53 protein-coding genes (1 of these 53 running past the window's edge) are annotated in these 56,465 nt (G+C 65.2%); 21 read left to right on the top strand and 32 right to left on the bottom strand.

Annotated elements, in window-relative coordinates; all coding sequences use genetic code 11:
- Nucleotides 1-1,138 carry the 3' portion of an alpha-hydroxy acid oxidase gene (locus SB816_RS20210; RefSeq protein WP_410547426.1) on the top strand. The gene continues 20 nt to the left of window position 1, outside the view, so only the last 1,138 of its 1,158 coding nucleotides appear in the window; the start codon falls outside the window, past its left edge; the stop codon is at nt 1,136-1,138.
- An 82-nt stretch (nt 1,139-1,220) separates the two neighbouring features.
- On the opposite strand, the gene SB816_RS20205 is transcribed toward SB816_RS20210, so the two are convergent.
- From SB816_RS20205 to SB816_RS20190, 4 genes are all read right to left on the bottom strand, one after another.
- Nucleotides 1,221-2,369 (bottom strand): mandelate racemase/muconate lactonizing enzyme family protein, encoded by a 1,149-nt coding sequence (locus SB816_RS20205; protein ID WP_336235941.1) that lies wholly within the window; start codon nt 2,367-2,369, stop codon nt 1,221-1,223.
- Between the two features lie 64 nt (nt 2,370-2,433).
- The gene (locus SB816_RS20200; protein WP_081273645.1) at nt 2,434-3,111 is read right to left on the bottom strand and encodes an RraA family protein; all 678 of its coding nucleotides are present in this window, start codon (nt 3,109-3,111) and stop codon (nt 2,434-2,436) included.
- A 12-nt stretch (nt 3,112-3,123) separates the two neighbouring features.
- Complete coding sequence (locus SB816_RS20195) at nt 3,124-3,909, bottom strand: SDR family oxidoreductase (RefSeq protein ID WP_410547425.1); 786 nt, start codon at nt 3,907-3,909, stop codon at nt 3,124-3,126.
- Nucleotides 3,909-4,889, bottom strand: a complete 981-nt coding sequence (locus SB816_RS20190; RefSeq protein ID WP_410547424.1) for a Bug family tripartite tricarboxylate transporter substrate binding protein — start codon at nt 4,887-4,889, stop codon at nt 3,909-3,911. Before SB816_RS20190 ends, SB816_RS20195 begins: the two co-directional genes overlap by 1 nt.
- 191 nt (nt 4,890-5,080) lie before the next feature.
- On the opposite strand from SB816_RS20190, the gene SB816_RS20185 reads away from it, so the two are divergent.
- Complete coding sequence (locus SB816_RS20185; RefSeq protein WP_082401989.1) at nt 5,081-6,013, top strand: LysR family transcriptional regulator; 933 nt, start codon at nt 5,081-5,083, stop codon at nt 6,011-6,013.
- A gap of 53 nt (nt 6,014-6,066) precedes the next feature.
- Here the strand turns inward: SB816_RS20185 and SB816_RS20180 are convergent, their stop codons facing one another.
- Genes SB816_RS20180 through SB816_RS20155 form a run of 6 tightly spaced genes read right to left on the bottom strand, consistent with a single transcriptional unit; the run spans nt 6,067 to nt 13,374 of the window.
- Nucleotides 6,067-7,383: an aminotransferase class III-fold pyridoxal phosphate-dependent enzyme gene (locus SB816_RS20180; RefSeq protein WP_410547423.1), complete on the bottom strand. Its 1,317-nt coding sequence runs from the start codon at nt 7,381-7,383 to the stop codon at nt 6,067-6,069.
- Nucleotides 7,384-7,417: 34 nt separating this feature from the next.
- Nucleotides 7,418-9,055 carry an ABC transporter ATP-binding protein gene (locus tag SB816_RS20175; protein ID WP_410547422.1) on the bottom strand — a complete coding sequence of 546 codons (1,638 nt, stop codon included), beginning with the start codon at nt 9,053-9,055 and terminating at the stop codon, nt 7,418-7,420.
- Complete coding sequence (locus SB816_RS20170; RefSeq protein WP_054416095.1) at nt 9,052-9,909, bottom strand: ABC transporter permease; 858 nt, start codon at nt 9,907-9,909, stop codon at nt 9,052-9,054. Before SB816_RS20170 ends, SB816_RS20175 begins: the two co-directional genes overlap by 4 nt.
- The gene (locus tag SB816_RS20165; RefSeq protein ID WP_410547421.1) at nt 9,906-10,847 is read right to left on the bottom strand and encodes an ABC transporter permease; all 942 of its coding nucleotides are present in this window, start codon (nt 10,845-10,847) and stop codon (nt 9,906-9,908) included. The genes SB816_RS20170 and SB816_RS20165 overlap by 4 nt, the downstream gene beginning before the upstream one ends.
- Nucleotides 10,848-10,854: 7 nt before the next feature.
- Complete coding sequence (locus SB816_RS20160) at nt 10,855-12,432, bottom strand: ABC transporter substrate-binding protein (RefSeq protein ID WP_410547420.1); 1,578 nt, start codon at nt 12,430-12,432, stop codon at nt 10,855-10,857.
- Nucleotides 12,433-12,492: 60 nt separating this feature from the next.
- Nucleotides 12,493-13,374, bottom strand: a complete 882-nt coding sequence (locus SB816_RS20155; protein ID WP_410547419.1) for an alpha/beta hydrolase — start codon at nt 13,372-13,374, stop codon at nt 12,493-12,495.
- Nucleotides 13,375-13,489: 115 nt separating this feature from the next.
- On the opposite strand from SB816_RS20155, the gene SB816_RS20150 reads away from it, so the two are divergent.
- Nucleotides 13,490-14,380, top strand: a complete 891-nt coding sequence (locus tag SB816_RS20150) for a LysR substrate-binding domain-containing protein (RefSeq protein WP_063580257.1) — start codon at nt 13,490-13,492, stop codon at nt 14,378-14,380.
- 25 nt (nt 14,381-14,405) lie between these two features.
- Here the strand turns inward: SB816_RS20150 and SB816_RS20145 are convergent, their stop codons facing one another.
- The 6 genes from SB816_RS20145 to SB816_RS20120 all read right to left on the bottom strand — a co-directional run bounded on the left by SB816_RS20145 (nt 14,406) and on the right by SB816_RS20120 (nt 24,113).
- The gene (locus SB816_RS20145) at nt 14,406-16,034 is read right to left on the bottom strand and encodes a diguanylate cyclase (protein ID WP_410547418.1); all 1,629 of its coding nucleotides are present in this window, start codon (nt 16,032-16,034) and stop codon (nt 14,406-14,408) included.
- A gap of 729 nt (nt 16,035-16,763) precedes the next feature.
- Nucleotides 16,764-18,296: a surface lipoprotein assembly modifier gene (locus tag SB816_RS20140; protein WP_410547417.1), complete on the bottom strand. Its 1,533-nt coding sequence runs from the start codon at nt 18,294-18,296 to the stop codon at nt 16,764-16,766.
- A gap of 170 nt (nt 18,297-18,466) precedes the next feature.
- On the bottom strand, nt 18,467-19,357 hold the full coding sequence (locus SB816_RS20135; RefSeq protein WP_064523586.1) for a hypothetical protein: 891 nt from the start codon (nt 19,355-19,357) through the stop codon (nt 18,467-18,469).
- A 249-nt stretch (nt 19,358-19,606) separates the two neighbouring features.
- On the bottom strand, nt 19,607-22,372 hold the full coding sequence (locus tag SB816_RS20130; RefSeq protein WP_240806401.1) for a TonB-dependent siderophore receptor: 2,766 nt from the start codon (nt 22,370-22,372) through the stop codon (nt 19,607-19,609).
- Nucleotides 22,373-22,579: 207 nt separating this feature from the next.
- Complete coding sequence (locus SB816_RS20125) at nt 22,580-23,575, bottom strand: FecR domain-containing protein (RefSeq protein ID WP_054504023.1); 996 nt, start codon at nt 23,573-23,575, stop codon at nt 22,580-22,582.
- Nucleotides 23,576-23,591: 16 nt separating this feature from the next.
- Nucleotides 23,592-24,113: a sigma-70 family RNA polymerase sigma factor gene (locus SB816_RS20120; protein ID WP_054504024.1), complete on the bottom strand. Its 522-nt coding sequence runs from the start codon at nt 24,111-24,113 to the stop codon at nt 23,592-23,594.
- Between the two features lie 214 nt (nt 24,114-24,327).
- Between SB816_RS20120 and SB816_RS20115 the strand changes: the two genes are divergently transcribed.
- The 7 genes from SB816_RS20115 to SB816_RS20085 all read left to right on the top strand — a co-directional run bounded on the left by SB816_RS20115 (nt 24,328) and on the right by SB816_RS20085 (nt 30,098).
- Entirely contained in the window at nt 24,328-24,912 is a 585-nt protein-coding gene (locus SB816_RS20115; RefSeq protein ID WP_410547416.1) for a hypothetical protein, read from the top strand.
- A 767-nt stretch (nt 24,913-25,679) separates the two neighbouring features.
- Nucleotides 25,680-25,961: a hypothetical protein gene (locus tag SB816_RS20110; protein ID WP_410547415.1), complete on the top strand. Its 282-nt coding sequence runs from the start codon at nt 25,680-25,682 to the stop codon at nt 25,959-25,961.
- Nucleotides 25,962-26,093: 132 nt separating this feature from the next.
- Complete coding sequence (locus SB816_RS20105) at nt 26,094-26,333, top strand: hypothetical protein (RefSeq protein WP_410547414.1); 240 nt, start codon at nt 26,094-26,096, stop codon at nt 26,331-26,333.
- Between the two features lie 65 nt (nt 26,334-26,398).
- Complete coding sequence (locus SB816_RS20100; protein WP_410547413.1) at nt 26,399-26,965, top strand: hypothetical protein; 567 nt, start codon at nt 26,399-26,401, stop codon at nt 26,963-26,965.
- A gap of 289 nt (nt 26,966-27,254) precedes the next feature.
- Nucleotides 27,255-28,205 (top strand): DUF2332 domain-containing protein, encoded by a 951-nt coding sequence (locus SB816_RS20095; RefSeq protein WP_410547412.1) that lies wholly within the window; start codon nt 27,255-27,257, stop codon nt 28,203-28,205.
- A 183-nt stretch (nt 28,206-28,388) separates the two neighbouring features.
- Entirely contained in the window at nt 28,389-29,345 is a 957-nt protein-coding gene (locus SB816_RS20090; protein WP_054504026.1) for a DUF2332 domain-containing protein, read from the top strand.
- A gap of 126 nt (nt 29,346-29,471) precedes the next feature.
- Nucleotides 29,472-30,098 carry a tyrosine-type recombinase/integrase gene (locus SB816_RS20085; RefSeq protein ID WP_054485607.1) on the top strand — a complete coding sequence of 209 codons (627 nt, stop codon included), beginning with the start codon at nt 29,472-29,474 and terminating at the stop codon, nt 30,096-30,098.
- Between the two features lie 169 nt (nt 30,099-30,267).
- Here SB816_RS20085 and SB816_RS20080 read toward each other — a convergent pair whose 3' ends face one another.
- A complete protein-coding gene (locus SB816_RS20080; protein ID WP_029580638.1) occupies nt 30,268-30,714 on the bottom strand; it encodes a carboxymuconolactone decarboxylase family protein in 447 nt (148 codons plus the stop codon).
- A gap of 156 nt (nt 30,715-30,870) precedes the next feature.
- On the opposite strand from SB816_RS20080, the gene SB816_RS20075 reads away from it, so the two are divergent.
- The gene (locus SB816_RS20075) at nt 30,871-32,289 is read left to right on the top strand and encodes a PLP-dependent aminotransferase family protein (protein ID WP_045953178.1); all 1,419 of its coding nucleotides are present in this window, start codon (nt 30,871-30,873) and stop codon (nt 32,287-32,289) included.
- A 220-nt stretch (nt 32,290-32,509) separates the two neighbouring features.
- Here SB816_RS20075 and SB816_RS20070 read toward each other — a convergent pair whose 3' ends face one another.
- On the bottom strand, nt 32,510-32,710 hold the full coding sequence (locus tag SB816_RS20070) for a hypothetical protein (RefSeq protein WP_054485608.1): 201 nt from the start codon (nt 32,708-32,710) through the stop codon (nt 32,510-32,512).
- Between the two features lie 319 nt (nt 32,711-33,029).
- Here SB816_RS20070 and SB816_RS20065 point away from each other — a divergent pair, with 319 nt between their 5' ends.
- Nucleotides 33,030-33,341: a hypothetical protein gene (locus SB816_RS20065; RefSeq protein WP_410547411.1), complete on the top strand. Its 312-nt coding sequence runs from the start codon at nt 33,030-33,032 to the stop codon at nt 33,339-33,341.
- A 231-nt stretch (nt 33,342-33,572) separates the two neighbouring features.
- Here SB816_RS20065 and SB816_RS20060 read toward each other — a convergent pair whose 3' ends face one another.
- Nucleotides 33,573-34,436, bottom strand: a complete 864-nt coding sequence (locus tag SB816_RS20060) for a pirin family protein (RefSeq protein ID WP_410547410.1) — start codon at nt 34,434-34,436, stop codon at nt 33,573-33,575.
- Nucleotides 34,437-34,688: 252 nt separating this feature from the next.
- Between SB816_RS20060 and SB816_RS20055 the strand changes: the two genes are divergently transcribed.
- Entirely contained in the window at nt 34,689-35,231 is a 543-nt protein-coding gene (locus SB816_RS20055) for a DNA-deoxyinosine glycosylase (protein WP_054504027.1), read from the top strand.
- Between the two features lie 118 nt (nt 35,232-35,349).
- On the opposite strand, the gene ccmI is transcribed toward SB816_RS20055, so the two are convergent.
- The 9 genes from ccmI to ccmA are packed head-to-tail and all read right to left on the bottom strand — an operon-like array spanning nt 35,350 to nt 42,159.
- Nucleotides 35,350-36,327 (bottom strand): c-type cytochrome biogenesis protein CcmI, encoded by a 978-nt coding sequence (ccmI, locus tag SB816_RS20050; protein ID WP_410547409.1) that lies wholly within the window; start codon nt 36,325-36,327, stop codon nt 35,350-35,352.
- Nucleotides 36,324-36,887, bottom strand: coding sequence for a cytochrome c-type biogenesis protein (locus tag SB816_RS20045; protein WP_410547408.1), 564 nt, complete (start codon nt 36,885-36,887; stop codon nt 36,324-36,326). Before SB816_RS20045 ends, ccmI begins: the two co-directional genes overlap by 4 nt.
- Nucleotides 36,877-37,410 (bottom strand): DsbE family thiol:disulfide interchange protein, encoded by a 534-nt coding sequence (locus tag SB816_RS20040; protein WP_395757620.1) that lies wholly within the window; start codon nt 37,408-37,410, stop codon nt 36,877-36,879. The genes SB816_RS20045 and SB816_RS20040 overlap by 11 nt, the downstream gene beginning before the upstream one ends.
- The gene (locus SB816_RS20035; protein ID WP_410547407.1) at nt 37,407-39,398 is read right to left on the bottom strand and encodes a heme lyase CcmF/NrfE family subunit; all 1,992 of its coding nucleotides are present in this window, start codon (nt 39,396-39,398) and stop codon (nt 37,407-37,409) included. The genes SB816_RS20040 and SB816_RS20035 overlap by 4 nt, the downstream gene beginning before the upstream one ends.
- Nucleotides 39,395-39,844: a cytochrome c maturation protein CcmE gene (gene ccmE, locus SB816_RS20030; RefSeq protein ID WP_410547406.1), complete on the bottom strand. Its 450-nt coding sequence runs from the start codon at nt 39,842-39,844 to the stop codon at nt 39,395-39,397. Before ccmE ends, SB816_RS20035 begins: the two co-directional genes overlap by 4 nt.
- Nucleotides 39,841-40,050, bottom strand: coding sequence for a heme exporter protein CcmD (gene ccmD / locus SB816_RS20025; protein ID WP_233639507.1), 210 nt, complete (start codon nt 40,048-40,050; stop codon nt 39,841-39,843). The genes ccmE and ccmD overlap by 4 nt, the downstream gene beginning before the upstream one ends.
- Nucleotides 40,047-40,844 carry a heme ABC transporter permease CcmC gene (gene ccmC / locus SB816_RS20020; protein ID WP_410547405.1) on the bottom strand — a complete coding sequence of 266 codons (798 nt, stop codon included), beginning with the start codon at nt 40,842-40,844 and terminating at the stop codon, nt 40,047-40,049. The genes ccmD and ccmC overlap by 4 nt, the downstream gene beginning before the upstream one ends.
- Nucleotides 40,845-40,855: 11 nt before the next feature.
- A complete protein-coding gene (gene ccmB / locus SB816_RS20015; RefSeq protein WP_116793370.1) occupies nt 40,856-41,536 on the bottom strand; it encodes a heme exporter protein CcmB in 681 nt (226 codons plus the stop codon).
- Nucleotides 41,533-42,159: a cytochrome c biogenesis heme-transporting ATPase CcmA gene (gene ccmA, locus SB816_RS20010; protein ID WP_410547404.1), complete on the bottom strand. Its 627-nt coding sequence runs from the start codon at nt 42,157-42,159 to the stop codon at nt 41,533-41,535. The genes ccmB and ccmA overlap by 4 nt, the downstream gene beginning before the upstream one ends.
- Nucleotides 42,160-42,572: 413 nt before the next feature.
- On the opposite strand from ccmA, the gene SB816_RS20005 reads away from it, so the two are divergent.
- From SB816_RS20005 to SB816_RS19975, 7 genes are all read left to right on the top strand, one after another.
- Nucleotides 42,573-42,737 carry a hypothetical protein gene (locus tag SB816_RS20005; protein WP_116793383.1) on the top strand — a complete coding sequence of 55 codons (165 nt, stop codon included), beginning with the start codon at nt 42,573-42,575 and terminating at the stop codon, nt 42,735-42,737.
- 38 nt (nt 42,738-42,775) lie between these two features.
- A complete protein-coding gene (gene torC, locus SB816_RS20000) occupies nt 42,776-43,996 on the top strand; it encodes a pentaheme c-type cytochrome TorC (protein ID WP_144655139.1) in 1,221 nt (406 codons plus the stop codon).
- A gap of 7 nt (nt 43,997-44,003) precedes the next feature.
- A complete protein-coding gene (torA, locus tag SB816_RS19995) occupies nt 44,004-46,529 on the top strand; it encodes a trimethylamine-N-oxide reductase TorA (RefSeq protein WP_410547403.1) in 2,526 nt (841 codons plus the stop codon).
- A 56-nt stretch (nt 46,530-46,585) separates the two neighbouring features.
- Nucleotides 46,586-47,257: a molecular chaperone TorD gene (gene torD / locus SB816_RS19990; protein ID WP_336235964.1), complete on the top strand. Its 672-nt coding sequence runs from the start codon at nt 46,586-46,588 to the stop codon at nt 47,255-47,257.
- Between the two features lie 102 nt (nt 47,258-47,359).
- Entirely contained in the window at nt 47,360-48,127 is a 768-nt protein-coding gene (dsrO, locus tag SB816_RS19985; RefSeq protein ID WP_054416077.1) for a sulfate reduction electron transfer complex DsrMKJOP subunit DsrO, read from the top strand.
- Between the two features lie 13 nt (nt 48,128-48,140).
- Nucleotides 48,141-49,175, top strand: a complete 1,035-nt coding sequence (nrfD, locus tag SB816_RS19980; protein WP_410547402.1) for an NrfD/PsrC family molybdoenzyme membrane anchor subunit — start codon at nt 48,141-48,143, stop codon at nt 49,173-49,175.
- A gap of 37 nt (nt 49,176-49,212) precedes the next feature.
- A complete protein-coding gene (locus SB816_RS19975) occupies nt 49,213-52,401 on the top strand; it encodes a tetrathionate reductase subunit A (RefSeq protein WP_410547401.1) in 3,189 nt (1,062 codons plus the stop codon).
- Between the two features lie 64 nt (nt 52,402-52,465).
- On the opposite strand, the gene SB816_RS19970 is transcribed toward SB816_RS19975, so the two are convergent.
- Both SB816_RS19970 and SB816_RS19965 read right to left on the bottom strand, forming a co-directional pair.
- Nucleotides 52,466-53,320: a 3-keto-5-aminohexanoate cleavage protein gene (locus SB816_RS19970; RefSeq protein WP_269874527.1), complete on the bottom strand. Its 855-nt coding sequence runs from the start codon at nt 53,318-53,320 to the stop codon at nt 52,466-52,468.
- Nucleotides 53,317-54,279: a 3-hydroxyacyl-CoA dehydrogenase family protein gene (locus SB816_RS19965; protein ID WP_410547400.1), complete on the bottom strand. Its 963-nt coding sequence runs from the start codon at nt 54,277-54,279 to the stop codon at nt 53,317-53,319. The genes SB816_RS19970 and SB816_RS19965 overlap by 4 nt, the downstream gene beginning before the upstream one ends.
- 173 nt (nt 54,280-54,452) lie before the next feature.
- On the opposite strand from SB816_RS19965, the gene SB816_RS19960 reads away from it, so the two are divergent.
- Complete coding sequence (locus SB816_RS19960; RefSeq protein WP_054504161.1) at nt 54,453-55,361, top strand: LysR family transcriptional regulator; 909 nt, start codon at nt 54,453-54,455, stop codon at nt 55,359-55,361.
- A 19-nt stretch (nt 55,362-55,380) separates the two neighbouring features.
- Here SB816_RS19960 and SB816_RS19955 read toward each other — a convergent pair whose 3' ends face one another.
- On the bottom strand, nt 55,381-56,064 hold the full coding sequence (locus SB816_RS19955) for a GntR family transcriptional regulator (protein WP_410547399.1): 684 nt from the start codon (nt 56,062-56,064) through the stop codon (nt 55,381-55,383).
- Nucleotides 56,065-56,081: 17 nt separating this feature from the next.
- A partial coding sequence (locus tag SB816_RS19950; RefSeq protein ID WP_410547398.1) for a dihydroxy-acid dehydratase occupies nt 56,082-56,465 on the bottom strand: 384 nt, incomplete at its 5' end.

Genomic DNA, 56,465 nt, shown 5'->3' with positions numbered 1-56,465 from the left:
CATGCTCAGCCTGCACGACTTCGAAGCCGCCGCCCGGCGGATCCTGCCCAAGCCCCTGTATGCCTATGTGTCGGGCGCGGTGGAAGACGGGCAGTCCGAGCGGAGCAACCGGCAGGCCTTCGGCGAATACGGGTTCCGCCCGAAGGTGCTGGTGGACGTGTCGCGCCGCCACACCCGCTGCACGATATTGGGCCGCGAGTATGCGGCGCCCGTCGGCGTGGCGCCCATGGGCATTGCGGCGCTGACCAGCTATCGCGGGGACGTGGCGCTCGCCCGCGCCGCGGCCGCGGCGGGCGTGCCCTGCATCATGAGCGGGTCCTCGCTGATCCGCCTGGAAACCGTGATGGCGGCGGCCCCGGGGACCTGGTTCCAGGCCTACCTGCCCGGCGACAGCGCCCAGATTGCCGCATTGATCGACCGTGTCGCCGCCGCCGGCGTGGAAACATTGGTGCTGACGGTCGACACGCCGGTGGCCGCCAACCGCGAGAACAACGTGCGGGCGGGGTTTTCCACCCCGCTGCGACCCAGCATAGGCCTGGCCTGGCAGGGCATCACGCACCCGCGTTGGCTGATCGGGACCCTGCTGCGCACGCTGGCCCGCCACGGCATGCCGCACTTCGAAAACAACTACGCCGCGCGCGGCGCGCCGATCCTGTCCAGGCATGTGCTGCGCGACTTTTCCGATCGCGGGCACCTGAACTGGCAGCACGTCGCCGCCATACGCAAGACCTGGAAAGGCCAGATGGTCCTGAAGGGCATCCTGCATCCGGACGACGCGCGCACCGCGCGCGCGCACGGCATGGACGCGGTCATTGTGTCCAACCATGGGGGGCGGCAACTGGACGGCAGCCTGGCGCCCCTGCAGGCCTTGCCCGCGATCGTGGACGCCGCGGGCGGCATGGACGTCATGCTCGACAGCGGCGTGCGACGTGGCACGGACGTGCTGAAGGCGCTGGCGCTGGGCGCGCGCTGCGTATTCGTCGGCCGGCCGTTCAACTATGCGGCCACGGTGGCGGGCGAGCGCGGCGTGGCCCATGCCATCGCGCTGATCTCCGAGGAAATCAGGCGCGACATGGGCTTGCTGGGTATCGTCGATCTGCGGGAGATCAACGAGAGCTTGTTGCAACGCTGCCGATAGCCGTGCGGACGGTGCCAGGCCACGTTGGGCGCTTTTTGTCCGACACCGCGCGCCAGTCAGATACCGTGCGGTGGGCCGTCCTTCATGCGTTCGCGCCGATCACGCAGGAAGCGCGGCAGTAAGGTTCGATACCGCGCAGATCAAGTTCGAATCCCAAGCCGGGCGCCTCGGTCAGCGACAGCACGCCGTCTTTGATCCATTCCCCGTAAGTGGACGTGGCCCGAAGCGGGTTGTGGTTGACGTCCAGCTCCAGGTATCCTTCCCCTCCCGTCGCCGCGAGGACGTGAGCGGACGCAATGGCGGCGACCTGGGTTCCGAACGAATGGGGGCAGAACTGCCTGTTCGCGGCGATGGCGCGAAGTCCGACTTCGTGAGCGCCGCTGATTCCTCCCCATTTCGCCACGTCGGGTTGAATGACATCGAGCCAGGACAGGGCGGCGACGAATTCGTCGATATCGGCAAGGTTCTCACCGGCAGCAATCGGGATTCGCGTCCTGGCTTTGAGCGCCTGCCATTCGGCGGCGGGACATTCCGGGCCCAGCGGTTCCTCGATCCAGGAAAAATCGCCGTCATCCAACTGCGCCAGCGCTTGCGTGGCAGTGGCGAGATCCCACCCGCAATTTGCATCGAGCATCATCGCCTCTGTTGGCGCCAGCGCCCGCCGTTGCCGGAGCAATAGCGGGATAGACCTGGCATCGTCGAATCCCGCCTTGAACTTGAATGCGTTATATCCCGCCTGCCGCAAGACATCCAGGCGAGCGGCCGGCGTGTCCGGGGCCAGACCGCTCGCATAGCAGCGCATGCGGGCTTGCGTGCCCCCGAGTACGCGATACAGGGGCAGACCCATTCGCCTGGCCTGGAGATCCCAGAGCGCCGTGTCCATGCCGCCAAGAATCTGCGCGACAGGCCCTCGCTCTCCCGCCAGGCGAATGATCGGCAGCGTCAGGCTGCGCAGGCGTGCGATGGCTGGCTGCACCGCCTGGAATGTTGTGCCCACCAGCGCGGGGGCGACGAACTCGCGAAGCAGATTCAGCCGGTGCAAGGCGCCGGAAGCCGGCATGCCCGACCACACTTCGCCCCAACCGAAGGATCCGGATGCGTCCTCGACCCGGATCAGAACGGCGCCGCGTTCGCTGCGTACGCCAAAGGACGACGCGATCGACTCGGCCGGCGCGACGTACGCATAGAGCGAAACGCCAGTCACGGTCGTGGTCGGCAGCGCGGAAACCATTGTGGCCGCGGTCGCCCGCGCGGATCCGATGGACTCGTCTGCATGTCGGGGGCGAAACGAAAGCTCAGACATGTCCGTACTTGGCAAGGGCGTCCGACAGGGTAAGGCCGTGGTTCAGCTCGGCGCGCAGTTGCAGTTCCTGGGCGGTGAGCCGTTCCGCCTCGGCGAGCACGTCGTTGACATGCCGCGCGGGAATAACGATCGCGCCGTCGGCGTCGGCAAGAATGAAGTCGCCCGGGCTGACGGGGACGAGCGCGCTGGTGGCTCCCGCCAGGTAGACGGTCTCGCGAAACCCGGTAACGCGCCAGCGGCCGATGGATTGCGTCGGCGTCCGGTATTTGGCGAAGATGGGAAAGTTCATCTTGTGCAGCCAATGAATATCGCGGATTCCCCCGTCGATCAAAGCCCCCACGGCTCCCCGCTCCCGCATGCCAAGGGCGATCAGTTCGCCGAAGTAGCAGACGCCTTTGCCATCGCCGCTCCAGACGGTCACTTCATCCTCGGACACCTGTTGGCAGGCCTGCATCTTCTGTTCGTCGCCGCCGAGCGGGCCGGGGACCATCTGGCCGCGAATGGTATACGCCCAGCCCGCCAGCTTGTCCGTGCCGGTGAATTGCCTGAACTCTGGCGCAAGACTCTGGTCCATCAGGCCCATGGTGTCCATGACGTCCGCCACATTGGCGGTGTCAACCTTCAAGAATCGCGCGCGGATCTCGCGTCGGCTTTGTGCATCAATAGTCATGTCTTCTCTCGTTCAAATGGCGGGAATCAGCCCGCCGTCCACGCGCAGCGACGTCCCCGTGATGTAGGACGCACATTGGCTTGCAAGAAACGCCACGGCGTTGGCGTACTCGGCGGGCTCCCCGTAGCGGCCAGCCGGAATGGTCGATGTGCTGCTGGCGGCGACCATCTCCTGCGTCAGCCCGGCCGCTTTGGCGCGAGACTGATCGAGCGCGGCAATTCGCTGGGTGGCGATGCGCCCGGGAATCACCACGTTGACGGTCACCCCGTCTTTCGCCACTTCCTGCGCCAGCGATTTCGACCAGCCCACCAAGGCGAGCCGCAAGGCATTGGAAGCCGCAAGGCCCGGTATCGGAGTGACGACTCCCGAGGAGGTTGACGTGATCACCCGTCCCCAGCGCCGCGCCTGCATATCCGGCACAAGCAGTCGGGTCAGCGTCATCAACGACAGCACCATCGAATCGAAGTAGCGATGCCATTGCTGTTCGGTGATGTCGTGGGTCATGCCAGGCGCGGGGCCGCCCGAATTGTTCACCAGGATATCGATCGGCCCATTCTCCTGTTTCACCAGCATCACTTGGCGGCTGATCGACCCGACATCCGACAGATCCCAGGCGACGGGCCGCGCGATCCCGCCAAGCTCCGCAATCGCATAAGCCGCCCGCTGCGCCGAAGCAAGATCCACATCGGCCAGAATCACGCGGCACCCCTCTTGCGCGAGCGCTTTGGCAATGGCGCTACCCAGCCCACCCCCAGCACCCATCACCAGGGCGGTCCTGCCATCAATTCCCAAATCCATCACTTGTTCTCCTGCTGTAGTTCCGGGGCGGCTGCCACCACCTTTTTCGACATCTCAAGATCGGACAGCCAGATCGCCTGGAATCGCGGGGCGGAGGGCTCGCCTGGCAGCAGCGCGGATGCCGCCATCTGCTGCACGACAGCCGCGTCCTGAAAGACTCTGTCGATCGAATCCGATATCCGTTGAATCCGGTCCGCTGGCACGTCCTTCGGCGCGAAGATTCCTGCCCAGGTCGTCACCACAAAGCCCGGCAATCCGCTTTCGCCCACCGTCGGGATTGACGGCGCCAACGCGAAGCGCTCCGGGCCCGTCATGGCGATACGTCGCGCCTTTCCAGAAGACACCACGGGTTCGGTGGATGGAACCGTCTCAAAAAGGAGGTCCGCCTCGCCAGACGCGACGCCCAGGGACGCGGCCGGGCTGCCATTGAAGGGCACCGCGTAGATATCGACACCGGCCATCTGCTTGAAAAGCTCAAGCGATACGTGCGAGGCGCTGCCCACCGCGGCAAACGCGCCGACCAGCTTTCCAGGCCGGTTTTTGGCTGCGGCGATGATGTCGGACACGGACTCCAGCCCCGATCCCGCGCGCGTTATCAGGCTGAAGTCCGTCTTGTATATCTGGCTGACGGCGGCGAAATCGGCGGGGAGTGATCCCGCCTGTTTGGGGTGGATGTAGGGAGAGATCGCCATGGTGCTCGATGGCGCGAGCAGCAGCGTGTAGCCGTCGTGGGCACTGCGGAGCACCTCGCGGGCTGCGAGCAGTCCATTGACGCCGGGACGGTTTTCAACGATCACGGCCTGTTTCAGATCGGCCGACAGGCGCGCAGCCACGAGCCGCCCGCCCACATCGGGGGTCGAACCGGGCGGGGTCGCAACAACAATACGAATGGGCTTTGCCGGATAGGCTTCCCCCTGTGCAAACGACACCGACGCGGAAAACGTGCAAATTACGGACAAAGCGATGGGAGCAAAGCGCATGTATGGCTCCATATGAGCGGACAGCAACTCTCGGACGGCAACTCTTCAAGGGTCGCGGTAACTTTCATGAATACTGGCTCGGATGTTGCTTCGCACCAAGCCGTCGATTCAGTGCGGCGCCTTTGGTGCTTGCAAGCAATTTACGTGGATGGGATCATCGCGTCTAATATCGTTCATGATCTAGGCGATACATGGGACATATACCCTCAGCCATCCCGGATCTTCGGGTGTTACGCCAGTTCCTGGCGGTTTCCGAGTGTGGAAGCCTGCGCAAGGCAGCGGAAGCGTTGCGGATGTCACAGCCTCCGCTCAGTGTCGCCATGCGGCAGTTGGAGCAGGCCGTGGGAACGTCGCTGTTCGTGCGTTCCGCGGTGGGCGTGCAGCTCACCGCCGCCGGGGTTGTGCTTAAAGGGGAGGCGGAAAAGCTGATCGCGCACGGCGTTCGCGCTTTCGACATGGCTCGCGCGGTCGGACGCGGGGAACTCGGAGAGGTCAGGGTTGGGTTCATCACGTCGGCGATGGTCGACCTGCTTCCCGCAGTCTTGGCGCGGTTCTCTTCGTCTCACCCGGCAGTACGGCTTCGATTGGTTGAAGGCGTATCCATCGAGATCGCCTCAATGGTGGACGAGGGCAAAATCGACCTGGGGGTGCTGACGCCGCCCGTTCCCTATCCTGCCGGAAGCCTTCATTTCCCGGTCTCTCGAGACCGCCTGGTGGCGCTGTTGCCTCGCGGGCATCCGTTTGCCTCTCGCAAAGCGATCCGTCTGGCTGAACTCAGTGACGAGCGATTCGTATCTTTCTCTGCCACTCGCGTACCTGCCTTTCACCAACGTATCAGCGCCGCGTGCCTCGAAGCGGGATTCCAACCGCAGATCGTTCAGGAAGCGGCGCATATCCACACGATCATCGCGCTGGTCGCCGGAAAATTGGGCGTGGCGCTGGTTCCGTCCACCGCGGCGCGCTCCGCCCGGAAAGATGTGGTCGCGGTGGCGCTACGCGACCCAAGCAAATTGCTCGATACCAGTCTGGAGGTTGTCTATCTGGAGGACACGCTTACTGTGGCCTCCCGGGCGTTTCTTGCCCATTTGAAGGGATACGCTTCAGATCCGCCGCGGGGGTTGTGACGCGTTCCTTTTTTATCGCTGCTCCATGTTCTTCGCATCCGCCGCCGGCCCGGTCAGATGCCGTCAACAAGAAGCGCTCGTCGCAAGCAATCAAAAATCTGTTCGACCTGGGCAGGGCTGATGATCAGCGGCGGTGAAATGACAATCATGTCGCCGGACGCTCGCACCAGTACGCCCTGCTCGAAGCAATGGCGGGCGACATCCGCGCCCCGCATGCCGGCCGCGCCGGCGCGCGGCGCGAGGTCGACGGCGCACAGCAGGCCGATGCTGCGCACATCGTTCACATGCGGCAGACCTTCGAGCGCCAGCGCTTGCGACTGCCAATGGGAGCTGATCTCCCGCACCCGGGCGTTGATCTCCAGGTCCTGGTGCAGACGCAGCGTCGCCAGGCCGGCCGCGCACGCCAGCGGGTGGGCGGAATAGGTGTAGCCGTGCATCAGCTCCACCACCTGCGGCGGTCCGGCCATGAACGCTTCGTAGACGGCGCCGCCGACGATGACGCCGCCCATGGGCACCGCGCCGTTGGTCAGGCCTTTGGCCACGGTCATCAGGTCAGGGGTAACGCCAAACACCTGCGAGGCGAAGTTGTCGCCCACGCGCCCAAAACCGGTGATCACTTCGTCAAAGATCAACAGCACGCCATGTTGCGTGCACAGCTCGCGCAAGCGTTGCAGGTAGCCGACCGGGGGCGGATACACGCCGCCGGAACCGGTGACCGGCTCGACAATGACGGCGGCCACCGTGCCGGGGTCCTGGATGTCCAGCAACTGCGCCAGCGCTTCCGCATAGCTGGCGCCGTGATCCGGTTGTCCGGCGCTAAAGCGCATGCTGGCGTCATACGGCAGCGGCAAATGGCTGACCTCGCCCAGCAGCGGCCCGAAGTCGCGCTTCTGGCGCCCGATGCCCGAGACGGACAAGCCGCCAAATCCCATGCCGTGATAGCCCTTGGCCCGGCCGATGAACTTGGTGCGGCGGCTGTCGCCACGAGCCTGATGATAGGCGCGCGCAATTTTCAAGGCGGTGTCGACGGCCTCGGAGCCGGAGTTGGTGAAGAACACTCTGGTCATGCCCTCGGGCGCCAGGGCAATCAGGGCATCCGACATGGCCTGCGCGCCCGGATGGCTCATCTTGAACGAGGAAACGAAGTCCAGGCGCGCGGCGGCCTCTTGAATGGCTTGCACAATGCTCGCCTGGCCGTGGCCGGCGTTGACGCACCACAGGCCGGCCATGGCGTCCAGAATCTGGCGGCCGTCGGGCGTGCGGTAGTACATGCCTTCGGCGCTGTCGAACATCATGGGCTGTTGGTGAAACTGCCGCATCGGGGTGAAAGGCGCCCAGAAGGCATTGGAAACGGGACTGGCGTCGGTCATGGAATCTCCTTGATGGGTTGAGCCGGCGGCCGGCTCAGGCTTGGGCCGGGCGGATGCGATAGCCCCCGTTGGCCAGCTTTTCCAGCGGGCTGGCCGCGGCCAGCAATTTGCGGGTGTAAGGGTGTTGCGGCGTGTCGAACAAGGCGTCGCGGGCGGCGATTTCGACAATTTCGCCCTGGCTCATCACCGCCACGCGATGCGCGATGCGTTCGACCGCGGCCAGATCGTGCGAGATGAACAGGCAGGCAAAGCCGTATTGCTTCTGCAGACGCTCGAACAGATCCAGAATCTGCTTCTGGATGGTCATGTCCAATGCCGAGATCGGCTCATCGGCAATGACCATCTTCGGCCGGCGTACCAGGGCGCGGCCGATCGCCACACGCTGACGCTGGCCGCCAGACAGTTGATGTGGGAAGCGGTCCCGGAACGACGGATTCAGGCCGACGTCGTTCAGCGTTTCCGCCACGCGCGCGCGACGCTGCGCGTCGTTCAAGTCATCGCAATGCCGCAGGGGTTCGGCGAGGATTTGCCCGATTCGCATGCGCGGGTCCAGCGAGGAATACGGATCCTGAAAGATCATCTGGCATTGCAGGCGGACGCTGCGGTTGACGGACTTTAGCAGGTCCACGCCTTCAAACTTGATGCTCCCGGCGCGGGGTTTGACCAATCCGGCCACCGCGCGCCCCAGCGTCGTCTTGCCGGAACCGCTGCCTCCGACAAGCGCCAGCGTTTCACCTGGCGCGATGCTCAGGTCCACGCCGCGCACCACGCGATAGGCGGCGCCGCGCTGCCAGAAGCCGCGCGGACCGGGGTACTCGACGGATACGTCTTTGACCTCGACCAGCGGTGCGCCGGCATGGGGCAAGGGCGGCAGGACACCGCGGCGGGGCAGTGCCTCCAGCAACTGACGGGTGTATTCGGCTTGCGGGTTCAGCAGGATCGAGGCCGTGGGCCCCTGTTCGACCGCCTGCCCATTTCGCATGACCACAACCTTGTGGGCATAGCGCGCCACCAGCGAAAGGTCATGGCTGATGAACAGCACGGCCGTGCCTTGTTCACGCGTGAGCTCCAGCATCAGTTCGATGACATCCAGCTGGGCCAGGCAGTCAAGCGCCGTGGTGGGCTCATCCGCGATCAGCAACGCCGGACGCAGCAGCATGACGGACGCCAGCATGATGCGCTGGCGCATGCCGCCCGAGAACTCATGCGGATAAGCGGTCAGGCAGCGTACCGGGTCCTTGATGCCGATGCGCTCCAGCATGGTAAGACAACGCTGGCGGATCTCGGCCGCGCCGAGCCGCGTATGCAGCTTGAGCGCTTCGCTCATTTGACGGCCGATGGTCAGTGCCGGGTTGAGCGACACCATGGGTTCCTGGAAAACCATGCCGATCTCGGCCCCGCGAACCCGGCGCAAGGCGCGGGCATTGCGCGTGTCCAGCGTCCGGCCCTTGAAGCCGATGCTGCCGTCCGCCATCTGCATGGGGGCGGGCAACAGGCCGATGACGGCGCGCGCTGCCATGGTTTTGCCGCTGCCCGACTCTCCCACCAGCGCCAGGATTTCGCCGGGCGCCAGCTCGAAACTGACATCGTTCACGGCCAGCGGGCCATCCACGCCGGCACGAATCTTCAGGTGCTTCACAGACAACAGGGATGCGTTCTCGGTCATGTTCATTTCCTCATGCGCGGATCGAGGCGATCACGCAGGGCATCGCCAAACAGATTGATACCCAGCAGGGCCATGCTGATCAGCACACCGGGAAACACGCCCAGCCATGCGGCCGACGCAATGTAGGGACGGCTGGCTGCCAGCATGCTGCCCCAGGTGGCCGCGGGCGGCGGTACGCCCAGTCCGAGAAAGCTCAGTGCGCTTTCGGACAGCAAGGCCCAGCCGAACATGCTGGTGGCCAGCACGCACACGGGCGCGAGGCAGTTGGGAACGACGTGGCGGAACATCGTGTATAGCTCGGAATTGCCAATGACCCGGGACGCCTCGATGAATTCGCGCTCACGCAGCGAAAGCACGCTGCCGCGAACCACCCGCACCACCGACGGCGTGTAGGCCATGCCCAACGCCAGGACGATGCTGTACTGGCTGGCGCCCAGCACGGCCATAATGCCCAGGGCCAGCAAAATGCCGGGAAAGGCCAGCAGGGCGTCGTTGAACATCATCAGGATGCGGTCGGTCCAGCCGCGCAGGTAGCCGGCCAGCATACCGATCAGGGTGCCGCATCCCAACGCCACCGCCACGGACAGGAGGCTGATCCACAGGCTGGTCGATGCGCCGATGATCAGCCGGCTCAGGACGTCGCGGCCGAACTCGTCCGTGCCCAGCCAGTGCCGCGCGCCAGGCGCCTGCAGCCGAAGGCTCAGATCGAGCTTGAGCGGGTCGTACGGCGTCCACACCAGGCCCAGCAGCGCCAGCGCGACCAATCCCAGCAGAAGGCCGCCGCCAATCAAGGCATTGAGCGCGGGCAGGCCGCGGCGCCGCACGGGGGCGGCCGGCAAGGAGATGACGTCGCCATTCATAGTTTCACCCTGGGATCAAAGACCGGATACAGCAGGTCAACGATCAAATTCACCACGACATAGATGCTGGTGATCAACAAAAGACACCCCTGCAGGACCGGATAGTCACGGGCAAAGATCGAATCCACCATGAGCCGGCCGATGCCGGGCAAGGTGAAGACGGTTTCCAACACCGCAATGCCGCCCAGCAGATTGCCCAGGATCAGGCCCACGAGCGTCCAGGTCGGCGCAAAGGCGTTGCGCAAGGCATGGCCCCACAGCACCGCCGATTCCGACAGGCCCTTGGCGCGGGCGTGGGCGATGTATTCCAGCCGCAAGACCTCGATCGTGCTGGCGCGGGCCATGCGGGCGATGGAGCCGAACTCCACGAGCGTCAGCGTCACCACCGGCAGGACCAGATAGCTCAGGCCGCGCAACGGATCCGCGCTGACGCTGACGTAGCCGACGATGGGCAACCACCCCAGCTTCATGCCGAAGAAGTACAGCAGCAGCAAGCCCAGCCAGAAGGCGGGAATTGACAGCAGCAGGGTGGCGCCGGCGACCAGGCCCAGATCCATCAGGCTGTTCTGCTTCCAGGCGGCGTAAAGGCCCACGGGAACAGCCAGCAGCACTGCCAGTCCAACCGAGATCAGCACGATGACGGCGCTGACGCTGAAGCGCTCGACCAGGAGGCCCAGCACCGGCTGGCTGCTACTGATTGACAAGCCGAAGTCGCCGCCCAGCACCGCCCGTATCCAGATCAGGTACTGGGTCACGAATGAGTGATCCAGTCCCAGGGCCTTGCGCATGTCGGCAAGGCTTTGCGCGTCCGCCATATCCCCCAGCATCAGCAGGGCGGGGTCGCCCGGGATGAAGCGGATCAGGCCGAAAACCATGATCGAGATCAGCAGCAGGGTGGGCAGCGCCATGCCCAGGCGCTGAATGAAGAATCGCAACATGACGGGCCTATTTCGTGGTCGCCGCCAAAGACACGCCCCACAGGCGCGGCTTGGAAATCGGCCAGGTTCGATAGCCCTGGACGCCATCACGGAAGGCGCCGATGGCGGTCCCGTTGTAGACGATGACCATGGGCACGTCCTTGATCAGCATGTCGTGCAACCGATCGAATAGCGCCTGGCGCCTGGCCGGATCGGCTTCGCGCATGGCCTGGCGCAGGATGTCGATGGCTTCACCGTTGTCCCAGACCTTGCGGGCCTCCCTGGACTTGTCACCCAGTATCTGCTCGAAACTCAGGGCCGGGTCGAAGCGGGGAGAATACGAGAACGCCATCATCTGATAGTTGCCGCTCTGGTAGCGTTCAAGCTGCGTGCCCCACTCCAGCGTCTCCATCTGGATGTTGATGCCCACGGCCGCCAGCATGGCCTGACTCAGAATGCCCATATCGAACATCTGCGGGTAGCGCTTGTTCACAATCATCTTGATCGGCTGACCGCGATAGCCGGCCGCGCTCAGCAAGGCGCGGGCCTCGGCCAGATCGGTGCGGTAGCCCTTGGCCGTCGCCGCGTCATAGTAGGTGCTGCTGCTGGGCACGGCCGAATTGTTGACGTTGGACAGTCCGCTGGACAGCGTGGCGACCATCTGGCCGTAGTCCAGCGACAGCGCAATGGCGCGGCGGATACGCACATCCTTGAGCAAAGGGTCGCGGGTCTGGAACAGCAGGCCGTTGATGGACATTGCCGGGCTGACCTGGATGGTCAAGCCCTTGGCCTGCTTCAAGTCGGCCGCGTCGGTCGCCGTCACGTCGGGCAGCAGATCGACGCCGCGCGCCATCAGCGCGGCCTTGGCCGTCGCATTGTCGGGGATCACGACAAAGCGCACCTGGTCCACCAGCGCGGCTTTGTTGCCGGTATACCCGTCAGGCTTTGCCTCGGCACGCGGCGCATAGTCAGCAAAGCGTTGCAGCTCCACATATTGCCCGCGTTGCCATTGCCCCAGCTTGAACGGCCCGGTTCCCACTGGCGAGCGCCACGCGCCTTCCGGCGTCAGCGAATCCGGATGCAGAATGCCCGTGCCCCCGCAATCGGTTCTGGCCATCGTCGCCAGAAACAAGGCGTTGGGCTGTTCCAGGGTGAACACCACGGTCATCGGGTCCGGGCTGCTGATGTCCTGCACCTTGAGCAAGCCGCGGCCGTCGAAGTCGCCCAGGCAGCGCCATTGCGTCTTGGGATCGAGGTAGCGGCGCCAGGTCCACAAGACTTCGGCGGCGGTCAGCGGCGCCCCGTTATGAAACCGCACGCCCTCGCGCAGTTTGAAGCGGTAGCTGCGTCCATCATCAGAAACCGTGATCGAGTCGGCCAGCAACGGCCCCACGGTCGCGTCTTCGCGGTAGGCCACCAGGCCTTCCACCATATGCATGACGACGGCGTCGGTGTTCTCGTCCCGGTTGACGCCGGGGTCGGTGCTGCGGATATCACCGCTGATGCCGACCTGAATCCGTGATGGCTCGGCGGCGAGACTTCCGGCCGTTGCCAGCGTCAACGCCAGCGCGGCGTACCCCAGGGCGGCCTTTACACTGTTGCGCATGAAGTAATCCTCCTTCAATGGGTGGGCGGCGCGGCCAGGACCTGGCCGTGCCGCTTGTGCTTATTGCTGCGCCTGGCGAGCCCGCCGTTCGCGCAACACCGCCGCGAAAAATTTCTGCGCGGCCGGCATGACTTTGATGCCCATGTGGGGCACGTTGGGAATCTGATCCAGCGTGGCGCTCACCCCCGCCGCTTCGAAGCTGGCGCGCAGGCGTTCCAGCCGCTCGGGCCGGGTGCGGCCGGCGTCGTTGGCGCCTTCCATGTAGTGCTTGCCGCCGGGGCGATGGGTGATTTCCCAGGTTTCGAGATCCGCCGCGCCGACCACCATGTGGATGGGGACCTGACGCAGCGCATCAAGGTTCAGCGCCTTGCCAAACCGCGTCTCCATGTCGGCCACGCCCACCCACCACTTGCGCGCGGTGTCCAGCAGCGTGACCGAACCCGGCGCGCCGATCGATGCGGCCCAGAGCCTGTCGGGGTGCAGGTAGCAGAAGCGATTGGTGAACTGGCCGCCGCCCGAATAGCCAAAGAGGGCAAAGGTGTCGAAGTTGCGGCCGTACTTCTTGCCGACCTCGGCGACCATATCCAGCAGGATCTGGTCATAGCGGATATCTCCTTCAAGAATTTGCTTGTAGCCGTCGCCATTGCCATCGCCCAGCACGCCCACCGGAAACAGCGGCGCCAGGATGACGCAGTCGTTCCAGCGGCCAAACTCGGCAAAGCTGTTCCGGTAGGTTTCCATCGCGCGGTTGGACCCATGCACGACCACCACGAGATCCACGGGACGCGTTGCGTCTTCGATGGATTCGGGAACGTAAAGACAATAGGCGAAGCGTTTGTCGCCCACATGGGCATAGACCGTTGTCGGCCCTTGGTCGTATAGACGCCGCGCGTTTTGCCGCGCCAGCAGGTCGGCCTGGGAATCCGGGGTAGCAGTGCTCATGGTCTACACCATTCAATGAGAAGACCCGCAGTATCCGCCAGTGCCTATACAAAGAAAATCTAATTTAGTTTTAATTGGAGTAAAGTGAATCTTTACCTAAAAATCGCCTCGCGCCATGAGCAGCATCCGGTTTCTCAGAACATTCATTGCCGTCGCGGAGGAGGGCAGCTTTGCCGCCGCGGCCGACCGGGTCGCGTTGACTAGCGCCGCCGTGGGTCAGCAAATGCGCGCGCTTGAAGACGAAATGCGCCGTACGTTGTTCGAGCGCAATCACAGACAGACGAGTTTGAGTCGCGACGGGACGCTGCTGCTTCCGCGCGCCAGGCGCTTGGTGGCCGATTACGAAGCAATGCTTGAAGACCCGGATCGGGATTTGCGCATGGAAGGCGAAATCACCGTGGGCGGCATCATTTCGGCCATGGGGCTGCTGGCCAATTGCCTGGTGCAGCTAAAGGCCATCCATCCCAAAGTGTCGGTCACGCTGACCAGCGCGCGTTCTGATGAGCTGGCGCCGCTGCTGCTGGCCGGCGAGCTGGATGCGGCGGTCGTGGTGAAGTCGCCCAGGCAGGAATTCAAAGGGCTGAGCTGCTCGCGGCTCTATGACGAACCGCTGATCCTGCTGGCCAGCGCGCAGGCCCATGCAAAAACGCCGGACATCACCGAGCTGCTGGCCACTCAGCCCTACATCCGCTATGACCGCAATACCGCCACCGGTTCCAAAGCCGATCGGGTGCTGCACCGATTGCGAGTCAAACCGCAGGAAATCCTGGAGCTGAACTCGATTCTTGGCATCGCGGCGCTGGTGCGCCAGCAAGTGGGCGTCAGCCTGGTGCCCTTGTTGCAAAACGTCCATTGGAACAAAGACCCGGCATTGAAAGTGCTGCCGTTGCCGGGGCCACAGGAGTTTCGCAGCATCAGCATCGTGGAACAGGGTCGCAAACGCCATCTGACTGGCGAAATCAACAGGTTGTTGCGCCTGGCTGTCGACCTGCGCGACCCGCCCTGAGGCAAACCCATGCGTCGGGCTCGCGCTACCTGAAAAACACCGATTCGATCCGGTTCCGGCCGCGTTGCTTGGCGTAATACAGCGCGCGATCGCTGCGGCTGAGCGCCAGTTCCGCGTCGTCGTCGTGCGTATGCAGCGCGGAAATGCCGATGCTGACCGTCAGCGGAATGCGCTGTCCGCCCGTCAGATAGGGCGTATCCGCGATGCGGCGCTGTACGTCGTGGGCGAACAGGTGCGCGCTTTCGATGTCGGTGTCCGGCAGCACGACGGCGAATTCCTCGCCGCCAATACGGCCCACCAGGTCGATCTCGCGCAACTGGGCACGCAGCATGCGGGCGAAGTGCTGCAGCACGCCGTCGCCGATGGCGTGGCCCCAGGTGTCGTTGATGTGCTTGAAGTGGTCCAGGTCGCACATGAGCACCGCCGAACCGTGGCCGCCGTCGCTCTTGATACGCGCAAGCTCCGCAGCGATGCGCGACATGAAATGGCGGCGGTTCGGCAGGCTGGTCAGCGCGTCGGTGGCGGCGAGTTCGCGCAATTCCAGTTCAGCGCGCTTGCGGTCGGTGATGTCCGTGACGAAGCCGTGCCAGACCACGCCCCCGCCGGCCTCGCGGCTCGGGCTGGCGTCGCCCAGCCGCCACCGCACCCCCTGCCGCGGCAGGCAAACGCGGAACTCCAGGTGCCAGCGCGTGAGCGCGGCGGTCGCCTGCTGCAGCGATGCCCGGTAGGCGGGCAGGTCCTCGGGATGGACGCGCTGTTCGATCGCGGTGGCGCTGGCGCGCACGTCGTCGGCGGTCAGCTCGAACATGTCGCGGATGCCGGCGCTGACATACGAGAACCTCGCGCCGCCCTCGGCCACGGCCTGGCACTGAAAGACCAGGCCGGGTACGGCGTCGGTGAGGTTGACGACCAGGTCCGCCGTGAGCTTGAGCCGTTCCGCCAGGGCGCGCACCGCGCTGATGTCGGTGGTGGTGCCCATCATGCGCAGCGCCTTGCCGGCCTCGTCGCGACTGACCACCTTGCCCCGGCTGCAGATCCACTTGTAGCTGCCATCCTTGCAGCGGATGCGGTGCTCGACCTCGTAGCTTTCGGTCTTGCCGTCGAAATGGTCCTGCATGGCGGCTTGCACGAAACCCAGGTCGTCCGGGTGCAGGCGCTGGTAGGCGTCTTCGATGCGGGTCGTGAGTTCGGACTCGGAATAGCCGAGCAAGGCCTTCCAGCCGGGCGAATAGGTGATCTCGCCGGTCACCACGTTGCGGTCCCAGACCCCCGTGCCGCTACCGGCGATGGCCAGCGACAACTTCCTGGCTTCCTCCCGCCAGGCGATTTCGTCGGCGCGCTCGCGCGCTTGGGGGGCGATAGCGGTCGCCGCGAGGTCCGCCAGGTCTTGCAGGTTCCGGCTGTCTTCATCCGTGAAAGCGCGATCCTGTCCGTGCAGCAGGCGCAAGCTACCCAGCAGGCGTCCGTCGGCGGCGCGGATGGGGGATTGCATGGACCAAGGCTGCGGCGAAGCGGGGGGCGTGCCGGCCATCGCCTCGCATGCGCCCGCGGCGTCGGCGCGGGCAACGATTGCCGTGTCGACATTGAACAGTCGCCGCGCCAGGCGCGCCAGCCGCTCCAGGGCGTCGTCGGACCCGCCATGGCCGCTGCCCACGCCCTCGCCAGGAGGTCGGGTTGGAGGCGGATCGCCGATAACGGGCATTTCAGGACCTGATCAATACGGGGTTCGGCGGTACAGCCGTGACGCGGGTGCCCGATATTCTGTCACGTTCCTCGCGAAAATTGCATCATTTTGGCAGTGATTCGGGGCGCGTCATGAGACTTTCTGGCCGAGACTACCCGGCCGAGGCGCGCTGGCGCGTCAACGCCGATCCGGCCTCCCAGTGCATTTGCCCATGCTTTCCGGCATTGAAATCCTGGATTGCCAGGACGATCTCCGCTTGAAAATTCATCAAAAACGGCCTCGGTCGGCGTGAAGGTACGGACCGGAGACCGTTCTGGCTTCGATTCCGTTAGCCCTGTTCCCGCCGAAATTCTCGACGCGCATGCTGATCGAAGACGCGTTCAAGGCCGCCAATGTGCAATTGCCGATAGCGGCGGAAACGGATAGCACGGAATCGCTCCTGGCGGTCTCCGGGGATGGGCAGCTTGGGACATCGTTCCTGAAACGGCGGCGACGGGCTTCGAGCGCGGTAATTTCATCCCTATCACGCAGCCGGAATTGTTTCGACAACTCCGCTTGCCGTGGCCGAAGGGAGCAGGGCGGACTCGCGCCGCGACGACTTTCGCCTGGATGCTCAAGGAGATATCCATGGCAGTGAGCAAGGGCCAGAAAGCGTGAGCGTGGACGGATTGTTGCCCTGGTCGCCGACACGGATGCTGTTTAGAACCGCCTCTCCAGCATCAAGCTGACCTCGGTCCGGTCCCGCGCATACATGGGCAGATTGCTGGTGATCTTGAGGTAGCTGAGGTTCAGCTTCGGCTCCATCCCGGCTATCTTGAGGTCCGGCCTCCAGACCGAGGCGTCCACGCGCAGTTCATGATCGCGCCGCCGCTGGTTCAGGAACAGGGCGTAGGGCGCCTCATACGCCTGGCGGCCATAGCGGGCGCTCAAGCGCGTGGCCAACATTTGCCTGAAGGTCTTGACCACGCCCAGCTGCGCCCAGGGAAAGCGATAGGTGTATTCGCCCGCCGCCACCGCCTCGCGCTGCAGCCCGACGCTGGCGTAAGCCAACAGCGCTGGCGAGAACACGCGGATGGCCGTCAGCGACAGCACGTCCAGATGGCCGTCATAGGCGGCATAGGCCCGATCATCATAGCCGCGCTTGAGCCACAGCCAGGCCCCCATCAACTGCCACCCCGGCGTTGGCCGCCACCCGTACTCCAGGCTCAAGCCGCGGTTGTGGCTATAGCGCCGGCTGCCCATCCAGCTGCGGCCCGCCTGGGGCGTCGCCGCAAACCATCGCGTGGCGTCCTGCCACTTGTAGCCGCCGCGCAAGGTCAGGGAGCGGTCGCTGTAGTCGCGTTGCACGCGATACGCGGTGCCGTCGATATCCGCGCCCAGCGTGTAGTAGTGATGCCCGCCGAGATTGCGTTCGACATTGGCGCTGCTGCTGTATTTCAACCCCCAATCCGCCTTGGGCAACGCGTTGCGGCCCTTCGCGAACGGCACCCACAAGGGACCTTGCCGTGTCGCGACCGGCAGGTACAGCATCGGGTCGCGGTTGGCTGAATTGACGTTGTTGCTGTAGACCGCGCCGGCGCCCAGGCGGAAATTCCAGCGGCGCTGCTGTGCCAATGCCTGACGGTAAAGCATGACGCTGTGCTGCGCCGCCGGCTCCAGCGACCCCAGCCGCAGATCGGCCAGCTCGGCGTCGGACTGCCGGAATTGGCGATCCTCCATCAGCATGGTGGCCAGTTCCAGCCGCACGTAGCCCAGGTCGGGATGCTGCGCCACCAGTTGGCGGTACAACGCGATGGCCTCGGCCAGCCGCCCGTCGTGGCGCAGCAGCGCGCCATGCACGTAGTCGCGCAGGATCGGATCGACGCCGGCCATCCAGGGGTAGAAGCGCATCACCCGACGCAGGGTGCTCCAGTCCTCTTGCAACATCGCCTGGTTGAGGATGCGTTCGGTCAGCTTGAGGTCGTCGGCCAGGTCCTGGTCGGTCAGTTCGACGGGGGGCTGGGCTGGTTGGGTGGGCTGGCGGTGCGTGATGGCGGGCGTGGGGCGAGGGGGAGGGGGGAGCGTCGGGGTGTCCGGCTCCAGGGGGCGGACGGGAGCGGGCAGGACGGCGGGTGACGGCGTGGCGGGTTGGGCCTGGAGCGTAAGCGGGTAGCCCGTGACCAACAGGCTGATGACGATTGCCGTGAACAGTGAATGACGGCGAGAGGGGTTGGACCAGAGAGGGTGCGGCACGGGTCTTCCGGATGCGGCGGCTTGAATAGGCAAAAGGACTGCAGGGGAATCCCTGCAGTCCGTGACGGGAGCGATCGCAATTCAATGGCGGCCAATATCAAATAGCAGTCCGATTTGGGTCGCTATCTATTTGATGTTGAAGAGATATTGCTCCGCCCTTCTGGTAGCGATTACTGTTTTGCGCCGATGACCGCGACGGAGCCGACGCGGTCAGGCAGACCGTTGATGGCGCCTGCGATTTCCGCGCCGTTGGGGCCGAAGAGCGTCAGGTCATATTCCGGCTTCGCTACGAGACCACCGATTTCCTTCCACGCGTCGGGATTGCTGACGTCGTTCGTGGTGATAGTCACGTCTCCGGCGAAGACCAGACCGTTGCCGGTCGCATCCAAAGCCGTCGGATCCAGCTTGCCGTTATTGATGTTGAAGACAATGTCCTTGCCGGTCGAGGATATCTTGGCAGGAATCTTGATCTCGTCCAACGAGAATGACCCCTGGCCCGTGGCGGAGCTGGGGCCCGTTACCGTGACCTGGTAATCGAACATGCCACGCGGGAAGTTCGAGAAGGTCACTCCGGCGTAGTTGTAGGTGCCATTTACCAGCGTGTCCGGCGCGGTCTGCTCGCCGACGATGCTCTTGACGAAGTGGCGGCCCACTGTGCCACGTGCAAGGTTGACCACCGCCGCCGAGTAGTTCTGGCGGTAGACGCGGTATACCACCGGAGACTTGACGCCGGCGGCCGCGGAATTGTCATTGGAGGTCAGGCTCAGATCATCGTTGCGACCTGTGCCTGCGGGGCCGTTCTTGCCGTACAGGGTGAAGGCTTGCAGGGAGTTCAGATCGAATACGTTGGAAATGCCTGTGCTGGCCTGAGTCGGAACGGCCGCGGAAGTGGAGGGACCGTAGGTCTGACCGTTGTAATTGAACGAGCCCTGGTAAACGACATTTGCTTGTTCTTCCAGGTTGCTGGGTTGGTCGAGGTCCAATTGGTTCCAGCCTGCGGAGGCGACGCCGGCGGATCCGGTCATCAGCAAGGCAGCGGAAAGTGAGGCGAGTTTGCGCATGGTCGTGTCCTTGAAAAGGGATGATGAACGATCCCCAGTGGCAACAAGGGTTGATTTTTGGGGACCTGGGTGAACCCGGCAGCCAGCGTTGTCGCCAGGACTGGGACCTGATCGGCTAGGATCCACACATCTAGGAGGACACGCGACCAGTGGTGAAAGTGCACGCCGTGTGGCAAACCCATGCAGCCTTTCGTCCGATTCGGTTATATGCGGCAGAGGACGGCTGCGCGTCGGATGATCCGGATACCTTCACAAGCGGTAGCTCAAGGTCAGCAACGCATTCCGTGGCGGTGCTGAATTAAAGGAGCGTTCATGCTGGTAGTAGACCTTGTCGAATATGTTGTTGACGTTCAGTTGCATGCTGAAGTGCCGGTCGATCTGGTAGCGCGCCATTAGGTCGACGACGTAGTAGGCGTCCTGTCGCATCAGGTAGTCCTGCTTGCGGTGCTCTAAGTCCATGGGAATCCAGGCGGACTGTGTGCGGCTCTGCCAGCGCACGCCCGCGCCCATGGTCAGGCGTTTGACGCGATAGGTGGTGAACAACTTGAAGGATTGTTCGGGCGCGCGATAGCTGCCGGTCAGGTCGTCAACCGCCGAAAACATGATCTCCCCCTTGAATGGCGGCAGGACCTGTTTTTGTTTGACGTAGCCCACGGCGATATTCCAGTCTTTCGTGATAGCGCCGGTGGCATTGAATTCCCATCCATAGACGCGCCAGCCGTTGTTGTCAGTAGTCGGGGCGTTGGGGTCGTAGCTTTGAAAGGGAAAGTCCTTTTGTGTCATCCTGAAGTAGGATGCTGCGATATTGAGGCGTTCGTCGAAAAATGCGCCTTTGAGGCCTCCCTCCTCGGTGATCGAGCGCACCGGGGGGAGGTAATCGCCGGTAATGGCGTTGGTGCCACCGTTTGAACCGTTATAGACGGGGTCGCGCACGTAGGACGTTGTATAGCTGCCGTAGGCATTGATCTGCGGCGTCAGTTCGACGATCAGACCGCCATAGGGCAGGAACTTCGGGCGCATGGTGGGGTTGGTGGAATTGGGAAGGAAGTGGGTGGAGTTGCAGTGGTCGACTAGACAGTCGGTGTCGACATGGTCCGTCTCCACATCCTTGGCCCAACGCCCGCCCAGAATGAGATGAACGCGCGAAATCGGTCGCAAATGGCTGCTGAAGTAGTACCCGGTTTGCCGGCGCTTGGTGATATATCGTTCCCTGGCGCTGTACATGTCCCTGCGGGAGCCGGCCAACTCTGATTCCTCGGGAAGGCGAGCGGTCCAGCCTTTGATGGGAATTGCACCTATCGACGTGCGGTCCATGGGCGACCTCGGTGGGAGGCAAGAGCGATTGCGGCGGCCACATGACTCGAAAGCGAGTAGGGGGTATTCCGCCGTCCCGAAGGAATCATAGCCACCGTAGACCATGTGATTCACGTTATAGGCATTGGCGCCCACGACGAATTCCTGGTCTCGGCCGAATGCCTCAATACGGCCTTTCAGGTGAACATCCACGGCATTGACGATGTTCTCTTGATGGTCGCGTTTGGCAACGTAGCTGGCCAACCCCGCTTGGGGCACGTAATAGCGGGATCCCATTTCCCCGTACAACTGGTCGTCCATGTTGCTGGCATGGTTGTAGCTGGCCTTGAATGACCAGTCGTCGTTGAAATCATGGTCCCAGGTGAGAAACAGATTGGTGTAATTACGATGGGTGTGTGACCAAGGGGTTGCGTTATTGAAGCCGCGCGAGACGCCTCTGGTTGGCAATACGCTGTCGCCTGGTGGCAGGTCGCGTATGCCCTCCGGTAGAAATTCTTTTTCTCCAGGCCGGAATCTGTTGTTTGACACTTCCGAATACCTCGCCAAGCCATGCGGCGAGGCCCCGTCCAGCTTGAAGTCGAATTGCGTCACGCCGGCGCTGATGCGGTTGTTCTCCGTCACATCCAATTGCCCGATCAGCGACACCGCGCCTCGATTGCTCTTGACCCGCTCGACCCAGTGATTACCCTTTTGCATGGCTGCCGCCAGCCGCACCCGGAACCGGTCGTTGACCGGCGTGGAGAGGTCCAGCTCGGCGCGGCGATTATTCCAGCTGCCGTATTTCAAATTCGCCGACAGGTGACGATCCAGGTAGGGATACTTGCGCACGAAGTTCAGGCTGGCCGACGCATCGCCTTCGCCGCCGGTCAGGCTGTTGGAGCCGCGGATCACATCGATGCGCTCGTACAGAAAGGAATCCTGCAGCCCGATGTTGCCGTTGGCGGAGCCGGACAGTATGTAGCTGCTGGCCATGACGCCATCCAGTTGCACCGAAGTGACCGGAAAAGTCCGTGAATAGACAGGTTGGTTCCCGGCGCCCGCCACGCCGGCGGTAATCAGTGTGATGCCTGGCGTCTGGTCCAGCACTTCACTGACCGTCAACAACCCCTGATCCTGAATCTGCTGCGCCGTGAACGTGGTGATGCTCTGCGGCGTTTCCTTTGGCGCCAGGTCTAGCTTGGTGGCGCTGGACGTGCTGCTGACGGTGTAGCCCCGGTTGGGCGCGTCGCCTTCGCGGTAGCCGCTGACGGTGACGGCGTTCAGCTGGGTCACATCGGTGGCGTCCTCGCCTGCCGCCTTCGGCAAGCCGCGCAGCATGTAGCGCCCCGGCGCACGCGCCACCGCTTCGAATCCGCTGCCTTGGAGGATGCGGCGGAAACCCGCCTCCACCTCAACACTTCCCCGCAACCCGGCGGATTCCTTTCCCGCAAGCAGCGAGGCGTCGAACGACAGGCTGACGTCGACCGCCTGCGCGTACTGGTTCAGCACCGTGGTCAGCGGACCGGCCGGGATGTCCACCTGCAAGGTGCTGGCGGCGAGGGCTGCCGAGGGCGTTTGCGCGTGGGCGGCGCGCAGCGGCGTGAAGGCGGCCAACAGGCATATGAGCGTGAGATTCAGCGTGAACTGGCGCGCGCCCGGCGCGGCAGGGTGCGAGGAGCGGCCAGGCGCGCAGGCCGGTGAAGTGGAGGGGTGATCGTGCATGGACATATCGCGGCATAGTGATTGAACGGGAAGCGAGGCCATGGCCGGAACCGGTTCGGTTCGCGTCCATGGCGAGCGCCATCGTCATTGAGGACACGCGACGTACTACGAAAGTGCAAATGCGATTTAAAAAAATACTTATGTGATCGCTTTTACGCTTGACCCGTGGCGTCGGGCACGAGGCCGCCGCCTGCGCCACCGCCCCGGCTACGCCCCTGGGCGCGCCAGCACCGTCACCCAGTAGCGCGTATGCCGCCGCACCTGCACAGGGAAACTGTCCGAGATTGCTTCCAGCGCCTCGTCGGTGTCCCGCAATGAGAAGACCCCGGAGACCTTCAGATCGGCCACCGCCGGATCGCACCGCAGAATGCCGGGCCGATAACGCGCCAGTTCGGCGACGACCTCGGCCAGTGGCCGATCCTCTACAACCAGACGGCCATGCAGCCAAGCCTGCGCATCCAAGGACGCGGCGCCCACCGGCCCCGCGCCGTCGGCATCGAACGACACCGCCTGACCGGCGCGCAGCAGCACCGCAGGGATGCGGATCGAAGGGTGATTCTGCGTCTGGCCAGGCAGGATGGTGGCCGAATGTTGCAACACCTGCACCCGCGTGTCGCGGGTATCCAGCCGCACCGTGAAGCGGGCCTCCTGCGGCAGGATGTCGCCATGCGGCGTGCTGACGACGAACGGGCGCGGCATGGCCCGCGAGGTCTGGTCCTGATGGACCTGCATCAGGATCTCGCCGGCACGCAGCACCACCCGACGCCGCGCGTCGCTGAAATCCAGCGTCACGCGGGTGGCGGTGTTTAGATAGAGCTGCGAGCCGTCGTCCAGTTGAAATTGGCGCAGCTCGCCGGTCGCGGTCTGCCAGATGTCCGACTCCCCTGACCGCATGACGCCATAGGTGCCGGTGGCCAGCAGGCCCATCCCCATCAACGACAGCAGGCTGCGGCGCTGCGCGCGCCGGCGCGCGGACGGGGTGAGCACGGCCGTGGCGACATTAGCCGGCACGCGGCTGAAGGCGCCCCGCATCTTCTGCAGCCGTTCCCAGGCCTGGCGATGCGTCGGGCTGGCGTCGAGCCAGGCCTGCCAGTCAACGCGATCGCGCGGCGTCGCGTCTTCGGCCATGAGGCAGGCAAACCAGCGGGCGGCTTCGTGTACGGCCGATTCCTCGGCGGACGACGGCGGGCGGGACTCGGCCATGCAACCTGCCGGGGGATCAGAAGGCCGCCAGGCAGCAGTGCGCCATGGCGCGCGCGATGTAGTTCTTCACCGTGCGCAGCGAGACATTCAGATTCACGGCGATCTGCGTGTAGGGCAACCCCTGGAACTGCGATAGCACCAGGGCCTGCCGCACCTTCGGGTCGAGGCCGTCGAGCATGCGATCGAACTCGAACAACGCCTCGCGCACCAGGGCCTGGGTTTCGAGGGAAGGCACCTGTTGCGAAGGCAGGGAGGCCAGGACTTCGAGATAGGCGATTTCCAGCGCCTGCCGCCGGTAGAAATTGGCCACCAGCCGTCCGGCCACGGTAGCCAGATAGGCGCGCGGTTCGCGCAGGGGGGATGTGTCGATGTGGAGGGGAGTGGCGGCGCACAGCACGCGGACGAAAGTGTCCTGGGTCAGATCGTCGGCGTCTTCGGCGCGGCGGACTTTAGTGCGAAGCCAGTTGCGCAGCCAACCGTGATGCTCGCGGTATAGGCCACCGACCTGGTGGGCGGTGGGGGCGAGGCACTTTTTCATGGTGGGGACGGCGGGGGATGAAGTGCGAATGGGAAGTGTTTTGTTTTTATAGTCGATGGGGTAGGGGGATGGGCGGGGGGCTGGGGGAAATCGGGTTTGTCTGAGGTGGGAGGGCGGCGTCTCGGCGCTGGTCGGGCGAGCGCTTGGTCACCTTAATGTAGGTCACTCATGTGACTTAGCAAGGTTCTACTCCGTCCAGGAGCGGTGATTCGACGTGTCGCCGAAGATCGACGAAAATCACCTCGACCAATGCAAGTTGGAACGACTACCTATGCCACATGTGACCGATATTTTTTCCGACTGCAAATACCTCTATCTCGATAAAATGTTTGAACCGGCCGAAAATCAGCTGACAATGCGAGTGCTTGAGGCTACAGATGGCGGTCCGGTACGTACGGCGATTCTTGATGCGGAACCACTTGAACCCGTGAAGGCGATTCTCGATCGGGCGAAGACGATCGAGCATTGCAACGGTTGCCGTATCTTTGACATCACGTGGCGTAGCTACGTCGGCTATTCCGTGCTTAATGAAAGCTTCGCGCTGCCGGAGCCGAAGACTTCAATTGGCATCGGTCGTGTTTTCGTTGAATATCAGTCGTCGACCTACTTGGAGTATCTAAAGCGAGCGTCGTGGGCTTGTGCCGACTATCCTGGTCCATACAGGCATTGGGCTGCCCTTTGTCTAAATCATATTGTTGACGTCGCCTCTGTGGATGAGCCGACAATCACAGTTTCGGTTGCGCAAACTAACCAGAGCGGCTCCTCTGGCAACTTCAGCGTGTCGGAAAAACGAGGCTGAAATGACGCTCAGGGCCTTCCGAGCGATTGGGGAAATGCGCTCGAGGAATGGCCGCTTTCGGCTTTATCGCAAGACCGTTTCGGGTCGTTCTCGGCCTTTCGGCGAGGACGGCTCGCGGCCAAGAGTAGTCATTCCATCATTGGTCTTTGGATTACTTGCAACGAGCTCCAGTTTCGAAATTTTTAGGTTTACCTAAAGCGTTTACTTGCGATTGCTCACTCTCAGAATTGCGGATAGATTAATTTTTATGAGAACGATGATCCCATTTTTTTCTATCGTCTAAATTTAGTTTGGCAACTTCGAGACCCAATCCCGCGATGGAACAGTTAAGAGACTACTCTGATGAACGATTACTCTTGGGCTGCATTTACTGCGGGGCCCAAGACAACACTCGCGAACATGTGCCTTCCCGTGTATTGCTAGACAAACCATACCCGGAGAATCTTCCCGTCGTCGGCGCTTGTCATCCTTGCAACAATGGGTTCTCCAAAGACGAAGAGTACGTTGCATGTCTTATTGAGTCGGTCATTGCTGGCTCGACAGAGCCAGCAAAAGTCCGACGCCCCTCCATTGCGACCTTGTTAGAGAAATCCGCCGGTCTACGGGCGCGCATTGAAGCATCTAAGACTTGCGATGGCAGCAAAATCATATTTGAAGTTGAGCACGATAGAGTACGTCGCGTTCTTCTAAAGCTGGCTAGGTGCCACGCTGCCTACGAATTAAAGCAGGAGTGTCGCGAAGAGCCAACGTCAATCTGGTGGCAGCCCATGGCGCTGCTTACTGAGCAATTCTTGGAAGAGTTCAATGCTCCGCATGTGATTCAGACATACGGAGAGATTGGCTCTAGGGGCATGCAGCGTTTGTGCGTTGCAGAGATCAAACTAGCAGACCCCAATGGCGAGGAGCGTATTTTTCATATGATTCTCAACGATTGGGTGGATGTGCAGGAAGGGCGCTATAGGTTTCAAGCCATTGATGATGGCGGCATCGTCCGCATCAAAATTGTTATTGGCGAGTACTTGGCCTGTGAGGCCATCTGGGAACTTTAGAATGCAAAGCATCAACTGTCTTAATTTCAATAGCAAAGTTACCTAACTGGCGGTTTAACGCGGACAAAAATGCACCCCATTTGTGCCGGTTAACCTTGGCGTTAGAATCTAGTTAATTTTTAGGAGAACAAAATGCAATGTCCTGGAGATAAGCGCCCGATCGTGGCGCAGTTCGATGATGATCCTGACACTTTTTGGAAAGATTTTGCAGCGGCGAATCCAAACAAGAAAGATATCGCCCTGAGAATGCATTTCGACGACAAGTACGGCAATTGCTTTGCCTCTTCCGTCGGAAGTCATAGCGCCAACACTTCTTTTAAATTACCGTCAGAGAAAAAAGCCGCTTTGCGCATGTGCTTATTAAAGCCGTAACTTCTAACAAGGCATCCAAGCGGATGGGCTTTGCCAGCCGCTTAACTTGATCGTTGAGCACACACATGGCTTCACCGAACATTGAAGTTGCAAACGACTTTTTCCATGACTGCTTGGATTTCCTTCATCGGTACAGGCTGACTGGCGATGCTTTCTGCGCAATCAAGTCCAAGCGACTTAAGCTTTTTCTAGATCTGCGTATGGCTGCTGAGTGCGTGCTCAAGGCTGTAGCTGCTTACCACCTTGCGCCAGACACGAGTAGAGAAGCCGCCATTCTCCATGTCGAACGCTTCAGTCACAAAATTGCCAAACTGGCAGTTGACACGAAGGCTCGCCTAGAGCCAGAGCCCTGGGCTAGTCTTGAGCCATTCATCGAAAAGCTTGAGGCCTTGCCTGTTGGCCTTCGATATCGGCTTGATGGCAGTGACTTTCGAGAGTTGAATGAAGAGTTCTACTACGAAACAGTTGGGTCTGATGAATGGCTCGATCAGTTATATAGTGCTGTCAAGTTGGTAGCTGACTCGCTAAATGCGAAGCTTCAAAGCCATTCACGTGTCATATCCGGCACTGAGCTACTCAAAGAAATCCTCAAGCCCGCGCATAACAAGTACGCCAAGAAGTCCAATCACTGAGCCAAGCACAACGCCTATAACTGGTCGGTCAAGCTGACGCCAACGCTGGTCATGGCTTCGCCATCTTTATGGCCACTGTTGGTTTGGTGTCCTTCGTACCTACGGTGCTGCTCCGGCGCCGCTTGTGGATGTCTGCTCTGGGTCGTCATCGGCCGGCGATCCAGGGCGGCATACGGCCAGGAGCGGTCATAATGCAACGTCAAGTCCAACAGCTAGCTGCTTAGTAGCATGACTGACTTCCGCGAGCGGTGCTACTCAGCCGGGACTCATCTGCGTTAGGGGGGATGGCATGGATCGGATTGCTAACCGCTACTTGAGGTTTGCAAAGATCGAGGCGGCGGGTCGCTCGCCGTTGTATGAAAAATGGGCATTGCATGTTGCGAATTCGTTTGACGCACTGGCGTTTTTACAGGGTCTGCCTGTAGATAAACAGCAACCAAACCTGCTGTTTGCAGCGTTCCGGCATACCGTAGGTGCGCCTAGCTCGACTGCGGAATTCGATGCAGGCTTGGCGCAACATGGCGACGCCATCCGGGCTCTCATGTTGGCGCGTTCCACGCAGACCAACGAACCAGGGCGCTGTGCGGTATTGCTGCCCGCTCTCGCTTCGATCGCAGGCAAGATAGCGCTCATCGAGGTCGGGGCCTCCGCAGGGCTGTGCCTGCTGATGGACAAATACGGCTACGACTGGGGTTCCCAACGCCTGGTTCCGTGTCGAGACGATTCGGGCTATCCGGTATTCCCTTGTGAGGTCACCGGCGCGGGTCCGCTCCCCCACACCTATCCTGAAATCGTGTGGAGGGCTGGACTGGACCCAATCGATGTTCACTGCGACGAAGATAGGAAGTGGCTTGAAGACTTGGTGTGGCCCGAGGATGGCAATCGACTCGCACGCCTTCAGTCGGCGCTGCGGATCTGCGGACGCGAGCCGCCACAGATCGTCCAGGGCGATCTGCTGCGGGATCTTGCTTCCTTAATCGAAAAGGCTCCGGCGGAAGCGACCGTGGTTGTGTATCACTCCGCTGTTCTGAACTACGTTATGGACCAGGCGCTGCGCAATGAATTTGCACGCAACATGTTGGCCTCGCGTTGCATCTGGATCAGCAATGAAAGTCCATTGGTATTTCCGCAGTTCTTGCCCGCGGCCACGCCGCAACCGTCCGGCATGTTCCTGTTATGTACCAATGGCCATGCGTCGGCCTGGACGGATCCGCATGGTGGCGCGTTGCAATGGCTGTGATCCAACGCTTTCTTTGCTAACCGCCATCGGAATCTTCGAAATGTAGAGACGAGAGGCCACTTTGGGTCGGCAGCGGCCTTCATAATGCAACGTCAGCATCCAATAGCTGGCTGTTTGGTAGCATGACTGATCTCCGCGAGCGGTGCTCATCAGCCGAGACTCATCTGCGTAATAGGGGATGGCATGGATCCGATAGCTGACCGCTACTCGAGGTTTGCAAAGATCGAGGCGGCGGGTCGCTCGCCCTTGTATGAAAAATGGGCTTTGCATGTAGCGAATTCGTTTGAAGCACTGGCGTTTTTACGGGGTCTGCCTGTAGATAAACAGCAACCCAACCTGCTGTTCGCCGCGTTCCGGCATACCGTAGGCGCGCCCGCATCGACTTCGGAATTCGATGCAGGCCTGGCGCAACATGGCGGCGCCATCCGAGCTCTTATGCTGGCTCGTTCCACGCAGACGAACGAACCAGGGCGCTGTGCGGTGTTGTTGCCCGCACTCGCTTCAATCAGGGGCAAGATAGCGCTCATCGAAGTGGGGGCCTCTGCAGGGCTGTGCCTGCTAATGGACAAATACGGCTACGACTGGGGTTCCCAACGCCTGGTTCCGTGTCGAGACGATACGGACCATCCGGTATTCCCCTGTGAGGTCACCGGCGCGGGCTCGCTCCCCCACACCTATCCTGAAATTGTGTGGAGGGCTGGACTAGACCTGAGCCCAATCGACGTCCACTGCAACGAGGATAGGAAGTGGCTTGAGGACTTGGTGTGGCCCGAGGACGGCAATCGGCTCGGACGCCTTCAGTCTGCGCTGCAGATCTGCAGACGCGAGCCGCCTCAGATTGTCCGGGGCGATTTGCTGCGGGATCTTACTTCCCTGATCGAACAGGCTCCGGCGGAAGCGACGGTGGTTGTGTATCACTCCGCTGTTCTGAACTACGTCATGGACCAAGAACTGCGTAATGAATTTGCACGCAACATGTTGGCCTCGCGTTGCGTCTGGATCAGCAATGAAAGTCCATTGGTATTTCCACAGTTCTTGCCCGCGGCCACGCCGCAACCGTCCGGCATGTTCCTGTTATGTGCCAATGGCCATGCGTTGGCCTGGACGGATCCGCATGGTGCCGCGCTGCAATGGCTGTGATCCAGCGCTTCCTTTGCTGCCAGCCCGCGGAATCTTCGGCATGCAGATACGAGAGACCACTTTGGGTCGGATAGCGACCCTCCATAGGAGCACACTGAATCTCCCTTTACGCGAAAGGAGATTGTCATGGAATCCGAGAATGTCAGCGTTGGCCGTCGTGTGCCATGGAACAAGGGCAAACTCACCGGGCAGAAGCCACCTCTAAAGCTAGGAGAAATTTGGGCAATCCGAACGAGACTGGAGATGGCGTCGAACGTCCGGGAACTCGCAATGTTCAATCTCGCAATCGATAGCAAGCTTCGAGCGTGCGATCTCACGCGATTGCAGGTGCAGGACATCCGTCACGGAAGCCACATGGCCGCGAGAGCCACCGTCATGCAACAAAAGACCCGGCGTCCGGTGCAATTCGAGATCACGGAGCAAACCCGTGAGAGCGTTGAAGCATGGATCGAGGCGCGAGGCCTAAAGGCGGCGGATTTTCTGTTTCCGAGCCGCTTGCATACGTCGCCGCATCTGTCGACGCGGCAGTACGCCCGGATTGTGCACCGCTGGGTCGCATCGATTGGCCTCGACGATACCGCGTATGGCACCCACACTATGCGCCGTACAAAAGCCTCGCTGATCTACCGCCGGACGAAGAATCTTCGGGCCGTACAGCTGCTGCTCGGGCATACGAAGCTGGAAAGCACAGTTCGCTATCTCGGCATCGAGGTCGACGATGCTCTTGAGATGGCAGAGCAAACCGAGGTTTGATGCATCCCGGCCGGCGAGCGGTCGCTTGCCGGCCAGAAGCAGACGCTCGCAGGCGATTTTCCAAAGCTGCCCTCCGCGCAGCTCAGACTGAAATGCATCATCGACGCCTAGGATTCTGCAATCTTCGAGCCCGTGAAGCATCACTTCCAATCTGCGTGTGGAAACCATATCACGACTGGGCAGCGACAGGAACTCGAAATGGCGCTCCCAGCCGATTGAACGCGTTCATTGCGGCGATCGTGATCGTGAGATCAACCAGATCCTTGGGCGCGAATTGTGCCGAGGCGGCGGCATACGCTTCATCAGACGCGTGCGTCTCGCTGACACGGGTCACCTCTTCAGCCCAGGCTAGCGCGGCGCGCTCCTGCTCAGAGAACAAATGGTGCACCTCGTCCCATACCGGTACCAAACTGATCTTGTCGATCGACATGGTTTTTCTTAGATCGCGACTATGCATATCGATGCAGTGTGCGCAGCCATTGATTTGCGAAACGCGGAGGAACACGAGGTGCACGAGTTCCTCCGGAAGGTTCGTCCTCCTCGTGACATAGTGGTGGATACCGAAAAGTGCCTTTGCGCCTTCAGGTGCGATCTCTTGCCAGTTCAAACGGGTCATCACAGTCCTTTGCTGTTGTTTATGATTGTCGGATCGCGGCCAGCGCGCCCCGAAGGCCGCCTATCGACTTCGACCGCGATCCATGACATAAGCAGACGTTACTCCACCGGCTGTTGGAGAAACAGGCCCAAAAACTGCCGAAACGACTGACCCAAGATGACTGACTTAAGTACGTTCGATGCACTGTCGATTCAGGTGGACCGAGCCGCCGTCGCGGCAATCGGCGAGCAGATCCATGCGAGCCTGCGACAGGCGATCCTCGACGGCCGGCTTGCGCCAGGACAGCGTTTGCCTTCCGGTCGAGACCTCGCCGCGCAGCTTGGTGTCGCGCGCGGCACAATCCGCGTGGCATACGATCGGCTAATCGCCGAGAACCTGGTATTCGGTGCCGGCCCCGCTGGAACGCGCGTAAGCGCTCGGCCGCCTACCATCGAAGCGGTCGACGACTTGCCAATCGACGGACCTTTGGCGGCTTTCAACCGTCCATTTTCGAGCGCCCCACGGCCCTTCCAAATGGGCGTACCCGCTCATGACGCTTTTCCAGCCAAGCTGTGGGCCCGCATGCGAGCGCGTGCCCTACGCGACGACGCGAGCACTAACACGGCCTACGCTGACCCGCGAGGCGAACCCGTGCTGCGGGCCCAGATCGCGAGCCACCTTGCCATCAGCCGACAAATGCAATGCCATCCCGATCAAATCATCGTCACCGGTGGATACCGGCAGGGCCTGCTGCTTGCCCTCACGGCGCTACGCGCCCAAGGGCGCAAGGCGTGGATCGAAGAGCCAGGTTATCCGCTGGGAAGGCGCGGGCTCGAGCTAATCGGCGCCACGCTCGAACCTGTGGCTGTTGACGCCGAGGGGCTGCGCGTGGACGATGGCATCGCCCGGGCCCCAGACGCCATGCTGGCACTGGTCACCCCAGGCCAACACGCACCGCTAGGCGTGACCCTATCGCGCGCACGAAGACACGCCTTGCTCGACTGGGCGGCGTCAAGTGGCGCCTGGATCATCGAAGATGACTATCTTGGGGAACTTCAGCTCGACGGTAGGGCTGCACCGGCCCTTGCCTCAGGCGCAGGCGCCGAGCGTGTGATCCACATCGGGTCGTTCAGCAAAACGCTCAGTCCGACGCTCGGCCTCGGTTTCGTCGTCGCCCCACGTTCGCTGGCGGAACGTCTGGTCGAGGTTGCCGCCGTGTTGGCCCCGGCTCCGAACCGGATCACCCAGTTGGCTGTTATGGAGTTTCTATCCAATGGGCACTTCCTGCGGCACCTGCGGCAGATGAAGGCTCTCTATGCCGAGCGCCGCAACCTCGCGCTAACGCATGTAAATAGGCTTCTGCCGGGCACGCTGGCGGCTGGCCTGGGCGTGATCGCACCGCTGCCACAGATTGCCGACGACATCGCCGTGGTGCGTATCGCCCGCGCACATGGCCTCGCGCCCTCGGCGCTCTCCGCTTGGCACCTTAGCCGCGGGTACGCTCAACGTGGCTTGCTACTCAGCGTGACGAACCTGCACCCCCACAACATAGAAACCGCATGCGTGACGCTTGCAAGAATCGTTGCGTCTCATTGAATCCTGGACCGCATATCCCCGTGGATCATGCACGCGGCGTCGGAGCGTCCGGTTCTCGCGGAAACTGACGTCCGCGGTCGTCGGCGAAGTTCCGCCGACGGCCAGGAGCCGCCGTTCGCGGACGGTATAGCAAAGCATCGCGCTCTCGCGGCCCCGCGCGGCCGGATTTGCGGCACCCACCCGGACAGTGAAACCTGCCTTACGCAGCAGCGCGTCGCCTTCAAATCGCATAAATGCCGTTGTCTCGCCCCGACGCCTGCTCGAACGCTCGCGCCGTCTCGTCGGGTATTTCCATGCCGATCACGTCGTATTTCCACCCTCGCCTCGGCGGCCATGGCACATCGATCAATGCGAGCTGCCGCTTTTTATAGCCACCTTTGGGGGTTTGCCACTGCAGCAGCCAATCGTCGGTGATGGTCATATCGGCACTCCTCGAAAGTGAGCGCACAGGTTCTTATGGTGCTTCTTCTCTGGGCACATGAGGCCCGCTCCTGATATGGATTCTCCGTCGGGTCTGTGGGCGCGTCAACAGCCCGCTTGCCATGCCTGGACGCGAGGCTGTTTGAAAGGCAGCCTGAAGCCGGGGTGCCTGCCAGATAAAGAACTGCCGATTGGCCGCTTCGGGTGGGAAGCGGTCGGACGTCTCGAGGTACTTCCGCCAAGGCTACGGCCACCTTCAGCGAACCAAATCTCAATTTGGACGAAATTCGACAGCTCAACTCTGATTACCCGGAGGCGCCGTGCGCGACATCCAAATCCGCAAGCTAAGTCTCAAGTCCGTGTTCAAGCTCATCGCCATAGGGCAGTACCTCGCTTGGATCCCGTTCTCGATCCTGTGCGCCATCGGCACTTTCTTCGGCTTGGGCTCGATCCAATGGAACGGCCGCGTCCTGGAGGGTCTTGATGCGCTATTGATTAGCCCGGTGATCGGTTTCATCATCGCCACCGGCATCACGCTGGTCGTAGGCACGAGCACCACCGTGGGGCTGTGGCTTTGGTCCAAGCTGCGCCCGCTCAACCTGCGTTTCAAGGACGTCGATCCAGCCACATGAACCGCATCTCGGGTCCGCTGGCGCACTGCGTCCGCCTGCCCTCAAAACCCGCGCCTTGTTATTTTTCAAATTGAGTGACCAAATTCCAAGTCCGTTGAACTTCAACAGTCGGTTTAGGGTCGTAACGCGACTCCCACGCCACTCCGTTGCCCAACAAAAAGCCGCGTTCCCCAACCCAGGAAACGCGGCCTCATCCAGCAGGACCGACCAGCTAACGCCGGTCCCGCCCCTTTAATGCATCTGCCCATACTTCCCGGCATTGAAGTCCTGGATCGCCTCGACGATCTCCGCCTGCGAATTCATCACAAACGGCCCGTATCCCACCACCGGCTCGTCGATCGGCTCGCCGCTCAACACCAGGAACACGGCGTCGTTGTTGGCTTCGACCGTGATCTCGTCGCCAACCTGCGAGAACAGCGTCAGTTGCGCGTCGCGCGCCACCGCTTCGCCGTTGACCAGCACCGTGCCGCGCAGCATCACCAGCATGCTGTTGCGGCCCGCCGGGATCGCGAAGGTCGCGGTCTTGCCGGCGGCCAGGCGCACGTCCCACACGTCGATCGGCGTGAAGGTGCGCGCCGGGCCGGTCTGGCCGCCGTAGCTGCCGGCGATGACGCGCAGCGAGCCGGCATCGCCGGGCAGCGACACCACCGGGATATCCGCGTTCAGCAGGCTCTGGTAGCCGGCCGGCGCCTTCTTGTCCTTGGCCGGCAGGTTGACCCACAACTGCACCATCTCCAGCTCGCCGCCCTGGCGAGTGAACGCGGGGGAGTGGAACTCTTCATGCAGGATGCCCGAGGCGGCCGTCATCCACTGCACGTCGCCGGGCCCGATGACGCCGCCGTTGCCGGTGGAGTCGCGGTGCTCGACCTCGCCGCTGTAGACGATGGTCACGGTTTCGAAGCCGCGGTGCGGATGCTGGCCGACGCCGCGCGGTTGCGTGGCCGGCGCGAATTGCGCCGGGCCGGCGTAGTCCAGGAGCAGGAACGGGCTGACGTTCTTGCCCTTGTCGTTGTACGAGAACATCGAGCGCACCGGAAAGCCGTCGCCCACCCAGTGGGGACGCGGGCTGGCATGCACACCCAGAATCTTCTTCATGATCGTCATTCCTGTTGCGCGGCCCCTGCGGGGCCGTTCGTCATACCTGTCAAGATAAGGGCGGGAGGCCGCTTTCGGTAGTCCCCGCCATTGATAAGCACTGTTCCAGGAATAGGACACTGATAGCGCCAGACCTGGGCTGGTGTTGCCAGTGAGGCACGCGCGGAGCCGGGAGGATTCCGGGCCCGGACCCGTTCCGGTGGCCGGCGCGGGCGGCGGCGGAAGGCCCGCGAACCCGGGTATTCTTGCGCCATGCAACGAATTGCCGATACCACCGTGGCCGACCGTTATGCCCACGTCCAGGGCTTCGCCCCGGTTGCCGCCGCCGACGCCCGCATCCTGGTGCTGGGCTCCATGCCCGGCGTCGCCTCGCTGCGGCAGGCGCGTTATTACGCCCATCCGCGCAACGCCTTCTGGCCCATCGCGGGCCAGGTGCTGGGGTTCGATCCCGCCGCCGACTACCCGCGGCGCCTGCAAGCGCTGCGATTCGCCGGCGTCGCGCTCTGGGACGTGCTGCAGGCCTGCGAACGGCCGGGCAGCCTGGATGCGGACATCCGCGGCGATACCCTGGTGCCCAACGACTTCGCGGCGTTCCTGTTGGCGCATCCGCGCCTGGTGCGGGTCTGCTTCAACGGCGCCAAGGCGGCCAGCCTCTACCGCCGCCATGTGTTGCCGCGCCTGCCGGCGCGGCCGCTGGAATACGTCGACCTGCCATCCACCAGCCCGGCCCACGCGGCCGCGTCGTTCGAGAAGAAGCTGGCCGCCTGGCGCGAGGCGTTGACGGTGCCTGCCTGATCCTGCGCCCGGGCGCTGGCGTCGCCCGGGCAGCGACGCACGGCGGGAGATCTCGCGCCGAAGGGGCAACGGGAACAGCGGGAGGCGGGCGTGGATTGGCCGTGAGGAATGCGGACGGTCAATCCTGCCGGCCGCGGCCGCCACTGGCGCGAGCCCCCGGCGGGAAGGCGGGGCCTTCCGCGCCGGCCGCCGCGCGATCAGCCGCTGTACGATCAGCCGCTCCACCCTCGGCCGCCGCACCCTCGGCCGCCCGGCGGGCCTGCGCCAGGCTGGCCTGGACCTGCTCGTGGACGGGGCCATCCGGGTCGACCAGCGGCAGGAGGCGTTCCCAGGCGTCGATGGCCCCGTGGAAGTCGCCGCGAAAAAACGCGCTGGTGCCTGCCAGGGCCAGGCCTTTCACGTCGTCGGGCGCAAGCGCCAGCAGCCGGCCGATCAGGCGGTCGGGTTCGCCCGAAAAATCCCCGTCCGCCGCGGTGGCCAGGAGGTCGGCCCAGTCCGCCAGCACGCCGGGATCCTGCGGCGCCCGGGCGCCCACGCGCGCCCAGGTTGCCGCGCCGCCGGCGAAATCCCCCAGCGTGGCGTAGGTGTGGGCCAATGTCATCCAGCCCTCGGTGTCGTCCGGGTGGGCCTGCAGGTGCTGGATCAAGCCGGCCAGCCGTTCGGCCATGGGATCGCCGGCGTCGTGCCCGGCGCTGGCGGAGGGCGACGCGTGCGGGTCGGCGTCTGCCGGCGTCAGGGCCGCCGGGTTGCCGAGCGCGGCGTACAGGCCGACGCTGATCGCGCCCAGCCCCAAGGCCACCGCCAGGGCCCAACGGGGCGCGGGCCGGGTATCGAGGCGGTCCGGCGCCGCGCATCCTTCCCGCAGGGCGCGCCGCTCGATCTCGGCGCGCGCCTGGGCATAGTGGTCCGGTGCGAGGCGCCCGCTGGCATGGTCGGCCTGCAATTGCGCCAATTGTTCGCGCAGCACCGCCAGGGATGCCTGCGCCTGGGGCGAGCCGCCGCGGCGGCCGGCGGCCTGCGGCGCCAACAGGGGCGGCAGCACGAACAGCAGGGCGACGGCGACCATGCCGGCCGCGAGGATCCCGAACAGGGTCATGGGGCGCGCTCCCCGCCGGCGGCGAACGGCGCGGCGTCTTGCGGGGGCTCGGCCAGCAGGGCCCGGGCCGCCTGCGCTTGCGGCGCGGGCAAGGGCGGCTCCGGCGCGCGGGCATGGCGCCGCAGGCGCCACAGCAGGCCGCCCATGGCGCCGGCGAGCAGCACGCCGGGCCCGATCCACAGCAGCGCGGTGCGGGCTTTCAGCGGCGGGCGATAGAGCACGTAGTCGCCATAGCGCGATACCAGGAACTGGCGCACCTGGACCTCGTCCTGACCCGAGCGGAACAGGCGACGCACTTCGTCGCGCAGGTCGCGCGCCAGCGGCGCGCGCGAGTCCGCCAGGGATTCGTTCTGGCACACCAGGCAGCGCAGGTCGCGCGTGAAGGCCTGGACGTGCGCTTCCAGGGCGGGGTCGGACGCGGCGGCGGGCGCCTCGCCGGCCACGGCCCGGGCCGCAATGAATAGCGCCAGCGCGATGCCGCGGCCGGTCGCGTGCCAACCGCTGGCCACGGCGGTGCGTCCTATCGTGGGGCGAGGCTGGCGGGGGATGTCAGGGTTCATTCAGCGCCTCCCGCGCCCGGGGGATCAGGATATTGTCGAGCACGTCCTGCGTGACCGGCCCGACGTGCTTGTAGCGGATGACGCCCTGGGCGTCGATGAGAAAGGTCTCGGGCACGCCGTACACGCCATAGTCGATGCCGAGTTTGCCGCGCGGGTCGAGCACCGTGGCGGTGTAGGGGTTGCCCAGGCGCGCCAGCCATTCGCGCGCCGCGCTGTCTTCATCCTTGTAGTCCAGCCCGACGATGGCAATGCGGCCTTCGCGGGCGGCGCGCAGCAGCACGGGGTGTTCGACGCGGCAGGCGACGCACCAACTGGCCCAGACGTTGAGCAGCCAGACCCGGCCGCGCATGTCGTCCAGCCCGAACTGGCTTCCCGGCGCGTCCAGCCGCGCCAGCGTGAAGGGCGGCGCGGGCTGGCGCACCAGGGGCGAGGGCAGCTCGCGCGGGTCCAGGCCCAGGCCGATTGCAAGCATGACCGCCAGCCCGAGGAACAACAGCAGGGGCACGAGGGATCGTAGTTTCATGGCTGTTCGCTTTGAGGCGGCCGGCCGTGGCCCGTGGGCGCGGCGTCGCGCCGCGAAGCCGGCTTGCGGTAGCGGCGGTCGGCGGCGGCGGCCAGGCCGCCGAGGATCATCAGCGCGCAGCCGGCCCAGATCCAACTGATGAACGGCTTGTGGAACAGGTTCACGATCCAGCCGCCGTCGGGCAGGCTTTCGCCCAGCGCGGTGTAGAGATCGCGCAAGGGGCCGACGTCGATGGCCGATTGCGTCATCGGCATCGCCTGGGTCACGTAGTGGCGGGTCTCCGGCCGCAGCGTGGCGACATGCCTGCCCCCGCGCGCGACGTCGAGGGTGGCGCGCGCGGCGATCCAGTTGGGGCCGGCGACCTGCTCGACGCCGCCGAAGGTGAAGGCGTACCCGGCCAGATGGGCTGTCTGGCCGGGCAGCATGCGCACGTCGAGCTGTGACTGGAAGCTGTTGACCATGGTGACGCCGATGATGAACACGCCCAGTCCCAGATGCGCCAGCCACATGCCCCACCAGCTCCCGGGGATGCCGCGCAGGCGGGTGGCGATGTCGGTCCGCCCGCCGCCGCGCAGGCGCTCCGCCAGCAAGTGCAGGCTGCCCAGCACGATCCAGGCCGCCAGCGCCAGGCCCAGGCAGGCGCGCCAGGTGAAGTGCCCGAGCCCGTAGCCCAGCGCCGGGCCCAGCAGCGCGCTGGCGAGCGCGGCCGGCCCCAGGCGGCGCGCCAGCCGTTGCCAGGTGTCGGCCTTCCAGCGCGCCACGGCGCCGGGCACCAGCAGCGCGAGCACCGGCGTCATCAACGGCACGAAGGTGGTGTCGAAGTAGGGCGGTCCCACCGAAATCTTGCCCAGGCCCAGGGCGTCGAGCAACAGCGGGTAGAGGGTGCCGAGCAGCACCGCCGCGCAGGCCACGGACAGCAGCGCGTTGTTGGCCAGCAAGGCGGCGTCGCGCGATACCAATTGGAAGTGGCCGCCGCCCTGCAGCCGCGGGGCGCGCCAGGCGTATAGCAACAGCGATGCGCCCACCACCGTCACCAGCAGGCACAGGATGAACACGCCGCGCGCCGGGTCGGTGGCGAAGGCGTGCACCGAGGTGACGACGCCGGATCGCACCAGGAACGTGCCCAGCAGCGATAGCGAGAAGGTGCCGATCGCCAGCAGCACGGTCCAGCCGCGGAACGCGCCGCGCTTTTCGGTCACGGCCAGCGAGTGGATCAGCGCGGTGCCCAGCAGCCACGGCATGAACGAGGCGTTCTCGACCGGATCCCAGAACCACCAGCCGCCCCAGCCCAGCTCGTAATAGGCCCAGCTCGATCCCACCGCGATGCCGGCGGTCAGCAGCACCCAGGCGGCCACGGTCCAGGGCCGCGACCAGCGCGCCCAGGCGGCATCCAGGCGTCCCGTCATCAGGGCCGCGATGGCAAAGGCGAAGGCGATGCTGAAGCCCACGTAGCCCAGGTACAGCAAGGGCGGGTGGATGATCATGCCGGGGTCCTGCAACAGCGGGTTCAGGTCGCGGCCCTCGCGCGCCGCGGGCAGCAGGCGGGCGAAGGGGTTGGAGGTCAGCAGCGTGAAGGCGGTGAAGCCCGCGCCGACCGCGCCGAGCACGCCCAGGACCCGCGCCGTGAAGGCCTCGGGCAGCCCGCGGCTCCAGCGCGTCACCGCCACCGTCCACAGTGACAGCGAAACGATCCACAACAACATGGAGCCCTCGTGGTTGCCCCAGACCGCGGTGATCCGGTAGATCAGCGGCGTGCGGCTGTGGCTGTTGTCCGCCACCAGCCGCACGGAGAAATCATTGGCGATGAACAGCAGGTGCAGGCAGGCGTATGACAGCAGCACGAACAGCAGTTGCCCGCGCGCGGCGCCGCGGCCGACCGCCATCAGGGCCGCGCGGCCGCGCCAGGCGCCATACAGCGGCACGATGGCCTGCACCAGCGCCAGCGCGAAGCCAAGCACCAGGGAAAAGTGGCCGACTTCGGCGATCATGGCCGCACCGTCCCGCCGGCGTCGTGGGCGCGCGCGATGGCGTCGCGCACTTCGATCGGCGTGTAGTTCTCGTCATGGCGGGCCAGCACGCTGGTCGCGGTGAACACGCCGTCGGCGTCCAGCGTGCCCTGCGCCACCACGCCCGTGCCTTCGCGGAACAGGTCGGGCAGGGCGCCGCGATACACCACGGGGACCTCGTGGGCGGTGTCGGTGACGATGAAGCGCACGCCCAGGCCGTCGGCCTCGCGTTGCAGCGAGCCGGCCAGCACCATGCCGCCGACGCGGAACAGCCGCTGCCGCGGCGCCTCGCCGCGCGCGATTTCGCTGGGCGTGTGAAAGAACACCAGGTTCTGGCGCATGGCCGTCAGGATCAGGGCGGCTGCCGCGCTCAGCAGCGCGACCGCACAGAGCAGCAGGAGCAGGCGCCGGCGGCGGGGGGTGGTCATGCCGGTCCTCCGTCGTGTGATTGCTGCCTGGCCGTGGGATTGGCGCTAGCCAGCGCCGCCAGGCGCCGCAGCGCGCGCCGCCGCCGCCGGGCCAGCGACACGCATTCGGCCAGCACCAGCAGGGCCAGCATGCCGTAGCTGCTCCAGACGAAGGCGCCGCGCCCGCCCATGTGCCAGAACGCGGCCCAGGACTGCCAGTGCATCATGCCGGCTCCTTGCGCATCGCCGTCTCGCGGCGCGCCAGCTCGCGCACCCAGCCGGCCGGCCACTCCCGCTCCAGCATCATGACGCGCGCGCGCGCCAGCGCGACGGCGGCGGTGTAGGCCCACGCGGCCAGGGCCATGAGCAGCATGGCGGCCAGCATGGTCGCCGCCATGGACGGCGCGCGCGTCAGGCTGACCGAAGCGCCCTGGTGCAGCGTGCTCCACCAGGACACCGAGAAATAGATGACCGGTACGTTGATGGCGCCCACCAGGGCCACCAGCGCCCCGGCGCGGTCGCCGCGATGGGGATCGACGGTCAGGGCGGTCAGCGCCAGGTAACCCAGGTACAGGAACCCCAGGATCAGTTGCGAGGTGAGCCGCGCGTCCCAGACCCAGTAAGCGCCCCAGGTTGGCCGGCCCCATAGCGCGCCGCTCCAGAGCGCGATGAAGCAGAACAGCGCGCCGGTGGGAGCCAGCGCGCGCGCCATGATGAACGACAGGCGGGTGCGCAGGATCAGGCCGAGCGCGGACCAGAACGCCATCAGCAGATAGATGAACAGCGACATCCACGCGGCGGCGACGTGGATGAAGATGATGCGGTAGACCTCGCCCTGGGTGGCATCGGTGGGCGCGACGAAGAAGCCGATCGCCAGGCCGCATGCGCCAAGCAGGATGGCGAGCCCGCCACACCAGGGAACCAGCCTGCCCGCCAGCGGATAAAAGGCCTGTGGCGCGGCGTACCGCAGCAGACGGGTGGCGCGGCGGGCGGGTGGCGCGGGGGGCGGGAGGACAGGCATGGGAGGCATCTTCATTCTTCGACGGCAAAGCGCAGCGCCAGGACACAGGCGGGCGGGGCTAGCGCCAGCGCCGCCAGCAGCGCGCCGCCAAGCAGCAGGAACGGGGTGGCGGGCGGCTGGCCGGTGCCACACGAGGCCACCGAGCCCGCGCCGAAGATCAGCACAGGCACGAACCAGGGCAGCAGCAACAGGGCCTGCAGCACGCCGCCGCCGCGCATCCCGAGGGAGAGCGCGGCGCCGATCGCGCCGACCAGGGCCAGCACCGGCGTTCCCAGCGCGAAAGATAGCGACAGGGTCAGGCGCGAACACTGACCCAGGTCAAACAGCAGGCCCATGACGGGCGCCACGGCGATCAAAGGCAGACCGGTTCCGATCCAGTGCGCCGTGATCTTGGCCAGCACCCAGAGCGTGGCGGCGCCCGGCGAAAGCAGTAGCTGTTCGAGCGTGCCGTCGGCGTGGTCCTGCGCGAACAGTCGATGCTGCGATAACAGCGCGGCGAGCAGCGCGGCGACCCATAGAACGCCGGGCCCGAGCGTGCGCAGCAAGGCCGCATCGGCGCCCACGCCCAGCGGGAACAGGCAGGCGACCAGCACGAAGAAAAGCAGCGAGACGACGGCGTCGGCCCGGCCTCGGCCAAGCAGCAGCAGGTCGCGCCGCAGGACGGCGAAGAAGGGGCTGGCCGGCCGCGTCATGGCGCGTCCGGACCAAGATCGAGGGTGCGCACCGGCCGGTCTAAGGCCACCTCCTGGTGCGTGGTCAGGAGGACGCACCCGCCGTTGTCGCAATGGTTTGCCAGCGTCCGCGTCAGCGCCGCCACCGTGGCCGCGTCGAGCAGGTTGAAGGGTTCGTCCAGGATCCACAGCGGCCGCGCCGGACGCAGCGACAGCCGCGCCAGCATCACGCGGCGCCGCTGGCCGCGCGACAGCAGGCGCGTCGGCAGGTCGAGCATCGCCGCCAGGCCCATCCGGCACAGCGCGTCGCGACAGGCCGCCGCGGAGACGGCATCGGCCTGGGCCTGGCACAGGAAGCGCAGGTTTTCGAGTGGGGTCAGGGAATCGGCGAGCGCGTCGGCATGGCCCAGGTAGAGCAGGTGCTGGCGGTATGCCGGCCCCAGGCGGTGGATGTCGGCCCCGCGCCAGCACACCGTGCCGGCATCGGCGTGCGCCAGGCCGCACAGGATGCGCAGCAGGCTGGTCTTGCCATGGCCGTTGGGCGCGGTCACGCGCAGCAGTTGCCCCGCGCATAGCTGGAACGACACGTCTTCGAACAGCAGACGGGTTCCTTTCGAACAGGTGAGCCCCTGCGCTTCAAGCATGGCCGGTGCCCATCCAGATAGTCATGACAACAATCCCCGCTGCATCAAGGGCGGCGCGAAGCCGACAACGGGATCGGATATTAATGAATCCGGATCGCCGTTTTGCTTGGCCGCGGCGCATTTGGATTTATGTCGGACGCGTTTACCGTCGGCCTCACCATGGTGCAGATCGCCGCGCCACGATATGCGTTTTTCGGAGGTCATCCGGCCGTGGTTTCGGATCGGTCTGAGTAATGGGCGCGATGGCGCGTGCGACCTGCGGCGCTTGACGGAGATCAACATGCGAGGGTCGGCCGCGCGTCGATCATGAAAAGGCATCGAACCGCCAACGGCCCTCGCGGGGACCGCCGGCCTTGCTTGTGCCGCGACGCGGTTCGACGCAGTCGCCGTTCATATCCAAATAGTTGTACTCCGTGAAAAGCAAACCCAAGCACAGCAGTAAAGGTGGTGGGGCCGAGTGGGCAAAGTTCCTGTCGCTGGCCTTTGTGGCGTGTCCCGTCGTGGCGTTCCTGATGATCTGCATCTACGGATTCGTCGTCTGGTTCGGGCAGATCCTGTTCTGGGGGCCGCCGGCATGAATGCTCCGTTCTACAAAGCCGCAGCCTGAGCCACCGACATGAAAAATCCCTTCAAGATCGCCAAATCCATCATCCAATGGACGGGCGCGCTGCTGCTGCGTCCCGCCACCCGCATCGGCCTGGGCGTGCTGGTCATCGGCGGGTTCCTGGGCGGCGTGACGTTCCTGGCCCTGTTCAATACCGGCATGAACGCCACCAACACCGAGGCCTTCTGTATTTCCTGCCACTCGATGCGTGACACGGTGCTGCCCGAGCTGCAGCAGAGCGTGCACTGGAAGAACCGCTCGGGCGTGCGCGCCCACTGTCCGGACTGCCACGTGCCGCATGACTTCACCTCCAAGGTCGCGCGCAAGATGCAGGCCTCGCGCGAAGTGCTGGGGCACCTGATGGGCACCATCGGCACGCCCGAGAAATTCCAGGAACACCGCATCGTGCTGGCCACGCGCGAGTGGGCCCGCTTCAAGGCGAACAACTCCAAGGAATGCCGCAATTGCCATGATTACGCCAGCATGGATTTCGACAAGATGCGGGTGACCTCGCAGACCACCATGCACGGCGCGGCCGAACGCGATGCCAGTTGCGTCGACTGCCATAAGGGCATCGCGCACCGGCTGCCAGAGGTCAAGTCGCAGGGCAACCCGGCGCTGGCGGCGCTCACCGCCGACGCTCGCGGCGCCGCCATCGACGCCGGCCGCGACTACTACAGCGTCATGCCGCAGCCGATTTACGCGGACGAGGGCCTGGCCCGCGAGATCGGCGCCATCGAGATCGCCACCGGCGTGAAGGTGCTGCAGAAGAAAAAAGACGCGGTGCAGGTCGAGTTGCAGCTCTGGAGAAAGAACAAGGGTTACGCCCGCGTGCTGTACGGCCGGTTCGGCATGAATATCACCAGCGCCGTGCTGAGCCAGGACGTGTCGCGCGACGACGGCGTGGTCCATGTGATCGAAAGCCGGATCGACGACGTGACCGGCCTGCAGTGGCAGAAGATCTCCGCGACGGTCTGGCTGCGCGGCGGCGGCCTGGTGGCTGACGTCGAGCCGATCTGGGCGGTGGCGCGCAAGAGCTATTCGCAAAGCTGCAGCGTGTGCCATCGCCAGCCGAACGAGGCCTCGCACGACGCCAACCAATGGCCGGGGCTGTTCGGCGGCATGGTCGGCTTCACCAACATGGATGACCCGACCGCCAAGCTGGTCCTGAAGTACCTGCAGTTGCATTCCTCCGATTTCGTAGCCAAGGACGGTGTGGCTTCGGCCCACTGAGCAAGAAATGAAAATCTCCCGTCGACGTTTCATGGGCGGTGTCGCCGCTTCACTGGGTTCCTTCGTGGTGCCGCCGCTTCTGCGCAATGGCAATGTCGTGCGGGCCGCGGGCGCCACCGCGGCCGATCCTGGCCGCTGGAAGTTCTCGGGTGCACATTGGGGCGCCTTCCGGGCCCGGGTCGTGGCCGGCCACGTGGTGGAAATAAAGCCGTTCGAGTTCGACAAGCACCCCACGCCGATTATGGACGGCACGCTCGACGTGCTGTACAGCCCATCGCGGGTGCGGTACCCGATGGTGCGCCTGGACTGGTATCGCAACCGGCGCGCGGGCGCGGCCCCGAGCCAGGCCGGCCAGGCGTCGCGGGGCGACAACCGGTTCATCCGGGTGGGCTGGGACGAAGCCCTGGACCTGGTCTATGACGAGCTGGAGCGTATCCAGAAAGACTACGGTCCGTGGGCGCTGCACGTGGGCAACGTCGGCTGGCACGCGGTGGGCCTGATGCATAGCTGCGGCAACCATATGCTGCGGGCGATGGGGATGCACGGCAACAGCGTCGGCACGGCAGGCGACTACTCGACCGGCGCCGGCCAGACCATCCTGCCCTATGTGCTCGGGTCGACCGAGGTGTACTCGCAGGGCACGTCGTGGGAGATCATCCTGAAGGAGACGCAGGTGCTGGTGTTCTGGGCCAGCGACCCGATCAAGAACCTGCAGGTGGGGTGGAACACCGAAACGCACGAGGCCTACGAGCATCTGGCGCGGCTCAAGCAGAAGGTGGCCAGCGGCGAGATCTCGGTGATCAGCGTCGACCCGGTGAAAAGCAAGACGCGCAACTACCTGGGCTGCGAACACCAGTACGTCAACCCCATGACGGACGTGGCGCTGATGCTGGGCCTTATCCATACCCTGTGGAAAGAGGGGTTGTACGACAAGAAATTCATCGAGACCTATGCCGTGGGCTTCGAGGAATTCATCGCCTATGTCGAAGGCAAGACCGAGGACAAGATCGAGCGCACCCCCGAATGGGCCGAGTCCATCTGCGGCGTGCCGGCCGGGCGCATCCGCGAGCTGGCGCGCCTGATGGCGGGCAATCGCACGCAGTTGATCTTCGGCTGGGCGATCCAGCGCCAGCAGCACGGCGAACAGCCATACTGGATGGCCGCGATCCTGGCCACGATGCTGGGCCAGATCGGCTTGCCGGGAGGCGGCATCAGCTACGTCCACCACTACAGTTCGGCGGGCGTGCCGGCTTCGGGGGCGTCGATGCCGGGCTCGTTCCCGCTGAACCTGGATCCGGGCCGCAAACCGCGGCACGAGAACGACGACTATCAAGGCTACAGCGCGGTGGTGCCGGTGGCCCGCGTGATCGACGCGCTGCTGGAGCCGGGCAAGGAAATCAACTACAACGGCCACAAGGTCAAGCTGCCGCCCTACAAGATGGCCATTTTCTCGGGCTGCAACCAGTGGCACCGGCAGCAGGACCGCAATCGCATGAAGCGGGCCTACCAGAAGCTGGAGACGGTGGTCGCGATCGACTACAACTGGACGGCCACCTGCCGCTTCGCGGACATTGTGTTGCCGGCCTGCACGCCGTTCGAGCGCAATGACATCGATGCCTACGGGACCTTCTCCAACCGGGGCGTGATCGCCATGCACAAGCTGGTCGATCCGCTGTTTCACTCGCGTTCGGATTTCGACATCTGGACCGACTTCTGCAAGCGCATGCAGCGCGATGTGGAATACACCCGCAACATGAACGAGATGCAGTGGGTCGAATTCCTGTACGAGGAGTGCCGCAAGGAGAACGCCGGCAAGGGTTTCGCCATGCCGCCCTTCGCGCAGTTCTGGGAACAGGGCTACGTGCTGTTCCCGGAGGGCAAGCCGTGGGTGCGGCATGCCGATTTCCGCGAGGATCCGGAAGTCAACGCCCTGGGCACGCCGTCCGGGTTCATCGAAATCTACAGCCGCAAGCTCGCCAGCTTCGGCTACCGCGACTGCAAGGGGCATCCGCTCTGGATGGAAAAGGCCGAGCGGTCGCACAACGGTCCGCGTTCGGACAAGTACCCGCTCTGGATGCAATCTTCGCATCCCAACGAGCGCCTGCATTCGCAGACGTGCGAATCACCGTCGCGGCGGGCGACCTACACCATCCAGGGGCGCGAGCCCGTCTATATCAGCCCCGAGGACGCGCGGCAGCGCGGCATCCGCCAGGGCGACCTGGTGCGGGTCTTCAACGACCGCGGGCAATTACTGGCGGGGGCCGCCATCTCCAGCGACTTCCCGCCCGGGGTGGTCCGCATTCACGAGGGCGCCTGGTATGGGCCGACCGGACCCGAGATCGGCGCGCTGGATACCTACGGCGATCCCAATACATTGACGCTGGACATCGGCTCATCCGAGCTGGCGCAGGCGACCAGCGCCAATACCTGCCTGGTGGAAATCGAGCTGTTCAAGGGCGCCGCGCCGGCGGTGACGGCATTCGGCGGTCCGGCCGAAGTCGATATCGACGGCAAGCTCATGGCCAGCCTTTGAGAGCTGGGATAGCCGGGGAGGGCGTGTTGCCCTCCCTCTTTTTCGCGGAGCAGCAATTGAACAGCGAGCACATCGACCCGGAATGGGTGGCGGCGTCCTCTCTGCGGTCGCAGTTGTATGGATGGTTTTCCACCCTCTTCGCCCGGGAGCTGGGGCGGGACGCCATGGCGCTTTACCAGGGAGGGGGCGCCGCGGACATCATGGCCGTCCTTGCCGAACTCGGAATGGGGTGCGAGGCGGACGCCGTGGCTGGCGTGTTCCAGGAGTGGGCGCGGCACGCGGATGCCGCGGTCGAGAACGCCGCCGACTTCGCCACCCTGTTCCTGATGGAGGGCCGTGCCTGCCCGCTTCCTTACGCCTCGCACTATCTGGATGGCGGCGGACAGCTGTACGGCAAACCGGCGCTGTTGATGCGCGCGATGCTGGCGTCCAATCGGTTGCGGCTCGACGAACCATTCAAGGAGCCGGAAGACCATCTCGCCGTCATGCTGGCATTGATGTCCCATTGGGCCAGGGCCTGCGATCGGCCCGCCGACCTCGCGAGCCAGGCGCGGGAGCAGGCCGCGTTCATTGAATCCGCCCTGTTGTCCTGGATCGACGCCTGGCTGGCGCGCATGCACGCCATCAAGTCCCTGACGTTCCGTTTCTATCCGGCCGTCGGCGCGCTGCTGGCCGCGTTTTTGCGCCAGGATCGCGACTTCCTGCGGTCTTTCGAGGTGGAGGCATAAGAACGTCTGAAATAAACCCGTCCCCCATTGATCGGCATCAACTCTCTATATAACTAAAAGCGATAAGTTAATGGCACAACGACATAATTCGCGGAGAAGTCTGTGCCTCACCCCCCACCCGAAGTCCCCCTCCCGGGCAAACGTGGTTTCCTGAAGAACCTGCTCGGCCTGAGCGCCGCGGCCACCATCATCCCCATCCGTGCCGAAGCCGGCACCGGCATCAACCAGCAACCCCCTCGTCGTCCCGGCATCCCTGGCAAGCGCTACGGCATGCTGGTCGACCTGCGCAAATGCATCGGCTGCCAGTCCTGTACGGTCAGTTGTTCGCTGGAGAACCTGCCGCCCGTCGGCCAGTTCCGCACCACCGTCCTGCAATACGAAGTGCGGCCCGACAATGGCGGTTCCTGCGCCATGGTGATGCTGCCGCGCCTGTGCAACCACTGTGACAACCCGCCCTGTGTGCCGGTCTGTCCGGTGCAGGCCACGTTCCAGCGCGAGGACGGCATCGTGCTGGTCGACAACCAGCGCTGCGTCGGCTGCGGCTATTGCGTGCAGGCCTGTCCGTACGACGCCCGTTTCATCAATCACGACACCCAGACCGCCGACAAGTGCACCTTCTGCGAGCACCGGCTCGAAGCCGGCCTGCTGCCGGCCTGCGTCGAAAGCTGCGTGGGCGGCGCCCGTGTCATCGGCGACCTGAATGATCCGGACAGCGCCATTTCGCGGCTGATGGCCGAGCATCGCGCCGACATCAAGGTGCTCAAGCCGGAGATGAAGACCGACCCGCACGTCTATTACATCGGCCTGCCCGATGCCTTCGTGCACCACATTGACGGCCAGGCCGGCGTGCGCCTGGCCGGCGGCCATTGAGAAGGGGACGCGCATGCAGATCACCGAATTGCTCACGCCGGTCTATGACGCCGCCTGGCTGCCGTGGGCGGTGCAGTATTTCTTTCTTATCGGCATCGCCGCCACTGCCGCGTTGACGGCGGCCGGCGCGGCGTTTGGCGAGGCCGGCTCGCCGGCCCGCCGGTTGCTGCCGGCGGCCGTGACCGTGCTGCTGGTGTGCGCCATCGCCGCGCCCGTGTCGCTGCTGGCCGACCTGCACCAGCCGGGCCGCTTCTGGCATTTCTATACCCGGCTGACGCCGTGGTCGTGGATGTGGCTGGGGGCGCTGCTGCTGCCGGTCTTCACCGGGCTGGCCGTGTTGTTCTGCGCCGCCTGGTGGTGGGGGCGCATGGTCTGGGTACGGCTGCTGGGCATCGCGCTGGGGCTGTCGGCGGTGTCGATCCTGGTCTACACCGGCGCCGAGGTGATGGTGCTGCGCGCCCGTCCGCTGTGGCACACGCCGTTCCTGCCGCTGAACTTCGCGCTGACCGCGTGGCTGGGCGCGTTGGGGGCGATGTTCCTGGTGGGGCGCTGGCTGCCCGGCGGCCTGAAGGCGCTGCCGGTCGACCTGTTGCGCCGCCTGAGCGTGACGGCGGTGGTGATGATGGCCATTGGCGCGGGCGCGTGGATCCTGCTGGGATTGCTGGGCGCGGACCCGTCGTTCGAGGCCGCGTTGCGCCTGTTCGGCGAGTTCCCGGTATGGCGCGCCAGCCTGGCCGGCGCCGTGGCCACCGCGTTCTGCATGACCGCGCTGTTGCAGCGCGCGCCGCGCACCCTGGCGGCGCCCTTGCCGTCGGCCGCGCTGGCGCTGACCATGCTGGCCGCCGCCTGGATCTTCCGCTGGGTCGTGTTCATGAGCGTGCAGGGCGTGCCCAAGTATGGCGCCGGCCTGTACCTGTACGACATGCCCTGGGGCAGCGACGGCCTGCTCGGCATGATCGGCGTGCTGGGCCTGTGCGCCGCGCTGATGGCCGCCGTGACCTATGCGCTGGAACGGTTCCCGGCCCGCACCCGCGGCCTGGCGGCCTGAGCCGCCGGCCCCGACAAGAATTCGCATCGAGATGACCATGGACAAGCAACACCGAGACGACACGCCCGACGCCCACGCCGACGGACCCGATCAACCCGACAACGCCGCGCGCCGTAAGCTGATCGCGCGCGGCGGCGTGGTCGCCGGCGGCCTGGCCGCGTTCGCGGCCGGCTACGGCGAAACCGTTGGCAAGGCCGTCAAGGGCCTGGCGCAAGGCACCGCCGGCGTGCCCACCGCGCACGCCGTGCGCGGCAACTCGCTGACGCCGGAATTCCGCATCGATCCGGTCACGGGCCTGCTGTCGGCCCAGCCCGGCCAGACCGTCAGCCCCTCCAGTTGCCTGGGCTGCTGGACGCAATGCGGGGTGCGGCTGCGCGTCGATACCAAGGCCAACCGCATCCTGCGGGTGGCCGGCAACCCATATCATCCGCTGGCCACGACCCGGCCGGCCGCGATGGAAACCCCGGTGCGCGAAACCTACGCGCAACTGGGCGGCGACAACGGCCTGGAAGGGCGCGCCACGTCCTGTGCGCGCGGCTCGGCCATGCTGGAGCAGTTGCATAGTCCGTACCGTGTGCTGCAACCGCTCAAGCGCGTCGGCGGCCGCGGCGAAGGCAAGTGGCAGACGATTTCCTTCGAGCAGTTGGTGCAGGAGGTGTGCGAAGGCGGCGACCTGTTCGGCGAGGGCCACGTGGACGGCCTGCGCGCGATCTTCGACCGCGACTCGCCGCTGGATCCGGCCAACCCGGAGTACGGGGCCAAGGTCAACCAGTTCCTGTTCACCGACGCGTCCAACGAAGGCCGCACGCCGCTGATCCAGCGCTTTGCCGGCCAGTCGTTCGGCACCGTCAACTTCAGCAACCACGGTTCCTATTGCGGCCAGAGCTTCCGCGTCGGCGCGGGCGCGGCGCTGGGCGACCTGAAGGGCATGCCGCACGGCAAGCCGGATTGGGACAACGCCCGCTTTGGCCTGTTCATCGGCGCGGCGCCGGCGCAGGCCGGCAACCCGTTCCAGCGCCAGGCGCGCCAACTGGCCGAGGCCCGCACCCGGCCCGAGGAGGCCAGCTTCACCTATGTGGTGGTGGCGCCGATGCTGCCCGCGTCCTCCAGCCTGTCGGCGGGATCGGGCAATGAATGGGTGCCGGTCAATCCGGCCAGCGACCTGGCGCTGGCGATGGGCCTGATCCGCTGGATTCTCGACAACGAGCGCTTCGATGCGCGCGCGCTGGCGCAGCCCGGCCCGGCGGCCATGAAGGCGGCGGGCGAGGCGGCGTGGACCAACGCCACGCACCTGGTGATCGCCGAGCCAGGGCATGCGCGCCAGGGCACTTTCCTGCGCGGCGCCGACCTGGGCTGGGCCAGGCCGGCCGATGCGGGTGAAAAGTGGGAGGACGTGTACGTGGTGCGGCTGGAGGACGGCACGCTGGCGCCGCATACCGGCGCCACGCCGGCCACGCTGTTCGTGGACGAGGCGGTGGCGGCGCCGGGCCTGGCGGGCGCGCCGGCCGCGCTGCGCGTGTGCAGCGCGCTGTCGCTGCTGCGCCAGGAGGCGCAGCGCAAGTCGCTGGACGAATACGCCGCGCTGTGCGGCGTGCCGGCGGCCAAGATCGCCGAACTGGCCGAGCGCTTCACCAGCCATGGCAAGCGCGCGGTGGCGGACGCGCACGGCGGCACCATGAGCGGGGCGGGCTTCTACACCGCCTACGCCATCGCCATGCTCAACACGCTGGTGGGCAACCTCAACGTCGAGGGCGGCCTGGTGCTGGACGCCGGCCCGTTCCCGCCCTATGGCGCGGGACCGCGCTACAACATCGCGGGCTTCGCCAACCGCGCCACGCCCAAGGGCGTGGCCCTGTCGCGCAACCGCTTTCCCTACGAGAAGTCGAGCGAGTTCAAGCGCAAGCAGGCCGCCGGTCAGCCGGTCTATCCGGCGGCCGCGCCCTGGTATCCGGCCACCGGCGGCCTGAGTTCCGAGATGCTGGCGTCGGCGCTGGCGGGCTACCCGTACCGCGCCAAGGTCTGGTTCAACCACATGAGCAACCCGGTCTACGGCATTGCCGGGTTCAGGAACGTGCTGCTGGACAAGCTGAAGGACCCGAAGATCCTGCCGCTGGCGGTGTCGATCAATCCATTCATCAACGAGACCAACGCGCTGGCCGACTACATCGTGCCCGATACCGTCACCTACGAAAGCTGGGGCGTGTCGGCGCCGTGGGCCGACGTGGTGGCCAAGGCGTCGACGGTGCGCTGGCCGGCGGTCGAACCCCGCGTGGCGCGCACCGCCGACGGCGCGCCGGTATGCCTGGAGTCGTTCCTGATCGCCTGCGCCAAGCGCATCGGCATGCCGGGCTTCGGCGCCAACGCCATCGCCGATGCGGACGGCAACCGCTATCCGCTGGACACGGCCGAGGACTTCTTCCTGCGCGGCATCGCCAACATCGCCTTCGGCGCCGGGCGGCCGGTGCCCGAGGCCAGCGACGACGATCTTGAACTGACCGGCGTGGCGCGCTATCGCGACGCGCTGCAGGGCAAGCTCAAGCCCGAGGAGTGGCGCCGCGTGGCGATGGTGATGAGCCGGGGCGGGCGGTTCGACCGCGTGCGCGACGCCTGGAGCGACGCCGGCCAGACCCGCCAGGCCTGGGCCAAGCCCTTGCAGATATGGAGCGAGGAACTGGCGGGCTTTCGCCATGCCATGACCGGCGAGCGCTACAGCGGCTGCCCCACCTGGTATCCGGCGCGGCTGGCGGACGGGCGCGACGTGCGCCAGCAGTATCCACGCGCCGACTGGCCGTTCCTGTTGAGTTCGTTCAAGTCCAACCTGATGAGTTCGATGTCGATCGGCGTGGACCGGCTGCGCCAGGTGCATCCGCACAATCCGGTGTCGATCAACCGGCAGGACGGCGAGCGGCTGGGCCTGCGCAACGGCGATCGGGTGCGCATCGTCACGCCGGGCGGGTCGGTGACCGGCCTGGCGCTGCTGCGCGACGGCATCCAGCCGGGCGCGGTCGGCGTCGAGCACGGCTATGGCCACACCGAACTGGGCGCGCGCGCCCACCTGGTCGATGGCAAGCCGATGCCGCACGATCCGGCGCTGGCGGCCGGCGTGAACCTGAACGACCTGGGCTTTGGCGATGCGACGCGCGGCCAGCACCCCAACGTCTGGATCGACTGGGTTTCGGGCGCGGCGGTGCGGCAGGGGTTGCCGGCGCGCATCGAGCGGGCCTAGGGCCGGGCTGGCAAGGCCCGCCGGGGCGCGTGGCGCGCCGCCGCCCCGGGGGCTTGTCCTGGCGTCAGCCAATCGCGCCGTAGATCCGGCGCGCCTGCGCCGCGTCCGCCAACGGCCGTCCCAGCGCGCGCGCGCCCTCGACGGCCTGGCGCACCAGGTCGGCATTGCCGGCGGCGATGCTTCCGTCCCGCAGCTTCAGATTGTTCTCGAACCCCACCCGCATGTGGCCACCGAAGGCCGCCGCCGTCGTCACGCAGGCGTTCTCCTGCGCCCCGAACGCGCACACCGCCCAGGGCAGCGAATGATCGTAGGCCGCCAGGAACGGCAGCAGGTCATAGGCCGACGAGGTCTGCCCCACGCTGTAGCGTCCCAGCACGAACAGCACCGACCACGCGCCCGGCGGCACCAGCCCGCGTGCCCGCAGCGACAGCCAGCGCCGCACGTCGCCCTCGTCGTACAGAATGATCTGCGTCATGATGCGGCGCTCGGCCACCCAGGCCAGGAACGCCGCCAGCTCGCTTTCGGCAATCTCCGGCACGGCGATCTCGCGCAGGCCGATCGACACCGCTTCGGGCTGCAGCTCGCGCACCAGCGCCATCTGCTCGGCCGCCTGGTACACGCCAGCCGCCTCGCTCGTCACCTGCACCAGCAGCTCGTCGCCGACCGCGCGGCGCACCGCCGCCAGCGCGTCGCGGTAGGCCTGCGCGTCCAGCAGATGGCTGCCGTCCGGCTTGCGCACGTGCATGTGCATCATCGCCGCGCCCGCGTCCAGGCAGGCGCGGGCCTCCAGCGCCAGGGCCTCGGCCGTCAGCGGCACGGCCGGGTGGTCGGCGGCCTTCTTGTAGGCGCCGTTGGGCGCCACCGTCACGATGACGGGCGACTCGGCCAGGGCAGGGCGGGGGATGTCCACGGCGTTCATGGCTGGATCTCCGGCAGTTCCGGCGCGATCAGGTCCAGGCCCGCGCGCAACAGGCGGTCATAGCGCGCGCGTTCGGCGGCGATGGTGTCCGGTGTCCAGGCGTAGAAGCCTTCGCCCGCCTTCATGCCATGGCGACCATCGGCGGCGCGCTCGGTCAGGCAGCGCGCCGGATGGTCGTCATTGCAGAACGTCGGGTACATGGTCGCGCCGGCCGCCGTGTGCACGTCGATGCCGGCGTGGTCGCGCTGCATCACCGGCCCGGCCGCCAGGAAGCGGAAGCCGAAGCCGAAACGCACCGCCGCGTCCACGTCCTCGGGCGAGGCGATGCCGCGGTCGATCAGGTTGAAGGCCTCGCGCGACAGCGCGTGCTGCAGGCGGTTGGCCAGGAAACCCGGCAGGTCCTGGCGCACCTTCACCGGCACACTGCCGCAGCGGCGCATGAAGGCGATCAGCGCGTCGGCGCGGGCCTCGTCGCTGGTCTCGGCCATCACCACTTCGACCAGCGGCACCAGGTGCGCCGGCATGAAGAAGTGCAGGCCCAGCATGCGTTCGCGCGTGGCCAGGCCCTGGCCGATGGCGCTGATCGGGAAACTGGAGCTGTTGCTCGCCAGGATCGTGTCGGGCCGGGCGCGGCGCACCAGCTCGGCGAACAGCGCCTGCTTGATGTCCAGCCGCTCCGGCACGCACTCGATCACCAGGTCGACGCTGGCCCAGTCCACCTGCTCCAGGCTGGCGGCCGTGGCCAGTTGCGCCACCTGGGCCTCGCGGCCGATGGTCCTGAGATTGTCGGCCACGCGCGCCGGCAGGGCGGCCGCGCGCGCCGCGTCCGGCTCGATCACCGTCGTGCGGCAGGCGGCGCGCGTCAGCACCACCGCCACGTCGGCGCCCATGGTGCCGCCGCCCACCACCACCGCATGCGCCGCGCCCGGATTGGGCAGGGCCTTCGCGTCCGTCTGCATGGTTTGCTCCTTGTTCTGAAACCGCTGTTGCATCTCTTGTCTGTGTCCGCGCTTGTGTCTGCGCGCATGACCGTATTGGGCGCCGAGTGTAGAGAAGCTTGTTTGATTGATGAATCAGATTTTTTGGATAGAATGATCGACGAATCGGATCAATGAGCCAGGCGCTGGACGGCATGCAGATCAATCTTTCGATGCGCGACATCGACACCACCCTGGTGCTGGGCCGCACCCTCAACTTCCGCCAGGCGGCGGCGCAACTGCACCTGTCGCAATCGGCGCTGTCGACGCAGATCCAGCGCATCGAGGACGCGCTGGGCGTGCGGCTGTTCGACCGCACCACCCGCACCGTGCGGCTGACGGCGGCGGGCGAGGTCTTCATGCAGCAGGCCGCCGCGCTGCAGGTGGCCTTTCGCGACGCGATCGCCGCGGTCAGCGGCATCGCCAGCGCCGAGCATGGCCAGGTCTCGGTGGCGGCGCTGCCGTCGCTGGCCGCGCGCCTGTTGCCGCGGGTGTTGATGGCCTACCGCCAGGCGCATCCGCAGGTGGCGCTGAAGGTGCGCGACACGCTGTCGGGGCCAGCCTTTGACCTGGTGCGCGCCGGCGACGTGGACTTCGCGCTGACCGCCGCCGATCCGCAGCACGCCGACCTGCATTACCAGCCCTTGATGTCCGACAGTTTCCTGCTGCTGATCCCCGAGGGGCATGCGCTGGCGCGCGCCCGGGGGCCGCTGCGCTGGGCCGACACGGCCAGCGCGGCGCACGTGTCGATGGTGCACCCGAGCAGCGTGCGCCAGTACACCGAATGGGCCTTCCTGCAGAACCGCATCCGCTTCACGCCGGCCTTCGAGGCCGAGCACCTGACCACCATCGTGGCCATGGTGGAGTGCGGTTTCGGGGTGGCGGCGCTGCCCGAGATCGCGGCGGGCGCGGTGGCGCAGAACGGCATCTTGCAGCGGCCGCTGATCGGTCCGGTGGCCGAGCGCTCGATCGGGCTGGTGACGGCGCGCAACCGCAGCCTGCCGCCGGCGGCCGCGGCGCTGGTGGCGATGCTGCGGCAGTATCTGGCTGAAGAGGCGCGGTGAGGTCGCGGCGGGTATGGTGTCAGGCGCCGCGGCGCGCCTGTTCCGACGCCAGGTAGGCGTCGCGCGAGGGCAGCAGGTGCTCGCGGCACAGCGCCATCAGCGCGGCGCGGTCGCCGTCGCGCAGGGCGTGGATCATGGCCCAGTGTTCCTGGCGGGCGCGTTCGCGGTAATTGGCGGCCGCCAGCGAGCCGAAGCGGATCGGATGGGTGCGGCGCGCGTATTCCTCGATGGCCTGGCCCAGCACGGCGTTATCCAGCAGCCCGAACAACTCGCGGTGAAAGCGCTGGTTGCTGCGGAACACGCGGCGCGCGTCGCCATCGGCCACGGCGGCGTCGTGCTCGCGCTGCACCGCCGTCAACGCCGCCAGCCGCGCGGGCGTCACCGGCAGCGGCATCAGGCTGGCGGCATGCACTTCCAGCACTTCGCGCAGCGCATACAGCTCCATCACCTCGCGCGCCGAGAAAGCCCGCACCACCGCGCCGACGTTGCGCTTGCGCTCGACCACCCCCAGCAGCTCCAGCTCCACCAGCACCTGGCGCACCGCGTGGCGCTTCATGTCGAAGCGCGCCATCAGCTCGTCCTCGGTCAGCCGCTCGCGCGGATGCAGCCGGCCGAAGACGATGTCTTCCTCCAGCGCGGCGACCGCCGCGGCCAGGGCGTCGGGCGCTTGGGGTTCGAGGGCGGCGGGGCTGATGGCGTTCATGGGCGAGAGGAAAAGCGTTATTGCCTGGGCACGGTGTCGCGGGTGGCGCCGGCGCGCAGGAAGTCGAAGTCCACGCCCTGGTCGGCCTGCGTCACGGTCTGCAGGAACAGCTTGCGGTAGCCGCGCTCGGCCGCCGGACGCTCGACCGGGCCGGCCGCCATGCGGCGCGCCAGCTCGGCATCCTCGACCAGCAGGGCGATTTCGCGCCGCGCCACCGACAGGCGGATCCGGTCGCCATTTTGCACGTAGGCGAGCGGTCCGCCAATCGCGGCCTCCGGGGTGACGTGCAGCACGATGGTGCCGGCCGCCGTGCCGCTCATGCGACCGTCGGATATCCGCACCATGTCCTTGACGCCGGCGCGCGCCAGCTTCTTGGGGATCGGCATGTAGCCGGCCTCGGG

Origin of the sequence: Achromobacter sp. SIMBA_011 (assembly GCF_046535435.1) — a bacterium.
Classification (GTDB): Bacteria; Pseudomonadota; Gammaproteobacteria; order Burkholderiales; family Burkholderiaceae_B; genus Achromobacter; species Achromobacter dolens.
This window is presented reverse-complemented; position numbering and strand designations above follow the sequence as displayed.

What these genes read in the sequence shown, in the direction of transcription:
- SB816_RS19965 (WP_410547400.1), bottom strand. Translation starts at nt 54,279, where the DNA reads ATGCAGACGGACGCGAAGGCCCTGCCCAATCCGGGCGCGGCGCATGCG.
- SB816_RS20180 (WP_410547423.1), bottom strand. Translation starts at nt 7,383, where the DNA reads ATGACCGACGCCAGTCCCGTTTCCAATGCCTTCTGGGCGCCTTTCACC.
- SB816_RS20175 (WP_410547422.1), bottom strand. Translation starts at nt 9,055, where the DNA reads ATGAACATGACCGAGAACGCATCCCTGTTGTCTGTGAAGCACCTGAAG.
- SB816_RS20185 (WP_082401989.1), top strand. Translation starts at nt 5,081, where the DNA reads ATGGGACATATACCCTCAGCCATCCCGGATCTTCGGGTGTTACGCCAG.
- SB816_RS20040 (WP_395757620.1), bottom strand. Translation starts at nt 37,410, where the DNA reads ATGAAACTACGATCCCTCGTGCCCCTGCTGTTGTTCCTCGGGCTGGCG.
- SB816_RS20100 (WP_410547413.1), top strand. Translation starts at nt 26,399, where the DNA reads ATGGCTTCACCGAACATTGAAGTTGCAAACGACTTTTTCCATGACTGC.
- SB816_RS20085 (WP_054485607.1), top strand. Translation starts at nt 29,472, where the DNA reads ATGGAATCCGAGAATGTCAGCGTTGGCCGTCGTGTGCCATGGAACAAG.
- SB816_RS20095 (WP_410547412.1), top strand. Translation starts at nt 27,255, where the DNA reads ATGGATCGGATTGCTAACCGCTACTTGAGGTTTGCAAAGATCGAGGCG.
- SB816_RS19960 (WP_054504161.1), top strand. Translation starts at nt 54,453, where the DNA reads ATGCAGATCAATCTTTCGATGCGCGACATCGACACCACCCTGGTGCTG.
- SB816_RS20105 (WP_410547414.1), top strand. Translation starts at nt 26,094, where the DNA reads ATGCAATGTCCTGGAGATAAGCGCCCGATCGTGGCGCAGTTCGATGAT.
- SB816_RS19975 (WP_410547401.1), top strand. Translation starts at nt 49,213, where the DNA reads ATGGACAAGCAACACCGAGACGACACGCCCGACGCCCACGCCGACGGA.
- SB816_RS20120 (WP_054504024.1), bottom strand. Translation starts at nt 24,113, where the DNA reads ATGAAAAAGTGCCTCGCCCCCACCGCCCACCAGGTCGGTGGCCTATAC.
- SB816_RS20195 (WP_410547425.1), bottom strand. Translation starts at nt 3,909, where the DNA reads ATGGATTTGGGAATTGATGGCAGGACCGCCCTGGTGATGGGTGCTGGG.
- SB816_RS20035 (WP_410547407.1), bottom strand. Translation starts at nt 39,398, where the DNA reads ATGATCGCCGAAGTCGGCCACTTTTCCCTGGTGCTTGGCTTCGCGCTG.
- SB816_RS19955 (WP_410547399.1), bottom strand. Translation starts at nt 56,064, where the DNA reads ATGAACGCCATCAGCCCCGCCGCCCTCGAACCCCAAGCGCCCGACGCC.
- torC (WP_144655139.1), top strand. Translation starts at nt 42,776, where the DNA reads ATGAAAAATCCCTTCAAGATCGCCAAATCCATCATCCAATGGACGGGC.
- SB816_RS20110 (WP_410547415.1), top strand. Translation starts at nt 25,680, where the DNA reads ATGGCGCTGCTTACTGAGCAATTCTTGGAAGAGTTCAATGCTCCGCAT.
- SB816_RS19970 (WP_269874527.1), bottom strand. Translation starts at nt 53,320, where the DNA reads ATGAACGCCGTGGACATCCCCCGCCCTGCCCTGGCCGAGTCGCCCGTC.
- SB816_RS20070 (WP_054485608.1), bottom strand. Translation starts at nt 32,710, where the DNA reads ATGACCATCACCGACGATTGGCTGCTGCAGTGGCAAACCCCCAAAGGT.
- SB816_RS20165 (WP_410547421.1), bottom strand. Translation starts at nt 10,847, where the DNA reads ATGTTGCGATTCTTCATTCAGCGCCTGGGCATGGCGCTGCCCACCCTG.
- ccmA (WP_410547404.1), bottom strand. Translation starts at nt 42,159, where the DNA reads ATGCTTGAAGCGCAGGGGCTCACCTGTTCGAAAGGAACCCGTCTGCTG.
- SB816_RS20170 (WP_054416095.1), bottom strand. Translation starts at nt 9,909, where the DNA reads ATGAATGGCGACGTCATCTCCTTGCCGGCCGCCCCCGTGCGGCGCCGC.
- SB816_RS20125 (WP_054504023.1), bottom strand. Translation starts at nt 23,575, where the DNA reads ATGGCCGAGTCCCGCCCGCCGTCGTCCGCCGAGGAATCGGCCGTACAC.
- SB816_RS20135 (WP_064523586.1), bottom strand. Translation starts at nt 19,357, where the DNA reads ATGCGCAAACTCGCCTCACTTTCCGCTGCCTTGCTGATGACCGGATCC.
- SB816_RS20190 (WP_410547424.1), bottom strand. Translation starts at nt 4,889, where the DNA reads ATGCGCTTTGCTCCCATCGCTTTGTCCGTAATTTGCACGTTTTCCGCG.
- SB816_RS20200 (WP_081273645.1), bottom strand. Translation starts at nt 3,111, where the DNA reads ATGACTATTGATGCACAAAGCCGACGCGAGATCCGCGCGCGATTCTTG.
- torA (WP_410547403.1), top strand. Translation starts at nt 44,004, where the DNA reads ATGAAAATCTCCCGTCGACGTTTCATGGGCGGTGTCGCCGCTTCACTG.
- SB816_RS20045 (WP_410547408.1), bottom strand. Translation starts at nt 36,887, where the DNA reads ATGAACCCTGACATCCCCCGCCAGCCTCGCCCCACGATAGGACGCACC.
- SB816_RS20080 (WP_029580638.1), bottom strand. Translation starts at nt 30,714, where the DNA reads ATGACCCGTTTGAACTGGCAAGAGATCGCACCTGAAGGCGCAAAGGCA.
- SB816_RS20205 (WP_336235941.1), bottom strand. Translation starts at nt 2,369, where the DNA reads ATGGTTTCCGCGCTGCCGACCACGACCGTGACTGGCGTTTCGCTCTAT.
- SB816_RS20060 (WP_410547410.1), bottom strand. Translation starts at nt 34,436, where the DNA reads ATGAAGAAGATTCTGGGTGTGCATGCCAGCCCGCGTCCCCACTGGGTG.
- ccmB (WP_116793370.1), bottom strand. Translation starts at nt 41,536, where the DNA reads ATGACGCGGCCGGCCAGCCCCTTCTTCGCCGTCCTGCGGCGCGACCTG.
- ccmD (WP_233639507.1), bottom strand. Translation starts at nt 40,050, where the DNA reads ATGATGCACTGGCAGTCCTGGGCCGCGTTCTGGCACATGGGCGGGCGC.
- SB816_RS20155 (WP_410547419.1), bottom strand. Translation starts at nt 13,374, where the DNA reads ATGAGCACTGCTACCCCGGATTCCCAGGCCGACCTGCTGGCGCGGCAA.
- SB816_RS20055 (WP_054504027.1), top strand. Translation starts at nt 34,689, where the DNA reads ATGCAACGAATTGCCGATACCACCGTGGCCGACCGTTATGCCCACGTC.
- SB816_RS20150 (WP_063580257.1), top strand. Translation starts at nt 13,490, where the DNA reads ATGAGCAGCATCCGGTTTCTCAGAACATTCATTGCCGTCGCGGAGGAG.
- ccmI (WP_410547409.1), bottom strand. Translation starts at nt 36,327, where the DNA reads ATGACCCTGTTCGGGATCCTCGCGGCCGGCATGGTCGCCGTCGCCCTG.
- ccmE (WP_410547406.1), bottom strand. Translation starts at nt 39,844, where the DNA reads ATGACCACCCCCCGCCGCCGGCGCCTGCTCCTGCTGCTCTGTGCGGTC.
- SB816_RS20160 (WP_410547420.1), bottom strand. Translation starts at nt 12,432, where the DNA reads ATGCGCAACAGTGTAAAGGCCGCCCTGGGGTACGCCGCGCTGGCGTTG.
- ccmC (WP_410547405.1), bottom strand. Translation starts at nt 40,844, where the DNA reads ATGCCTGTCCTCCCGCCCCCCGCGCCACCCGCCCGCCGCGCCACCCGT.
- SB816_RS20130 (WP_240806401.1), bottom strand. Translation starts at nt 22,372, where the DNA reads ATGCACGATCACCCCTCCACTTCACCGGCCTGCGCGCCTGGCCGCTCC.
- SB816_RS20075 (WP_045953178.1), top strand. Translation starts at nt 30,871, where the DNA reads ATGACTGACTTAAGTACGTTCGATGCACTGTCGATTCAGGTGGACCGA.
- nrfD (WP_410547402.1), top strand. Translation starts at nt 48,141, where the DNA reads ATGCAGATCACCGAATTGCTCACGCCGGTCTATGACGCCGCCTGGCTG.
- SB816_RS20090 (WP_054504026.1), top strand. Translation starts at nt 28,389, where the DNA reads ATGGATCCGATAGCTGACCGCTACTCGAGGTTTGCAAAGATCGAGGCG.